Origin of the sequence: Sporosarcina soli, assembly GCF_042655805.1 — a bacterium.
Lineage (GTDB): Bacteria > Bacillota > Bacilli > Bacillales_A > Planococcaceae > Sporosarcina > Sporosarcina soli.
In genome coordinates, this window is record NZ_JBHSNO010000001.1 from 1 (window position 1) to 57,671 (window position 57,671).

Here is a 57,671-nt window from a genome sequence, read left to right on the forward strand (position 1 = left end):
ATTGTACAAAAAAAGACCCTGTAGAGTAGTCTTTTTTTAAGTGTCTACTCTACAGGGTACATATTATTGTGGTTTTAGGCTCTTTTTTCGTTTCGTACGCCTGAGGTGTCTTCGTAATGATTACAATTGATACTATACCGAAGATTTATGAGGAAAGTATGCAGACACAAAGAAGTCATGAATTCAAGTGAACCTCTTGATTCACCCTCGTCTGCATAAATTTTTCATAATTATTTTCTATACTAATTGCATGAGGGGAGGAGAACGTATCGGGATGAATAAGATTTCAAAAAAACTGGCTGCTTACTTTATTGTTTCTTTCCTCGTACTAGAAACAGTATTGATGATGTATTTACACCAAAATATCATTCATACACGGGTCGATGAAGAATATTCCCGCTTGTTAGCTAGTGGTTCGAACCACCGAAATGTTCTAATAGACCATTTTTCAGATGAAACGATCACCCACATTCTTTTAATGGAGGCTGAAGGGGACAGAGGAGTGATCATTACTGGAAAAAACGGTAAGGTCATCCGGAGTTCAGATGAAAAATTAGAAACCTTGCTACCTTCCTTGTCCTTTCTACAAAATCCAGAGAATCAATATGACCAAGTTGTCATGCCTAATTGGAAAGATTCGCCGTATATTGTAAGTGCACATCCATACAAGGTTGATGAAAATAGATCCGGATATTTATTGATGTTCCAAAGCAGCGAACCAATTGAACGATTAGTAGGGAAATTGAACTTTCACTTCGGTTTGGCAGGGGGAGCCATAATCATTATCCTTTTTGTCATCTATTCAATCCTGTCCAAATTTCTTACCCGACCGTTAATTCGTATGAAAGAAGCGACGGAGAAATTAAGTGAAGGAAAATTCAATGTTAGCCTTCCAGTAGGTGGTAATGATGAACTCGGTGAATTATCAGTCGCCATTCGGAAGTTGGCAACTGATCTGGAAAGGATGAAAAAGGAGCGAAATGAGTTTCTTGCATCCATTTCCCATGAACTAAGTACTCCACTAACTTATTTAATAGGATACTTAAAAGTGGCGATGAGAAACGAACTGACTGATGAAGAAAGGAATCGCTATCTATCGATTATTGCAGAAGAATCCAATCGCATGAAAGATCTCATGAAAAACTTAATGGACTTGGCAAAAATGGATGAAATGTCGTTCACAGTTTCAAAGTTGAAATTCCCAGCCCAACAATTTATTGAAGATATTTATAGGCTTGTCGTTCCTTCTTTTGATTTGAAAGATGTAAAGCTTCATTTGGTCTGTCAACAGGATTTTCAAGTCGATGCAGATCCGGTGCGACTGGAACAAATCGTACTGAATTTGTTGGATAATGCTTTAAAGTATTCAGAGGAAAATACAACGGTGAGGTTAGAAATAGCCAAAGAAAAACAACGAACTGTTATATCTGTTAAGGATGAAGGAATTGGAATTCCAGCAGAACAAATCGATCGGATTTTTGAAAAACTTTTTAGAGTTGAAAAATCTCGTTCGAGAACTTTTGGCGGATCGGGTCTTGGACTTGCAATTGTAAAGGAATTGGTAGAAGCGCATGGAGGAACGATAGAAGTGAAAAGTGAGTCGGGAAAAGGGAGCACATTCACGATAACGATCTAAATCGGTAAGGAGTTGAACGTATGCGAACAATTTTGCTTGTTGACGACGAGCATAGGATGCTGGATTTGTTGGAGTTGTTTTTGGAACCTCGTGGGTTTAAATGTATAAAAGCGGATAACGGAAAAAAAGGAATGGATATTGTAAAGAAAGAAAAGGTCAGTCTTGTTTTATTAGATGTGATGATGCCCGATCTGGATGGTTGGCAAGTGTGTAAGAAAATACGCGAATTTTCGACCATCCCGGTAATCATGCTAACTGCAAGGTCAGACAAGTCGGACCTTGTAAAAGGACTCGAATTTGGAGCGGATGATTACATCACGAAGCCATTTGATGAGAGGGAGCTTGTGGCAAGGGTGAACGCATTGCTGCGCCGTACTGCAGATGATGAAGCAGATCCTAGCAATGTCATATATGGCGACTTTCTTTTGAATCGAGATTCTTATTCATTACATTACCAAAACGTAGAAGTGCAACTGACCTTGAAAGAATTTTACATTATTGAGGCGTTAATTTCGCATCCGAAAAGGACATTTACGCGGGAACAGCTTTTGCGTACAGCATGGGATTATAATACTTTTACGGATATCCGAACAGTGGACTCGCATATCCGTAATTTAAGGGAAAAATTGAAAACCGCGGGATTCCCTATTCATGATTTTCTGTTAACGGTGTGGGGAATCGGATATAAGTGGAACTAAAGGAGATAAAATTGATGATGAAAACAGCGCTATGATATTTTCATAACAAAAGACGAAATTGGGAAATGCTCGCTGAAAGTGGAGAGTTACGAAAATAACAGTTTGGATGGTGTTTCATAAATGTATGGATTTCTGTCGAAAATCAGTCAAACAATTACAGAACCGGTTACGGGTCTCATTAATGCATTCGCAGATGATCCACTCATCGTTGCTTTGCTATTAGGAGTAGTTGGCGCTGTTGCACCTTGTCAATTGACAGGGAATATGAGCGCCATCACTCTATATGGCAATCGTACAATTCAATTGAAGACGGATTGGCTCGAAATCATTTCTTTCTTGATGGGAAAGGTTGTCATTTTCAGCGCTTTTGGTCTTTTAGCATGGGGGTTTGGTCAAACATTTGAAACAAAAATGACGGAGTATTTTCCTCTATTCCGTAAAGCGATTGGTCCGCTCATTGTGTTTACTGGACTCGTCTTGCTCGGTATTTTGAAACTGAAATTCTTCCAACGCATGACTATGCATATACCTGTGCGAATGCGTGAAGGGAAAGTTAGCTCCTTTCTTCTAGGTGCAAGTTTTTCACTTGCCTTTTGCCCGACGATGTTTGTTCTATTTTTCGTTTGGCTCATGCCACTCGTTTCGACAACCTCCTATGGTCTTGTACTCCCCGCCGTTTTCGGAATCGCAACATCCTTCCCTCTCATTGTTCTATTTCTTATTATATGGTTTTTTGAAAAAGACCACCGGATCATGAGAAAAAGCATGAAAATCGGCAGGGGCATTCAACGGTTTGCAGGTTTGCTACTCGTGTTGATTGGTCTGATTGATACGATTACTTATTGGGGGATTTAAATTATTTGAATCTAAGGCTTCCATTATCAATGGAACGAAGAAGTCAATACTGTTCAATCGTTAACAAACCCATTTGGCACGGTTCTTTGCGAGCAATGTGGATGACCTCTGACGGAAGAGGCGAAAACAGCAAGATTATCGACATGCGTTATGAAGAATTGACAAGAAGATCACAATCATATATGTGAACGATATTTGGTGAAATATGTTATTTCTTTTCGAGTGTGAAGGTAGGCATTATTATCATTGTTGCTGCTCTTGCAGCTTCAGCAATCGATTGAAAGAGTTGCGAAGACATATATAAACAGGATGGTTGCTAAATCAGAGTTTTAATAAATGTGCATTAATGGCTACGATCACAGTACTTAGAGACATTAAGATGGCGCCGACTGCCGGGCTCAGTACAATTCCAAACTTATAGAGCTCCAGCAGCCAATGGGATGGCAAGAATATTATAGCCATTCATAATACTTGAGAAAATAGAGAGAGAACGGTTAATCATGAGCGTAATCGGCAGTAGTTTTTATTTTTTCCTATTGCTCGTTTTTGTTTATATGCTAGCGAATCTTGGACCTGGACCACCGGAAAATGATACATTCATGGCTTTTATAGGGTTACTATTTGCAACGTTTGTTTCCTTCGTTGCAATTGTTACATGCTTTTGCATAACGGGCTTATCAAAAAAGCAATACAAGAATTAAAGAGTACGGAAAAAACAGAGCCCTTCATGCCCCGCGTTGGAGTCATGAAGGGCTCTCATACTTTATTAGCAACACCCTTTACCTGGGCATCCCATCAATTATGCAAAATCTGTGCAATAATTATGACGATTTTCATTCATACCTTTCACGTGCATATATTTTTCATATTTTCTTGTTACACTAAAAAAGTAAAATACGAGATGAAAGGGGAAATAATGGATGGGAATCAAGATAAAGATCGCAGCAGTAGCAATCAGTTTATTGGTTATTGGCGGTTGTAGCACTAACAATTCGCAGCCTGCCGAGGAAAAGGATCATGACATTGGAGAAATGGACCATTCCACGATGAGTGATATGATGGAGGGGCATATGAGCCACGATGAGGTGACGAGTTTAAACGACTCGACAGGAGAGAATGAATTGAAAATCCCTTCGATGCTTGAACGGGAAGATGAGAACAGTATCGTGTACACAGTTCGGGCACAAAAAGGAAAGACCGAAATATTCGATGGGACTGAAACAGAAACGTATGGATACAACGGGTCGTTTTTAGGACCGATGCTCCGTTTCGAGAAAGGCGACAAAGTTAAAATTAGAACGATAAATGAGCTGGAGGAAGCGACAACTTTTCACTGGCACGGGCTAGAAGTAGCTGCGGACGTGGACGGCGGACCGCATGATGCGTTAAAACCGGGAGAAGAAAAAGTGATTGAATTTGAAGTGACACAAGAAGCGTCAACATTATGGTTCCATCCCCATCCAAAGGGGAAAACCGCTGAACAGGTCTACAATGGACTTGCAGGTTTGATTTATATCGAGGATGAAAATTCAAAAAGCCTTGGTTTGCCAACGGATTATGGGAAAAATGATATTCCTTTGATTTTTCAAGATCGAACATTTGATGATAAGAAACAATTGAATTATAGTGCTGCAAAAAATGAAGACGGGACAATTGGCGATACGTTATTGATCAATGGGACGTTGAACCCCAAGTTGACTGTAAATAAGGAGAAAGTACGTCTCCGTTTATTAAATGGATCGAATGCGAGGAATTATACATTTAAACTGAATACAGGGGACTCTTTTGTTCAAATCGCAACGGATGGCGGTTACTTGAATGAACCGGTTAATTTAAAAGAAGTTACGTTGACACCTTCTGAGAGGGCAGAAATTGTTGTTGATTTTTCACAGCTCAATACAGAAAATGACTTGGCGTTAATAAATGAAGAAGGATCTATCCTTTTACCATTTGAGGTTTCTGATCAAAGCGGAGCGATTAGCAGAATTCCGGGTGAAATGAATGATTTTTCATTGACAGAAGAAGAGATGAAATTGCCAGTCACAAAGAAAGTAGAACTTTTTGGGATGATGGACATGGTAACGATAAATGGAAAGAAATTTGATCCTGAAAGAATTGATCTCACACAACAGCAAGGGGTCACTGAAGTATGGGAAATTTACAATAAGCCGGACATGATGGGCGGAATGATCCATCCATTCCACATTCACGGAGCACAGTTTAAAATAATCTCCAGGGATGGAGAAGAGCCACCGGAAAATGAACGAGGATGGAAGGACAGTATCTCCATCAAACCAGATGAGCGAGTAAAAATAGCTATACAATTTAAGCATAAGGGCGTGTATATGTTCCATTGTCATATTTTAGAACATGAAGACAACGGCATGATGGGACAAGTAAAAGTAGAATAAATTTCAATTAAAATGCATTTGAAAGTCTGTAACAGCCAGTGTGTATTCGTTCACATTGGCTGTTTTAAAATTTTTGAAACATTTTTTGTATTTCTTTTCCCCTTATTTACTTCAAACACTTTCAACGATGTCAATTCTCGGGTAAACTTAAAATAGACTGATGATTTCAAAGGGGAAGGGGATGGGAATGACATGTCAATACATACAATGAAAACAGTGACATTTGACAAGGCGGATACCGTTCAATGGAGAGAAGCGGCAGCCAAAACGTTAAAGGGAAAGCCTTTTGAAACGCTGTTGACAAAGACGATAGAGGGCATCGAACTGCATCCGCTTTATACGCTAGAGGATCTTGAATCCCGCGCACAAAAACATCGGGGAATCAGCAATGAGACGGGATGGATCGTTGCCCAGCAAACGTTTGCGCAAGATGGTCAACAATTTATCGAAGAAGTGAAGGATTCCCTAATGCGTGGCAATGAAGCGATCTTATATGATGGTACACAGCAACTTGATTGGGACCAGTCATCGCTGGAGGAACTGGCACAGCTGATGGTATCCTATCCATTTTTTATTCGCAACACAACAAAACAGGATCCAATTTTGAATGCGTTTTCATTAATCCCAGAAGCGATGCGTCCGACGGTGAAAGGGATGATCTTTGTTCCCGACTGGATCATTCCGGACGGCTTCTTGCAGGTTCGGACGATTGGTGCGGATAGTGGGTATGCTCATCACAAAGGGGCAGATGCTGTTACAGAGCTTGCCTTAACGCTTGTACAAGCCGCCCAGTATGCTGAAGGCAAGGAGAACTTTTCCGATTTCGCAAATGATTTCTTTGTTCATTTTGCGGTGGATACGCATTTTTTCATGGAAATTGCCAAGTTCCGCGCATTTCGCATTCTATGGCAAGCATTCGGAACGGCCTATGGCATGAGGCAAACACCGAATATCCCGATACTTGCGACGACATCCCTACGCTCCTATTCGAAGTTGGATCCTTATGTCAACTTATTGCGTGCAGGCAACGAAGCTTTTTCGGCGGTTCTGGGGGGGGCCGACGTCATCACGGTACATCCCCATGATGTATTGACGGGGCCGACAGATGCTTCCATCCGATTTGCGCGCAATCTTCAGCTTGTCATTAAAGAGGAAACCCATGTCGATAAAGTGCTGGATCCTTCAGGCGGTTCTTATTTTATCGAAACGATCACATCCAAGCTTGTCGAAAATGCATGGGCAATGTTTATAGAAATCGAGGCGGATGGCGGTTATGAAGCCTTTATGAACAGCTCACGTCTCGAAGACCTTCTGAAACAACGGCGTTCGGACGTGGCAAAAGGGAAGAAGTCATTGATTGGAACGAATGTGTATGCAGATTTGACAGCCACAGAGTTAACAAATGGGGATGTGGCTCTTACGGGAGGGCGGCTTGCCGAGCCATTCGAAAAGATCCGATCAAAATTTGAAGAAGAACAGCCTAGAACGGTATTAGTGACGTTTGGCAGATTGAAAGACTTTAAACCCCGCGCTGATTTCGTAGGAGGGTTTTTGGCGATCGGAGGCATCCGTTCCGAATTGAGTCCAGCTTTTCAAGAAGCACAAGACGCAATCGATTGGCTCCAGCAGGAAAGGCCGGACTATGCAATTGTTTGTGCTTCACCGACGGAGATGGAATCCATAATTCCGCAATTATTGGGGAAACTTCCCGATTCGGTCATTTTGGAGGCGGCAGGGAAATATGATACGGAGCTAGCCCAACAATGGCTTGATTTAGGTTTACATGGCTTTCTATTCGTTGGTCAAGACAAAGTAGAAAAGCTGTTTGACATCTATAGCCAATGGAAAGGGGATGGTCAAGATGAATAAACCCGATTTCAGTAAAGTAGACTTGCAACAAATTACAGCCAATTTGACAGAAACAAAGCCGGTTGACCATAAACCGTTTCTCACTAACGAAGGCATCAAAGTGAAAAACTACTATGTAGAAAAAGATATTGAAAACATAGAACACGTGCATGATTATCCTGGAATTGCGCCGAATACGAGAGGCCCTTATCCAACAATGTATGTCGCAAGACCTTGGACAGTGAGACAATACGCCGGCTTTTCGACAGCGGAAGAAAGTAATGCATTCTATAGACGTAACTTGGCGATGGGGCAAAAAGGCCTTTCCGTCGCATTCGATTTAGCGACGCACCGTGGATATGACTCCGACCATCCGAGGGTGACGGGGGATGTCGGGAAAGCGGGCGTCGCCATCGATTCAGTCGAAGATATGAAAATATTATTCGATGGCATTCCACTCGACCAGATGTCGGTGTCAATGACGATGAATGGCGCGGTATTGCCAATCATGGCTTTTTATATTGTGGCGGCAGAAGAGCAGGGGGTGTCACCGGACCAACTTGCCGGTACGATTCAGAATGATATTTTGAAAGAATATATGGTGCGGAACACGTATATTTTTCCTCCTGAAATGTCAATGAAAATCATTGCGGATATTTTTGAATACACATCCAAGAATATGCCGAAGTTCAACTCGATCTCCATTTCCGGCTATCATATGCAGGAAGCGGGGGCAACCGCGGATATTGAACTTGCCTACACCCTTGCGGATGGACTTGAATATGTCCGTACGGGATTGAAAGCGGGCATTGATATCGATTCCTTCGCACCGCGCTTATCCTTTTTTTGGGCAATCGGCATGAATTACTTTATGGAAATTGCCAAAATGCGTGCTGCGCGCAAAATTTGGGCGCAAATGATGAAAACATTTGAACCAAAAAATCCGAAATCACTCGCTTTGCGGACCCATTCACAAACATCAGGCTGGAGCTTGACTGAGCAAGACCCCTTCAACAATGTGACGCGCACGCTGATTGAAGCGAATGCAGCGGCAATGGGGCATACGCAATCGCTCCATACGAATGCGCTGGACGAAGCGATCGCCTTACCGACAGATTTCTCTGCACGCATCGCCAGAAATACGCAGCTGTTCTTGCAGGAAGAAACGTTGATGACGAAAGTGATCGATCCATGGGGCGGTTCCTATTATGTCGAGCGATTGACCGACGAGTTGATGGAAAAGGCATGGACGTTGATCGAAGAAATCGAAGATCTTGGTGGGATGGCGAAAGCGATTGAGACGGGATTGCCAAAAATGAAAATTGAAGAAGCGGCCGCTAAACGTCAAGCGCAAATCGATTCGCGTGCCGAAACGATTATCGGCGTCAATCAATACCGATTGGAGACAGAAGATCCAATCGATATTTTGGACATTGACAATACGCTTGTTCGACAAAAGCAGATCGACCGTATCAATGAGATGAAGGCAAAGCGCAATGAAGCCGAAGTAAGACAGCTTTTAGCAAAGTTGACGGAAGTGGCGCGGAGTGGCGAGGACAATCTTCTTTCCTGTGCGGTCGATGCGGCACGTGCACGCGCGACAATCGGTGAAATTTCAGATGCGATTGAAAGCATATCGGGCAGACATAAGGCGGTGATCCGTTCGGTGAGTGGTGTGTATAGTTCAAATTTCTCGAATGCAGAAGAGATTGAAGAAGTAAAATTGATGGCCGAAGATTTTTTGCACAACGAAGGGCGACGGCCGCGTATCCTCATTGCCAAAATGGGGCAAGACGGCCACGATCGCGGGGCAAAAGTCATCGCATCTTCTTTTGCCGATCTCGGTTTCGATGTGGATATTGGACCATTGTTCCAAACACCGGAAGAGACGGCTTTGCAAGCAGCTGAGAACGATGTGCACGTCATCGGCGTCAGTTCACTTGCGGCGGGACATAAAACACTTGTCCCTGCACTACGGGAAGAATTATCCAAAATCGGCCGCGATGATATTCTCATTGTTGTCGGAGGGGTGATCCCGGCACAGGACTATGCCTTCTTACGCGAAAATGGCGCTGTCGCTATCTTCGGTCCTGGAACAGTCATTCCAGTCGCTGCGCAAAAAGTGATTGAAGAAATTTACAGCAAGCTTGGCTACAAGGAAGTGGCGGAGTGAAAGAATATAACCGTTTAGACGACGACAGTGCGCTGCACGTGATGGCCGGCATCGCTTCATCACATGACGGCATGTCCGCCGCCAGACGGAAGCGCTTTGTGAAAAAAGAACGATTCGTTTCGGTGGAGGAATTGACGGAGAAGATTTTACGAGGGTCCCGTCTCCATTTGGCAAAAGGGATAACCCTGCTTGAAAGCATTACTTCGCAAGATAAAGAAGCAGGACAACAATTATTGCTCAATGTACTGCCTAAAACGGGAAACAGTATTCGCATTGGTATTACAGGCGTGCCTGGAGCAGGAAAAAGTACTTTTATTGAGGCGTTTGGCTTGATGCTCGCCAATGCAGGCCATAAAGTAGCAGTTCTTGCGATCGATCCGAGTTCTACCGTTACTGGCGGGAGCATCCTAGGTGACAAAACCCGGATGGAAGAACTGGCAAGGCATCCAAATGCTTTCATTCGGCCTTCACCTTCTGCGGGGACGCTTGGAGGCGTTCATAAAAAATCGCGGGAAACGATGCTGCTTTGTGAAGCCGCTGGATATGATGTGATCTTGATTGAAACGGTCGGCGTCGGGCAAAGTGAAACCGTCGTCCGCGGCATGGTCGATTATTTCATGTTACTCGTCTTGACCGGTGCGGGGGATGAATTGCAGGGGATGAAAAAAGGGATCATGGAGCTGGCAGACGGGATCGTCGTTCATAAGGCGGATGGGGACAACTTGAGACTTGCCAAAAAGACGGTTAAGGAATATCGTCAGCTACTGCACTTCCTGCAACCCGCATCACCTGGATGGACGTCGACAGCCTTACCAGTTTCATCGCTCCAACAGACCGGACTTGACGAAGTGTGGAAAACGATTTTGACGTTCAAAGAAACAATGGAAAGGACTGGTCATTGGGAAGGGCGGCGGCAATCCCAAACAAAAGATTGGTTCCGCTCCATGATCAATGATCGGCTTATTGATGCATTTTTTGCAGAGCCAGGAAAGAAAGAAGCCGTCGCGGAACTCGAAAAGGGCTTGCTTGAAGGAACACTCACAGTTACGCATGCGGTAGACCGGTTGTTTAACTAATTGGCATTCCATAAAACGGACTCCACAATTGTTTAGGAAGTCCGTTTTTTCAGTTAGCAAACTGACAACAGATCGAGAGGGATAGATAAATGTCTCATTTAAAGCAAGAAAAAATCATTCAAAGATTAGAGAACCATTTGCGGATGACTTCAAGACAGTTGATAAAAATGGATACGGAAGAGGAAGCGATCCAATTTTTAATCGACTCCTTCAAATCGAAATTTTACTGTGATTTTGTTGGAGTTGTTTTGGAAGAGCAAGAACAATTTATACTGAAAACACGGACAGGTCATATGGACAATGTGAAAAAAATCTTTCCTTTGTCGATTCAAAAATGCTCGCCTTTATTATTAATCCAAAGTTTACATAATAATGAAACTGAAAAACTCGAAGACTGCGAAATGACCGAAAAATTAAAAGCATCGGGCGTTAAAACTTGGTTTACGGTGCCTTTAATGGATGATGTGAAAGGTTTGGGCTATTGCATCATTGGTTTTTTCACCTATGTTCCTTTACTTGAAATGGACCGAATCTTCGATGAGTTTGGAAAGGACGTGGCGGTCGCCATTTCTTTAGCTAGGCGAAAAGATCAGCAATCTAAAAAGATCGAAGGTATCGAATGGATTAGTCGAAACTTATCCATTGACCGGACGCTGGAAGGGAATATTAGTGAATTTACTTCAAGGGCTGCAAAAGGGACAAATGCAGCATCTGCCTGCATCTATCTATACAATGAAAAGGACAGTTGTTTCGAATTGCAGAAGCCCGTTTTCGGTGCAAAGGCATATGTGCCAAAAGTCTACTTGAATCATAATAATGCACTGATCGAGTACTTTTCCTATCTTGAGCAAGCGGGAGGGCGGCAATTGACCATCCCGATTGTTATAGATTTGAAGACAATCGGGGTATTGCATATTGAAGATAAAAATTCAGGACTTTTATTTTCAGAAGATGATGTCAACTTGTTGAAATTGTTGAGCGAACATATTGCAGTTTTGTTGAAAAATGCTCAATTGTACAATGCGGAGAAAGATCATCGGGAACGTTTACAGCTTCTCCTCGATTACCAACAGGCACTTGTAAAAGAAACGGTTGTCCACGATGATTTTCATGGTGTCACCGAGATGCTTAGTGAAATGTATGCGTGTTCGGTCATATTATTAGATCGTTTTTTTCGGCCGCTCTCCTACAAATTAGAGGAAAGTGATCATGAAATGATTGAAAGATTCATGGTGGAAGCAGAACAAAATCGAATTGCGACAAGGATTTTTAAAGTGTTCGAAGAAGAGGAACGTCCTTTTTCCGTGTGGCCGGTCAATGGCGTGAATGCATTGCTAGGCTATTTAGCGTTGCGTATTGATGAAGCGCAGATTGATGAGTTTGATCGTTTGACGGTGGAATTGGCACGGAATATTTGTTCAATCCAATTTATCAAACAAAAACTTGTTTTAGATGCCAATGAACAAGCGAAAGACACCTTGATGAGTAAGCTATTGGTCGAAACGATTGAGGACGAACAAAGCATTTTACAATATGCGAATCTATTCCAATGGAATATTTATCAACCACATCGTGTTGCAAATTTATCAATCAATTTGAACGAATCTGAAGTGGAAGGCTTGAATTTATTAGAACAGAAATCGAAAAAATCAATCGTATGGGATTATATTACAGACGAAGTTATACTGAGCTGGCAAGGCGTTATGACAGCTACTTTTAATGAACAATATTTGTTCATCGTCCCGGTTAAGGAAATCAACAAACGTCATCAATTTTGGGCAGAATTTTATAAAAAAATTCAGTTGGCCGTTTCAAAAAGTACAATTGATTGTGAAGTATATTTAGGTATCGGTAGTCGAGTAGAAGAATTGAAAAAATACTATAGTAGCTATGAACAATCCCTGCAAGTATTGAATGTCGTGAAAAATCGATTTCAGACAAAGGGGTACGCCCTGTTTGAAGAATTGGGCTCCTATACGCTTTTACATCATTTGCATCATCCGGTTGTCAATATCTTTATGGAAAATCAACTGGGTGCTTTACTCTCATACTCTGAAGAAAAGAATATTGACTTGTTTCATACGTTAAGTGTGTACTTGCGGAATAATGGTAATGCCAAAGGTACGTCCGAAGAACTATTCATCCATCGGAGTTCATTGATTTACCGTTTGGAGAAAATTGAAAGTTTACTTGATGTGGATTTGAATGATTCCGAAACACGCTTTAATCTAATGATGGCGATTAAATTATATGATATGAATCGACAGGCTTATTCATGAGCCTGTTTTTTCATCGTTAAATACGAGGAAAATCCAAAAAGGAATTCCTACATGTTGTACGTATCATTCGAAAAGTGGGAAAATTATAATAAATATATACTTTTATGGAGGGTTACATAAAAGAGGGTCCAAATACCGATTGCTTCAAATAGTTCTTTTTAACTTGATTCAGCAGAAGTCCACTACTTCTATAAGGGGCAATATGAATGCTAGATATGGTTTTAATTCAGTGGAGGTCAAAACCCCGGCTGAACCAAGTTAAAGCCTCCGGCGGATGTCACAGATTTTGAAGGGAGTTAATTGCGCTTATCTAAGTGCCTTAATTTCTGCAAAAAACGCAGAAATTAAGGCAAATCGAACAAGCGAAGGGTTCGATTTGCAATTCAAAATCCCGACGCAATTACACCGAGGCGTAATTGATATGGGAAGAAGGAGCTGGAATGAATGGAAAAAAGAAATGAATTGAGTGTCTATGGATTGCTTGATTATGTCAGTGCTCAATTACCTGATGCTGAAGCCATTTATGACTACAATACTCCTCGAAAAACGTATCAGTCGTTAAAAAACGATGTGGATGCCTACGCTGATCGATTAGCGGCTAAGGGAATTGGTAAAGGCGATCGAATTGCGGTTTCCTTGCCGAACTGGTACGAAACAGCAGTTTTACTATTTGCAGCAGGGAAAGTCGGAGCGATCACAGTTCCGTTCAATCCAGGGTACAAATCACATGAAATCAATTATATTTTAAGAAAGTCAACACCGAAAGCGCTGTTCATTACAGAAAAATTTAAAGATAGTATGTCTTACGAGGAAGCGCTTGCACTCGTTCCGACAATCGTGAGTGTAAAATTTCGTGAAGAGCGCATTGATGCACTTGAGGATTGGTTGTGTGAAGATGTACCGAAAATAGGGAAGGTGGAAATCGATCCGAAGGAAGATATCTATCTCATTTTATATACATCGGGAACGACAGGCGAACCAAAAGGGGTCATGCTGACTCACCAAGCTTGTGTCATGTCAGGGAATGCGGGCGCGGACATACTTCAGTGTTCAGGAGATGATGTCCTCCTTGTCACTGCGCCTTTGTTCCATATTTTCGGAATTGCAGTGAACTTGTTTTTGGCTGTTGCATCAGGTGCACGAATGGTGTTTTTGGAAAAATATAATCCTGAACACGTCTTTCAAATAACCGAGAAAGAAAAAGTGACGATTAAACAAGCCGTCCCGACAATGTACCTAAAGGAACTTGAATTTGAGGACTTTGACAAGTATGACCTTTCTTCTTTGCGAACGGGTATTGTCGCAGCCGCACCCATCTCACCGGATAAAGTCAAAGCTATTCGAGAGAAGTTCAATATTAATCTTCTTCAAGCGTTCGGAACATCGGAAACGGCAACTACGACAATAGGCGCTTTGGACGATTCGGAAGAGAAAATTCTCTCAACACTGGGTAGACCAGTTAAGGGTGTGGAATTAAAAATTGTCAACGCGAATCGGGTTGAAGTCCCTGCAGGAACAATAGGGGAAATCGCCATTCGGGGCGTTGCGAATATGAAAGGGTATTATCAGATGCCCGAACAAACGGCTCAAGTCATGGACCACGAAGGATGGTATTATTCCGGGGATTTAGGGAAAGTCGATGACGAAGGTTTTCTTTATTTTGTCGGACGTCAAAAAGAAGTGGTCATTCGTGGCGGATTCAATATTTATCCGCAGGAGATTGAAAACTTGATCATGCAACATCCCGCAATAGATACTGCGATCATCATTGGTTTGCCGGATGAAGTATTAGGAGAAACCGTGTGCGCTGTCATTAGATGTCTTCCGGGTGAAAAATGTACAGAACAAGAGATTTCAGACTTTTTAAAACCGAAAATTGCGACCTATAAATTGCCGAATCGAGTTCTTTTTATAGATGAATTCCCATTGACGGCAAGCGGCAAAATCCAGAAGGTCAAAATGAAAGAATTGATTTTGAAAGAAGCGAATAGTCTTGTGTGAACTTGTTGCACCGAGATGAGAGAGTATGTAGAAAATTGGAGGAGATTGTATGGCTACAAAATATTCATTCAAAGTGAGATGGGGAGACACCGATCCAGCAGCAATTGTCTTTTTCCCTAATTTTTATAGATGGATGGATGAAGCGACACATGAGTTTTTAACAGAATTAGGGCTTCCTACCTCCGAATTAATAGAAAAAGAAAAAATCGGGGCACCACTATTGGAATCCAATTGTAAGTTTAAAACGCCGCTTGTGTTTGATGATGAAGCTTTCGTCATAACGGAAGTAGCTGAAATCCACAATAAGGTGTTCAAATTGTCCCATACATTTTACAGGGGAGAGACATTCATCGCTGAAGGATTCACGTTACGCGCTTGGACTTCCTTCAATGGAAAACCGAAAGCGATCACGATTCCACAAGAGATTCGTGAAAAGTTGAAAGCGCATCAGAAAGCCGATTTAGTTGCACAAACGAATTAAGATTGAAGGCAAGATAATGGGGTTACCATTGAAATCTAGCAGTAGAAGTGGAGAAACTGTTTTCCTTTGAAATCTTCACTTCACTGTTTTGTGTAACCGCTTTCAATTATTGTGTGGCTTTATAAAGCCATTAGGCGAATTGAATAGAATTGATTTCCTGAAAGGGGTGATTAAAGACGAATCTATGAAAGTTGGAAAACAAATTCTGGAGGAAGCTTTCAAAATACAGTAAACAGAATATGGACTTTAGGGGTGGAAGATTGAGATGAAACAAATGTTAAAGGGGAAAGTAATTGCACTGCTTAGTCTCGCTTTTCTTTTAATCATGGCTGGTTGTGCAGAGGAAAATGTGGCTAGCGGCGAAAAAGGAGAAAGCTCGCAAGATGATGTGATAAAAATGGGATTACTTCTTGCAGAAACAGGGCCGGCTTCGACACTGGGTGCTTCCCAAGTAAAAACGGTGAAGTTATTGCAAAAACAATTGGATGAGGCAGGACCGATTAACGGTAAAACGATAAAACTGATCCAATACGATTATGAAACGGATGATACAAAAGCGGTCGTTGCGATGGACAAGCTCCTTTCTGAAGGTGTTGTTGCAATTAACGCGGCCACTCAATCCAGTACAACGATGGCTGTTATGCCAAAAGCGATAGAGGCAAAAATACCATTCCTCGCAGGGGCACCGATCGATGTAGAAAATGAATATGTGTATAGCACGGTTCATTCTCCTAGAGTCATTGCAATGCCGATTGTCGACTATTTAAACAAACAAGGGATTAAGAAAGTGGCATGGTTAAACGCCGCGGATGGATTTGGCGTAACGGGCCTTCCAGCGTTCAAAGAATTGGCTAAGGAAAACGGGATTGAGATTGTCGCGCATGAAGAGTTCGACGCAACTGCGACCGATATGACCATCCAATTGACGAAAGTTCGCAGTAAGGATCCCGAGGCGATCATTGTGTGGTCAAGAACGCCTGGAGCCGGGATTATTGCCCGCAACTTTAAAGCACTCGGTTTCGATATTCCGATGATTCAGAGCACAGCTGCGGCCAATGAAGGCTTTTTAGAACAAGTGAAAGATGACAATGAAAATATTTTTGTCGTCGGCAGTAAATTGAGTGTTCTCGATCAATTACCGGACTCAGAGCAAAAAGAGCTTTTGAAAGAATTCAAAGAGGCTTATGAACAGGAGTTTGGAGAGGAACCAGATTTGTTTGCGGCGCATGTTGTGGATGGTGTCTATGCATTCGTTGAAGCAGTGAAAGCCGGAAATACGACAGCCGAAGAAATCCATCAATATTTGGCGAATGATTTAGGGGCTTTTTTAGGCGTTACTGGGACGTATAACTTTTCTGAATCCAGAATAAGTCCTGAACCCGATGGGATCTCTGTGTTAGCAATTGAAAATAATACGTGGAAGTATATCGAGTAAGAAAAACAGAAAAGCCCTGCGGTAAGGTACTGAATTTGTTGCAGGGCTTTTTCGAAAAGGGGTTGCTGAAAATGGATCTGTTTTTACAATATTTGATCACAGGGCTTACAGTCGGCAGTATCTATGCTTTATTAGCTGTCGGCTTTGTCACAATTTATAACGTTACTGGTGTATTGAATCTGGCTCAAGGAGAATTTGCGATGATCGGGGCATTATCGTGCGTGACTTTGGTTAATCTAGGCATCCCGATTTTAGGTGCTATCCCTTTAGCGATTTTAATTACTGCCATCATTGGCTTCGGGGTTGAAAGGTTGGCGATTTATCCAGCTAGGAATGCGACGCCGATCATCTTGGTCGTCATTACGTTAGGTGTATCCATTTTCCTGAAAGGGATGGGCCTGATCATTTGGGGATCGTCTCCGAAATCTTTGCCACCAATTGTCGAGAGTCGATCAATTCAATTTTTTGGAGCAGTCATCAATTCACAAAGTATTTGGATTTTCATTTTATTATTTGTCTTATTAATCCTTCTGTATTGGTTTTTCGATAAGACGTTTATCGGTTCAGCGTTACGGGCAAGTGAAAAAAATCCACACGCTGCTAGCTTAATGGGCATCAATACAAGCACGATGTCGACCATTGCGTTTACGATTGCAGCAGCATTAGGTGCAATTGCAGGTGTGATGATAGCCCCTCTGACTGATGCTACGTACGAAATGGGCTTTTTTATCGGCATCAAAGGCTTTGTTGCCATGATTTTCGGTGGAATGCATAGCGTACCCGGGGCTGTAGCGGGCGGTTTATTATTGGGGGTCATTGAAGCTTTTTCGGGAGGCTATATATCTACGTATTATACGGACGCGTTGGCATTTGGCTTCTTGTTGCTCGTTCTGTTCTTTAGACCACAAGGATTGTTTATGAGAGCAACTGGAGAACGGGTGTAGAAAGGAGGGGGCATTCAATGGAGAAAGTGGAAGCAATTTTATACGGGAGTCGCTGGAAAGGGTTTCTTGGCTTTATTGCATTGATATGTTTATTGCCGTTTTTTATCAGTTCGCAATATATTTTCACACTATTCATACTAATAGGGATTTATTGTATTGTTACAATCGGTTTAAGCCTGCTGATCGGTTATGCAGGGCAAATTTCAATTGGCCATGCTGCATTTTTTGGAATTGGTGCGTATGTTTCGGGTGTATTGACAGCGAAGCATGATATGTCTCCATGGTTGGCGATGGGAATTGGAATGATTGCTACATTTCTAATTGCTTATGTGATCGGCATGCAAGTATTGAAATTGAAAGGGCATATTTTGGCATTAGCAACGATTGCCATTAACATCATTGTTTACATTTTATTGGTTGGACTAAGCGATATTACAGGAGGAGCAAGTGGGCTGATCGGCATTCCGAACTTATCATTGTTCGGCTTGGAGTTAGGCAACCAATTACATTACTACTTCCTAGTTTGGGCATTCGTTTTCTTAGTGATCTTATTTTCTACGAATATCATTCGTTCAAATGTTGGGCGGGTGCTGCGAAGCATTCATGATAGCGAAATCGGAACGGAGACGTTAGGTGTGAATGTAACGAAGTATAAGATCGCCATTTTTGCGCTGAGTGCAATGTATGCCTCGCTGGCAGGCAGTCTGTATGCACATTATATCAATTTTATTGCCCCACCGACTTTTAATGTTTCATTTTCCATCTTACTATTGGTGATGGTCATGGTCGGTGGCGTTCACTCCATTTGGGGAGCGATGATCGGAACGGCTGCCATTATGTTTTTGAATGAAGTCATCCGTTTTGTCGGCCATACGGTTTTCAATATTAGTGGAGAGGTCGAGATTGTCGTCTATGGATTGATCATTGTCGTTGTTATGATCTTCATGCCAAAAGGCTTGATTGGCGTGCTAGACATAAGAGGAAAGTTTGCGATCAAAAGTGCGGCAAAGAAAAATGTAGCTTCTGAGAAGGGAGTCTGACAATGGGGAACTTACTTGAAGTGAAAAACCTAACAAAAAAATTCGGCGGCGTTACCGCAGTCAATGATGTCAGCTTCCAAGTCGGCGAGGGTGAAATCGTGGCGGTTATCGGCCCCAATGGCGCAGGGAAAACGACATTGTTTAATATGATTTCATCCTTTATCCAACCGACCGTTGGGGAAGTGTTATTTAAAGATCAAAAATTGACGGGGAAAAAGATCTTTGACTTAGCTCCTTTAGGGATCTCTAGGACATTTCAAAATTTGCAGATCTTCAGTAATATGACCGTTTTGGAAAATGTCATGATGGGCACTTCTGTGAAATTGAAAACAAATGTTTTCAGCGCAGGTTTTCGGCTCCCTGTCGTAAAAAGAGATGAAAGCAAGGCTTATCAAGCAGCATATAAGGTGCTGGAAATGATGCAATTGACTCATTTAATGCATGAACAAGCAGGACAACTCTCTTACGGACAGCAAAAGAAAGTGGAATTTGCACGTGCGATTGTGTACGATCCTGCACTGATTATGTTGGATGAGCCGATGGCGGGTTTGAATGATGCCGAAACAAATACGATGGCTGGTTATATTAGTGATTTAAAAAAGAAAGGGCATTCCTTTTTATTTGTCGAGCACAAAATGGCAACGATCATGCAAATCGCGGATCGGATTGTCGTCCTCGATTTCGGGACAAAGATTGCAGAAGGGACGCCAGAGGAAATTCAGAAAAATGAAAAGGTGATCAGTGCCTATTTAGGCGAGGAGGCGATTTGATGTTTGACGTTCAAAATTTAAGTACACGGATTGGGAAGATTCAGATTTTACACGCACTGGACTTTCATGTAAACAAGGGGGAAATCGTGTCCATTATCGGAGCCAATGGTGCGGGTAAAAGTACATTGCTGCATACACTGGCAGGCATCTATTCACCATTTGAAGGGAAAGTGACGCTTCAAGACGATACCATCAGTGGATTACCAGCCCATAAAGTGGTCGGCAAAGGACTAAGGCTTGTTCCTGAGGGGAGGCAAATCTTTCCCGGCCATACCGTCAAGGAAAATTTAACGTTAGGAATCTATTCAAAATATTATAAGGATCGTAAATATGTTGAAGAAAACCTGGAAAGAATGCTGGAGTTGTTTCCGGGACTAAAAAAACATTACCAAAACTTGGGTGGGAATTTAAGCGGTGGAGAGCAGCAGATGTTGGCAATCGGTCGGGCGCTCATGTCAGATCCAAAAATCATTTTATTAGATGAGCCTTCAATGGGATTAGCGCCTAAAATTGTCAATGAAATTCTCGAAATACTCATACGGATCAAAGAAGAGATGGGCACAATGGTTGTCTTGGTTGAACAAAATGTCAAGGCTGCACTCAAAGTGGCGGATCGGGCTTATGTCATGGATCAAGGAAAATTTATCATGAACGGAACGAACAAGGAAATCAGTTCCAACCCTGAAGTGAGATCCGCTTACTTAGGGATAAAAGTGGGGTAAATGGAATATTTATTTGCAAGGAAAGCTGGGTAGACATTAAAAAGGGAGAGATATGTATGAAAAGAAATTTTAAAGGAAAAGTAATACTATTTTTAGCATTGACTTTCCTATTAATAATTGCGGGATGTGGAGGTGGAAATGCCAGGAATGCGACCGCAGATACTAATGATGAGGACGTTGTAAAAATCGGTGTGATTGTTGCGGAAACCGGACCAGCTTCGACACTTGGGAGCTCGCAAGCGAATACAGTGAAACTATTGCAAAAGCAATTGGATGCCGCAGGACCAATCGATGGGAAGACAATTCAGCTGGTTAAACATGATTATGAAACAGATGACACGAAAGCAGTCGTAGCAATGGACAAGCTTATTTCAGATGGTGTGGTAGCAGTAGTCGGAGCAACACAATCAAGTACATCAATGGCCATTATGCCAAAAGCAATCGAAAAGAAATTGCCATTATTCACGATTGCTCCGATTGAATCGGACAGTGAGTATGTTTATAGCATGGCACATAGCACAACTGTCATTGCAATGCCAATCGTCGAGTATTTAAACAAGAACAATATTAAAAAAGTAGCATGGCTGAATGCTGCGGATGGTTTCGGCGTAACAGGTAAACCTGCATTTGAAGCATTAGCAAAGGAAAATGGCATTGAGATTGTTGCTCATGAAGAGTTTGATGCAACGGCAACGGATATGACAATCCAATTGACAAAAGTGCGTAAAACGGATCCAGAAGCAATTATAGTTTGGTCGAGAACACCTGGAGCTGGCATTGTCGCACGAAACTATAAAGCACTTGGGTTCGATATTCCGATGATTCAAAGTACAGCTGCGGCGAATGATGGTTTCTTGGAACAAGTGAAAGATGACAATCAGAATATTATGGTCGTCGGAAGTAAGTTAAGCGTTGTCGACCAATTGCCAGACTCTGAGCAAAAAGAAATCTTGAAAGGCTTCAAAGATTCCTATGCAGAAGATTTTAACGGAGAACCGGACTTGTTTGCAGCACATCTGTTGGACGGCATTCAAGCCATTCTAGAAGCAGTAAAAGCAGGGCATGTAACTACAGAAGATATTCAGCAATATTTACAAAATGACATGGGCAAATACTTAGGGGCGACAGGAACATTTGATTTTGGAGTATCCCAAGCTAGCCCTGAAGCAGATGGTATATCGGTTATTAGTATTGAAAATAATACATGGAAGTTCAATGACTGAACACAAGATGAGATAATGTACTGAATTAAGGAAACTGGATTGTACCAAAAAAAACTGGCGTTTCTTTCTGAATTAGGGGAAAGGAATGCAGTTTTTTATATTGTAAGAAAAGATGTAATCCTGAAAAGCGCAGAAGTCTTATCATCTGAAACATACTACCTAAACTCTAGAAGTCAATCAGTTTTAGTTGGATGAACTGTTTCAAGAAAGTTCGTTAAGCGAAAAATTTTTCAAATAGATTGTTGAATAAAATGCCGACTTTGCCGAATGGCAGAATTTTAAGTTTTTCTATTCAAAAAAACATTGGTATTGTAGTATTTGTGCTACACGGAATATTCAGTTCTATCTATTTGAAGTCGAGCATTTTAAGAGTAAATATTTAGGAGTGATATTGTTCAATCAAGTTATGAGAAGAAAAGATTTTCAGATGTTATTCATTGAAATGAAAGCGCTTTATATTGCGGGTGGGAAAATTTTAGCATACGAGGGGGATTAGCATGGAATTACAGTTTCTTGACACGACTTTCCGGGACGGTTCTCAAAGTCTGTGGGCAGCGGGGATGCGACCGGGTATGATGGAAGCGATTGCAGAAGATGTTGATCAATCAGGTTTTAAAGCGGTGGAAGTGCCGGTCATGCCGATTAATTTCAAAAAAATTGTGCGCGATTTAAAAGAAGATCCGTGGGAAATGGTGAATATGCTCGCGAAAAAAATGCCAAAAACAACAAAGACTTTTATGGGCGAGCCAGCCATTTTTCCATTCGAAATCGTAGGTGCACCTGAAGCGGTCGTTAAGCTTTATTATGAAAGGATCGTTGCAACCGGGGTATTGAATAGAGTCCAAATCATGGCGAATATATTTGGCAATGTCGATCGGCTCTACCCTTGGTATTTACCATTTTTACGAGAACAGAACTTGGAAGTTGCACTCGCTCTTTCCTATGCCGTATCTCCCCGGCATACAGATGAATATTATGCGGAAAAAACGAAAGAATTGGTGGAGATGAAACCGGATGTGATCTATTTGAAAGATCAGGGCGGCTTGTTGACAGTTGATCGCATCCGTACATTAATCCCTATTATTTTGGAAAATGCAAATGGAATCCCGATCGAATTGCATTCCCATTGTACGACAGGTCAAGCAGAGCTTGTCTATCTCGAAGCAGTAAAATTAGGGATTCGGACTTTGCATACGGCGATTCCACCATTAGCGGATGGATCTGGTCAACCATCGATTTTTAGTACTGTTCAAAATGCAAAATATCTTGGATATACGTCCAATCTTGACATAGAGCGGCTTCAAAGGGCTTCGACTCGTCTGATGGAAATGGCGAAGCAGGATGACATGCCGATTGGTGCACCGCTACCTTATGATCATTCTCAATTTGTTTACCAAATACCTGGAGGCGTCATTTCCAACTTAAGACATCAACTGAAAGAATTAAAGCTTGAAAATCGTTTGGATGAAGTATTGGAAGAAACTGTGCATGTTCGGGAGGAGTTAGGCTATCCGGTAATGATCACTCCATATTCCCAGTTTGTTGTCAGTCAAGCGGCGATTAACGTTGCAACGGGTGAACGTTATAAAGTGGTCATCGATGAGTTGATCCAGTTTGCGCAAGGGACTTTTAGCGAGGACTCGGGCTATACATGGATGGATGAAAATTTAAAAGATAAAATATTGTCTCTTCCGCGTGCGCAACAATTATCGACAGTGCCTGATGGAAGTACACCCCTTCATAAAATAAGAGAGCAGTTTGGAGGCCCTACTCTTTCAGACGAAGAGTTCCTGCTTCGCTATATTATGAAAGGAACCCAAGAAATCGATGCGATGCGCCAAGCAGGACCACCTAGAAAGTATTTTTCTGCGACCGCGCCTTTAATACAGCTGTTGGATAATTTGAGTAAACAACCGGATATTAAACATATTCAAATACAAGGCCATAATCGTTCATTGTTATTAACGAATAATTGAGAATCAGGGAGGAATGGAAGATGAGTAAAAGTGTATTGAATATATTGAATGCAAATGATGTAGAAATATTGACGAAACTGATTCAAGAATTGGAGGAATCTTCTTTTAACTATTTAAAAATGGAAAACGGAGAGCATAAAATCATTATCGGCAAAAATGGTTATTCAGAACCATTTGTAGCCGGTAATGGAAATGTTGAGTTGAACGTGGGGCATTCAGAAGAATCTGCACAAAATACCCAGCATTATGAAACGACTGTCGCTATCACGCAACAAGCTGAAGCGGTAGCTACCGTTCAAGCGCCTCCTGTTAAAGAAATCGCTCTAGAACAGGAAGGGATTGAAATTATCAAAGCGACTACAGCCGGTCTATTTTATGCGCAATCTGAACCCGGTGCAGCCCCATATGTACAAGTTGGTGAGCAGGTTGATGAAGATACGACAATCGGTCTGATTGAAATTATGAAAGTATACAGTGCCATCTCGGCAGGTGTCTCCGGAGTGATTACCGCGATTCATGTTGAGGATGCGCAGCTTGTTGAATATGGACAACCTCTTTTCTCCGTCAAGGTAAAATAATTTTGAAGGCTGTTAGTTTGTCGGTGAATTATCTTCGGAGAGGAGCATTTAGCATGAAGATTTCACGTATTTTCATTATTAATAGAGGAGAAATTGCTGTTCGAATTATTCGAACGTGTAAAGTGTTGGGGATAGAAACCGTTCTTGCTGTTTCAGAAGCCGACCAACAGAGTTTGCCAGCAAGATTAGCAGATAAAACAGTTTGTATCGGCCCTGCCAATGCAGCCCAAAGCTATTTGAATATACCTATTATCATAACTGCAGCTCTATCAGTCGGAGCGGATGCTGTTCATCCTGGATACGGATTCCTTGCAGAGGTATCGGAATTGGCACAGGCTTGTAACGAGAATGGTCTGATTTATGTAGGGCCACAAGCGGACCATATCGCCAAGATGGGGAATAAGTTGGTTGCCCGAGCCATTGCGGAAGAGTGCGGAGTGCCAGTGCTTCCGGGATCGGAAAAAGTGTCCTCAGTGGAGGAAGTAATCCAGACGATTGAAAAGATCGGATTGCCGATCATGTTAAAAGCAGCGGCTGGTGGTGGCGGTCGTGGTATGAAAATCGTTACAAGTAAAGACCAAGTGAAAACTGTTTTTGAATCTGCCTCTGCTGAAGCCAAGGCTGCATTTGGCGACGGGACGATGTATGTGGAAAAGTATATTGCGAACGCTCGTCATATTGAGGTGCAAATACTGGGCGATAAATTCGGTAACGTTCTTCATCTAGGGGAACGGGATTGTTCGACGCAACGTCGTCATCAAAAATTGATAGAAGAAGCTATGGCGCCGCTTATTTCAGAAGAGCTGCGTCAAGAGATTCGCAATGCAGCAGTAACATTAGCCAAAAACATTGCGTATGAAAATGCTGGAACCGTTGAATTTATCGTTGATCAAGATGAAGCCACTTTTTATTTTCTTGAAATGAATACGAGGATTCAAGTCGAACATCCTGTAACGGAAGCTGTAACAGGCATTGACTTAATTCAAGAGCAAATCCATGTGGCGGAAGGAGAAGCGTTACGGTTGGCCCAATCGGCTATCGCTTTTTCCGGACACTCGATTGAATGCCGGATTAATGCCGAAGCGCCGGAAGAAGGGTTCCGTCCGACTCCCGGAATGATTACTAGATGGGAAATGCCACAAGGACCTGGCGTTCGAGTGGATACGCATTGCTACCAAGGGTACACTGTGCCTGTGTATTATGACTCGATGATTGCGAAAGTGATTGTCCATGGCAATGATCGTGCGCATGCCATTCAACGGATGTTAGTTGCTTTGGACGAATTTTCCGTTGAAGGTATTCAGACGACGATTCCATTTTTAAAGCAAGTGTTGCATGATAAGGATTTCGTTAGTGGCAATGTCAATACGCGTCTATTGGAAAAAGTATTGGTTTGACTAGTGGAATATAGATTATTCAAAAGGACTTTTGAAGATGTGATTTTGATATTATTTAACTTTTTGAGAGAGTTGTTCTGTTGCTTCATTAATCAGTTTGATAAATTGAGGCAACTTCTTTCTACTGAATCGTTGTGAAGGTCCGATCACCTCGATGGCTGCAATCGTTTTTCCGCTTCTTGTCTTGACTGCACTTGACACGGAAGTAACGCCAGAATAAGGTTCGTTGTTTGTGATCGCATATTTTTTTGTACGAATTTCTTCGAGTATATAGTCGATATTTTCGTAGGTTCTTTGCTCATCGATAGACTGAAAATAATGTTGGATTGCTTCTGGGTTTTCTTGCGCCAAAAGAATTTTTCCAGCACTGGTCGTATGTAATGGGAATTTTTGACCTTCATATGCATGATAGCCGATCGGGTCTGGAGAATTGGCACCATTGATGTAAAGCACATGTCCGTTTTGTCGAATGCCAAGCTGAGCTGTTTCATTTGTATGGATGGAAAGCTCTTTCAGAATTTCATGTGATGCGTGGATTAGCGGTGTAGACGATTGCAGGACTGCTCCTAAGGCAAGGATAGAAACCCCAAGCCGGTATTGGTTAGCATCTTTCACAAGAAAGCCTTCATGTCTCAATGTATTGAGCAGTCTATGGGCGGTACTTGGCGCGACACCGATTTGTTCAGCTGCTTCGTGCACGCCAAATTCTTCTTGCTCTGCGGAATAGAGATTCAGAATCCGCAGGGCATTGTCTAATGAAGAGTATTTTTTGTCGTTTGCCATCCAATCTCCCTCTATTCAAAAATAATGGCCAAGCCTATTTGAAATTTTTTTACTTGCTTCGACAACATGACCGGTAAGATAAGGAATGTCCTGTACATGGATTTGGCTCTCCCAACCGGTTACGCTCACTGCGGCTACAACTTGCCCCGAGTAGTCATAAATCGGAGCGCCGATGCTTACTCCTTGATGAAATTCGTTGACACAAACGGAATAACCTTGCCTTCTAATTTTGTCAAGATGCACTGATAGTTCATCGGAATTTTTAACTGTGTTTTTCCCGAATGATTGAAAGCCAATCGCTTCAATTTGTGCGAGCGTCGATTTGAAAGCGTCTTTTTGTTGAAAAGCTAGTATGATTTTGCCACAGCCTGTACAATAGGCCGGATTTTTCTTGCCGATATGCGAATTGAGACGAACCGGGTGAGGCGTTTCCAGCTTTTCAAGATAGACGATATCGATCCCTTCCAAAATGCCCAAATGAACGGAATGTCCAAGTTGCTGGACAAGGTTTTCCATTATTGGTCTCGCTTCCCGATGAATGATCATCGTTGTTTTAATGATGCCGGAAAGTGTCAATATCGAAAAACCTAATGAATAGCGTTTTGTTTTTTTATTCTTTTGTAAATAGCCATGTTCCACAAGAGTAGTAAGTAACCGATTTGTACTGCTTGTACTTAAATCGATGGCTCTTGAAATGTCCGATAAATTCCATTCAGGCTGTTCTTTTGTAAAAAGCCGCAGTATCGTAATGGCATTTTGCACGGTAGTGATCAAATATTTATCCACTAAACGATCTCCCCTTTCAATTACGCCTCGGCGTAATTGCGTCCAGATTTTGAATTGAGCAAAGCTCAATTAACTCCTTTCAAAATCTGTGACATCTGCCGGAGGCTTTATCTTCGTTCAGCTGCCGTTTGAATACCCGCTGAATAGTAAACAAGTCTGCATTCATCGTTCCACTTAGATAGGTGGGATACCTCTGTAGCTGACGCTTCGCTTTCAGTACAAAAACATTTGCTGAATGAAGATAAAAAGTTTGTTATTTTGCCACATAGCAGAATAGCGTATTTTTATATATGTCTACCTTATACTATCATAATTATCAGAAGAGATTAACTACTTTGTGTAATGGAGGATGAAGTCAATGACAGAGAAAATATTGGAAACCTATGATGTTCCGATGGATCAATTAAAGTTTGTTCAGGAAGAAAAGTTGCTAAAACAACTTGCGTATGTAGGTGAAAAATCGGCTTTTTACCAAAAGAAATTTCAAGATGCAGGTTTTACAGTCGACGATATCCGGAGCTATAAGGATCTTCGGAAATTGCCATTTACGGAGAAAAATGAATTGAGAGAGAGTCAACGACTTCAGCCGCCTCTCGGATACCATGCGGCTGTAGGAATGGAAGATATCATTCGGGTACATTCTTCTTCCGGGACGACGGGAAGACCGACCTATGTAGGGATTACGCGGAAAGATTATGATATGTGGAATGATATGATGGTCCGCGTTTTAGAAACACATGGCATTACAAAGAATAGTGTCGTTGTATTTGCAATGGGGCTCTCATTCTTTGTCGGCAGTTCGATGAAAGATGCCATTGAAAAACTAGGTGCCACTTTTATCCCGATCGGGACAGGTGCTTCGGATCGAGTCGTACGAAGCATTCAAGATATGAAAGCAGATGTCCTTTTTTGCACACCTTCCTACGCTGGGTATCTAGCAGAGTATATCCGGAAGAATTACAATATGGAGCCAAAGGAATTAGGCATTAAAATCATGTCTGTCGGAGGAGAACCTGGTGGCGGTCTGAAAGAAGTGAGAAGTAAAATCGAAACGGACTGGGGATGCAAGGTGATGGAAGCGATGGGGAATGCCGACATGGTGCCTGTCCTATTCAGTGAATGTCAAGAGCGGAACGGCATGCATTTTATCGGTTCCGATACGGTTATCTGTGAAATTATCGATCCAGAAACAGGTGAACCCGTACCGTTCGGTGACAAAATGGAAGGGGAGCTCGTCTATACGTCAATTGATCGGGAATGTGTGCCGCTCGTTCGATTCAGAACGAGGGATCTTGTGCAGGTAAATACAACGCCATGTGCTTGCGGTCGAACAAGTTTCCGTATGAAATGTATCGGCCGGACGGATGACATGCTAATTTTAAAAGGCGTTAATGTCTTCCCTTCGGCAATCAAAGATGTAGTGAGCAGTTTTAGCCCAAAGACGACGGGGGAAATTCGTATTGTTTTAGAAGAACGTCCGCCTCTTGTTAAAACAGCTTTACCGATCAAGGTGGAATATAGCGGAACGAAAAACGAGGAACAACTGCAAAAGTTAAAGCATGAAATCGAAGCTGAATTACGTTCTAAATTAATTTTTACCTCAAACGTACAACTTGTGCCAGAAGGGACATTGCCAAGATTTGAAATGAAAGCAAACCTTTTTGAACGATTGTATGAATGAATGTACAAGTAGAGAAAAATACGCTTTATTTCGTAAACGCTTACAATGCTATTTAATAGCGAGCTGTCATAAAAATTTCGATCGGGTGAAATAAATTTTTCACCCGATTCAATTACATTCAATCGTATGAATTAAGTTCACTAAAAGAATTCAAAGGAGGATACAGCTTATGAATAATGCTACAGAAACGTTAGAAAAACGGGTGATCAGAAAAACGATGAGAAGAATTTTGCCATTTGCCCTTCTATTATACATTATCGCTTATTTGGACAGGGTCAACCTCGGCTATGCGGCATTGCAGATGAATGCTGATCTCGCTTTAACTGCAGAAGTGTTCGGACTGCTATCAGGAATTTTCTTTATCGGCTATTTTCTGTTCGAAGTACCGAGCAATATGATCATGCATAAAGTAGGAGCAAAGATTTGGATTGCCCGCATTATGGTGACATGGGGTATCATTTCGTCTCTTACTGCCTGGGCGCAAACGCCGATGCATCTCTATATTTTACGATTTCTACTCGGAGTCGCGGAAGCGGGCTTTTTCCCCGGGATTATTCTATATCTTACTTATTGGTTCCGTGTTCAGGAAAGAGGACGGGCAGCTGCTTTCATCATCATTGCAATGCCGATTGGAGGCATGATTGGTGGACCTTTGTCGACATGGATCATGACAAATGTTGAATGGCTCGGTTGGACTGGCTGGAGATGGATGTTCGTTCTCGAAGGATTGCCAGCGGTTCTACTCGGAATTGTGACATTGTTTTACTTGACTGATCGTCCTAGTAAGGCTAAGTGGTTAACGGATGAGGAGAAGAACTGGTTAGAGACTGAATTGACAAAGGAACAGCAACAGAAAAAACAGACGACCAAAACGTCGAAAAAAGAGATGTTCAAGGACTCAAATATTTGGAAACTCTCATTCATTTACTTTTTAAATTTCGGCGCTGTTTATGGTTTGGCTTTCTGGCTGCCATCTATTATCAAATCCGTATCCGAGACGCTTTCGTTGACATCCATTGGGTGGCTATCGACCATCCCTTCGATCATCGCGATTCCATCGATGATTTTATGGGCATGGCATTCTGACAAAACGAATGAGCGCCGAGGCCATCTGATGATCAGTTTTGTGATTGCAGCCATCGGTTTTATCGGTTGCGGGTTTACTTCTAGTGCATATATGACCATTGCGTGCATCGCGTTCGCAGCGATAGGTTTATATAGTTTCTCAGGTGTGTTCATGTCTTATGTGACGACATTTTTTACGGATTCGACGGCACCCGTCGGTATTGCGACGGTCAATTCCCTAGCAAGCCTAGGCGGATTTTTTGGGCCGATGGTATTCGGTTACTTCACTTTTTCAACCGGAATGTTTTTTGTAGGGGCTCTCTTGTTTACAGCTTTTCTCGTTCTGTTGACGATGAAGAATAGAGAGCCGGAGCAGAGTGCGGTGGAAGCAAGTCAACAGCAAACTGTAAGCGCCTTCAAAAAGTAGAAAGGAATGAATCATATGAAACAAACAGATCGGACGGTTATCGTAACTGGAGCTGCACGTGGAATTGGTTTTGCAATCGCAAACGGGTTTATCCAAAATGGAGATTTTGTCATCATAGCGGATATTGATGGAGTGGAAGCAAACGAAGCTGCACGTCGGCTTGGTCCACGTGCGGTGGGATATCAACTTGATGTAGCGGATGAGGAAAGTGTTCGTGAATTCACGAATAAGGTTATTTCTGAAAGAGGTACAGTGCATGTTCTAGTGAATAATGCGGGACTTCAGCATATTGATAAAGTGGAAGATTTTCCAACTGACCGATGGTGTTTATTAATTGATGTCATGTTGACGGGCACTTTTTTAATGACAAAATATACATTGCCTTATATGAAAAATCAGCAGTATGGTCGCATTATTAATGTTTCTTCTGCGCACGGAAAAATGGCCTCACCGTATAAATCAGCATACGTATCTGCCAAGCATGGAGTCGTGGGCTTTACGCGGACTATTGCACTTGAAACAGTAACGGAAGGGATCACGGTGAATACAATCATGCCGGGACCTGTCAAAACCGAATTGATTGAAAAACAGATCGGTAAATTGGCGGAAGAAGACGGAATTTCAGAGGAAGAGGCGATTCAAAAACATTTATTAGGGAAGCAGCCAATGAAGCGGTTTATTGATCCATCGGAAATTGCGGGTACAGCGGTTTTCCTTGCATCAGATTCTGCTGCATCTATTACGGGAGATGCAATCAGTGTATCTGGGGGAATTTAAAGAATAAGGGAATTTTATATCTAACGTTAATAGAGCAGGTGCATGGATAAAATCATGTGCCTACTCCAATTTTATTGTTTAATGTGTTATCAAATTTCAAGCTGTAGATTAGTTATATTGAAATTTTATTTTTCATTGTTGCGCATACAGCAACTTTTAGTTGAATGATCGTGCATAATCTTCTAAGGTGATAATTAATTCTAAAAATTCAGTCTCAGAGAGATGGATAAAAAATTCGCATGGGTGTCCGTTTGATACATTAAATAAATAACCGGGCTTAAACCTTCGCTACCCATCCTTTAAATTACTGTTTGATCATCGATGTAGTGCGTTGTTAAATGGTGAATAAAAGCTTGAATCGCATAGGGAATAAAATCGCCTTGACGGTAAATAATCCCCACTTTTTTTATGGGTAAGGAATCAGAAATTTTAACTAGTTTTATGGGGAGATCCGTGACACCGTTCAAATATTGTCTAGGTAAAATTGTAGCCCCATTATGAAGGATGGTCATCCGGACCAATGAGTAAATATCCGATAGCTCGACAATTGGATTTAATGTAAAACCTAATTCTAGACAATGCTTGTCGATAGATTGTCTAAGTAGGTAATGTTCAGGTAATAAGAAAATGGGTTGTGATTGAAGTTCTTCCAATTGAATCTCTTCTTTTTCGGCAAATGGGTGCGTGATGGATACCGCTACGGAAAGTTCTGATGAGAATAATGGAATTGATTCTAACTGCTGATGGTAAATGGGCAGGAAAACAACGCCCATGTCCAATTCGGAGTTAAGGATTTTGAGAACGGTTTCTTCGGTAGTAAGATCGAAGACGGATAATTTAATGTTAGGATATTGTTGATGAAAGGATAGAAGTGCAGCATACAGTAGATGGTTTCCAGATGTTCCGATTCGAAGTTGTCCGCGATTCAATCCCTTTAATTCTTGTATTTTTTCTTTTGCGATTTCCATTTCAAGAAAAATACGATTTACGTGTTCAAGAAGAATAGTGCCAGCAGCCGTTAATTCGATTTTTTTTCCTACTCTCAAGAATAGATCGTCTTCTAGCTGACTTTCAAGCAAGCGAATTTGTTGGCTTAATGTAGGCTGGCTTATCCCAAGTTTTTCAGCTGCTCTCGTAAAATGGAGCTCTTCACATACCGTTTGAAAATATTTTAACAGTCGTAGTTCCATTATTCCACTCCGTCCATAGATAGTGACTATTAAGATAATAGATATAATAGTATTGTACTATTGTTCTGAATCGAATACAATATTCTTGAGAGTTATTTCAGATAATTTGAAATTAACTAAAATGTTGAATAGAGAGGGTGGAGATTCATTGGGAAATCGTTACACGACGAGCTCAGCTTTTTTAGAAGCACTTCAGGAGGCAGGCGTTACACATTTATTCTCCAATTTCGGAAGTGATCATCCGGCTATCATTGAAGCACTGGCATTGGCAGAAAAAGAAGGGAAAGAGTTGCCGAAAGTGATTACGTGCCCTCATGAAATGGTTGCATTGAGTGCTGCACATGCATTTGCACAAGTGAGCGGAAAAGCACAAGCTGTCTTCGTACATGTGGAATGTGGGACGCAAAATCTAGGAGCAGGTCTGCATAATGCATGGAAAGGGAGAACGCCGGTTCTTATTTTTGCGGGAAGTTCACCTTATACACAAGAAGGCGAATTATTAGGCAGTCGAAACGAATTCATTCATTGGATCCAAGATGTACCTGATCAGCGGGGTATTGTAAGGGGTTACATGAAGTATGACAATGAAATTCGTACTGGAGCAAACGTTAAGCAACTTGTTCATCGAGCACTACAAATTGCGGAGAGTAGTCCGAAAGGACCTGTCTATTTAATGGGTGCACGGGAAGTGATGGAGGAAGAAACAACACCGATTCAGATGAATACCGATCTATGGCAACCCATTTCGCCGCGTGCATTGGCGCCAAAGGAAATTGCGCCGTTTGTTGAAGATTTGAGGAAGGCAAAAAATCCACTCGTTATCACTTCATATATCGGGAAAAACAAGGCTGCGGTTCATGAATTGGTCAAGTTTTGTGAGAGTCTTGCAATTCCTGTGTTGGAATCCGTGCCTAATCATATGAATTTCCCATCGACGAACCTGCTCCACTGTGGCTATCAATGGAATACGCCAGAGCAGAATGCGTTGATTGAGGAAGCAGATTTCATACTTGTCATCGAAAGCGATGTTCCATGGATTCCGCTGATCAATAAGCCATCGAAAGACTGTACGGTTTACTATATTGACGAGGATCCACTGAAAGAGGGCATGCCACTCTGGTATATACCATCCAAACGCTTCTTTGCTGCAGATGCAGAAACGGCATTGCAACAATTGAATGCGGCAATTGCTGCACTGGATGTGAATCAGGCGGAAATCGTGAAACGTCGGACTAAAGTAGAGGCATACCATAACGAACAGCGCGCTAAATGGGCAAAAGCGGAAACCTATTCAGAAGCAATCATGACGGCGGAATATGTAACCGCATGTATTCGTGAATACTGTGATGAAAATACAATTGTTATAAATGAAGGAATCTCGAATTTTCAAGCATCCTATACACACCTCCAAATGTCGGAACCGGGTTCCATTTTAGGAAGTGGTGCAGGAGGACTCGGTTGGAATGGTGGTGCTGCGGTCGGTGCCAAACTGGCGGATCCATCCAAAACGATCATTAGTATCACGGGAGATGGCTCGTATATGTTCAGCGTTCCATCAAGCGTACATTGGCTGTCAAGAAAATATGACGCGCCCTTTTTAACGGTGATTTATAATAACCGGGGCTGGAAATCTCCGAAACTATCGACACTTGGCGTCCATCCGGATGGGGTGGCAAATGAAATGAATGAGTTTTTCGTTGACTTCACGCCGCATGCCGAACTGTCAAAAATTGCGGAAGCAGCGGGTGGTGCGTTTGCGCGAAAAGTGGAAAATCCAGCAGAAGTAAAGGAAGCGCTAAAAGAAGCTATTGCGGCCGTAAGATCAGGTCGTTCAGCGGTTTTAGATATTTATTTACCAGCAATTCAAGAAGAAAACAAAATGAAAGTGGGGAATGAACATGCAACAGTCTGAAACTATCACTAAAAACGGTTTTACAGGAGAATTAGTCAAAGGAAATAGTTACATTAATGGACGGTGGGTCGAAGGGAAAAGCGATCGTACCTACAAAAACGTCAATCCTTATGACAATTCGGTCATTGCAGAAATTAAATTAGCGTCCAAAAAGCAGGTGGAGGAAGCTTTTCAATCGGCAGCAGAAGCGCAGAAGAGATGGGCAAAATCCTCAGTTGAAGAACGCAAGCAAGTGATTGAAAAGGCGCTCCATTATTTGACCGACCATCGTGAAGACATCGTACAACTCATTAGCCGTGAGACGGGCGGTACGCTTTTAAAAGCGAATGTTGAACATCATCTGGCGATGGAAGTTCTTGAAGAAGCGTTGAATTATGTGGACGAAGTCGGAAACGTCCAGGAAGTTCCCGGAGGACCAGACGGAAAAATCAATAAAATCTATCGTCTGCCACTCGGCGTCATTTCCACCATTTCACCGTTCAATTTTCCGGTCAATCTATCGATGCGGGCAATTATTCCAGCCATTGCGCTAGGAAATGCGGTTGTTCATAAGCCGGATATTCAAGTGGGGCTTGTCGGCGGCGTGTTATTCGCAAAAGCGTTTGAATATGCGGGGCTTCCGGCTGGAGTCTTTAATCTCATACTAAGTGATATTGATGAGATCGGAGATGAGATGTTGACGAACCCGATCCCGCGTCTCATCAGTTTTACAGGTTCAACAGCCGTCGGGCGTCATATCGGTTCCATCGCCGGCCGGAATTTGAAACGGGTTGCGCTGGAACTGGGAGGAAACAGCCCATTTGTCGTGCTTGCCGACGCGGATGTTGACCAAGCTGTCAACGCAGCTATTTTTGGAAAGTTCATCCACCAGGGACAAATTTGCATGATCATTAACCGGATCATTGTCCACAAAGATAAACATGATGAATTTGTGGAGAAGTTTACGGCACGGGCGAAGGAACTAAGTTGTGGAAATCCACAAGATCCAAAGACTGTCATCGGACCGCTAATTAATGCGCGCCAACTGGAAAAAGCGGTTGGCTTTGTGGAGCTGGCGAAAAAAGAAGGAGCGACAATGGTTCTGGAAGGAAAAAGAGAAGGGAATGTCTTGACGCCGTATGTCTTTACAGAAGTAAAAAATACGAGCGAAATCGCCCAAACGGAACTATTTGTGCCAATTGCGCTCATCATCAAAGCAGAAACGGATGAGGAAGCTGTGGAAATGGCAGGAGAAACAGCACATGGGTTGAGTTCTTCCATCTTTACAAGTGATTTGAAAAAAGGGGAGCAGTACGCAGTGGCACTTGATACGGGGATGACGCATATTAACGATCAAACTGTAAATGATGCGCCGAATATCCCATTTGGGGGGACTAAAGCAAGCGGACTCGGCCGGTTCGGCAATCCGTGGGTCGTTGACGAATATACAACATTGAAGTGGGTTTCCGTCCAAACGAAGGAAAGGGCGTTTCCTTTTTAATCGAATACAAAATAACAACTGGAATCGGTCATCCGAAATCGGATGACCGCACTAACTCTGCAAGGATTATAAGTTATCTAAAGAGGGGGATGAAGTTGTGTCTAAGAAGATGATGTTTGTTTTCCTTTCAACTTTTTTAGTCGTATTCATTTTAACTGCATGTGGCGGATACTCGGGGAAGAGCAGCGTAGATGGAACTGCCGCGGCGGATGATAATGAAAGCGGTACCAAAATACCGGCTGCAGATACAAGTGGCGCCACTTACAAGTTACGCTTAGGTCATCAATCACCTGAAGAAACTAACGTTCAAGTGTATGCAAAGCTTTTTAAGGAACTCTTGGAAGAAAAAACAAATGGAGACGTGCATGTTGAAATCTATCCATTCCGTCAACTTGGAACAGATCGTGAATTGCTTGAAGCCATGCAGTTTGGCACATTAGAATTTGGCATCATTAACGGTCCCCCCATTTCAGGATTTGCGCCTGAAACAGCGATAGTTGACTTACCTTTCTTATTCAGGGATTGGAATCATGTAAAAACATTTCTTGATTCAGATGTAAAAGACGAGTACACAGCATTAACAGAAGAAGCGAATTTGAAAATGATGGGCATTATGGCGCGTGGTTTTCGCCATGTGACCAACTCGAAAAAACCGATTGAAACCGTAGAAGATTTAAAAGGATTGAAAATTCGCGTAATCGAAAGCCCTGTCTATGTAAACGCATACCGAGAAGTAGGGACAAGCCCGCAAAGTATGAACTGGAGCGATGCCTATACGGCTCTAGAGCAAAATGCGATCGATGCGCAAGAGAATACACTGGATATTATTCACGATGAAAACGTCGCCGAAGTTCAAGATTATGTATCCAAAACAGGCATTAACTTCGTATTCAGTTTCATTATGGCGAGTAAACAAGAGTTTGACAAATGGCCTGAAGATATTCAACAAGCAGTCCTCGAAGCGGCAGACGAAGCCGGAAAAGAAATGACGACACGAAACGAGCATAATGAAGGGGAGTTCGAAGAGAAATTGAAAGCGAAAGGAATGGAAATTAACGATTTCGATCGTAGCCAATTCGAAGGTAAATTTGAAGACACCTATTCCAGTTGGAAAAAAGAGCATGGCGATAACTTGCTAAAGAAAATCCAAGACATTAAGTAATCTATTTCCAGGCCGCCTTTACGAAAAATGCGGCTTGGGATATTTCATACACCTGCGTATAGACAAAGGGGGAGATAGAATGATAGATAAAATTAGTTACTGGCTCGATGCCGCCTCTAAAGCGCTTATTGTCTCTTTTCTAACAATTATGACGGTCGTGTTAGCGATTCAAATTGTCCTGCGCTATTTTTTCCAAATGGGGATCATCTGGTCAGATGAGTTGGCCCGATTTGCAATGATTGCACTTGTTTATATAGGAGCTGCTTCAGCTACACGGGATAACAGTCATATCACGGTCTCCATTTTCGAAGATCATAAGCCATCATTGCGGAAATGGTTTGCACCTATTCAATGGATTGTCATGTTTGTTTATAGTATTTGCCTGATAAAATTTGGCTTCGACACGTTAAAAGTAGTGGGGGCGCAGAGCTCAGCCAATATGGGGATTTCAATGGGATGGATTTACGCAGTGATTCCGCTGTCTGCGGCCATTATGATTGTTCATCTACTTGCCAGGATAGGGAAAAGGCCTCCTGCTATTGAGAAGGAGGAGATTTAATGGTTACACTTTTTTTTGCGTTAACGATTGTTTTATTTCTTCTGGGCGTTCCAATGGCAATTACGATTGGATTTTCATCCATTGTCTATATCCTTTTAGCTGACATCAATCCGATGATTGTGGTGCAGCGCCTTTTTACAGGTGCGGATGTTTCTGCTTTAATGGCAATCCCGTTCTTTATTCTCGCTGGTAATTTGATGTTGACCGGTGGCCTTGCGCAACGAATCCTAGATTTAGCGAACTCGTTGATTGGCCGAATGACAGGGGGCCTTGCGTTAGTCACAATCTTAGGATGTATGTTCTTCGCAGCCATTTCAGGAAGTTCGATTGCGACAGCAGCGGCACTGGGAACATTAATGATTCCCGCAATGGTAGATAAAGGATACGGTCGTGGATTTGCGACAGCGATTGTCTCGAATGCAAGTCCGATGGGGGTTATTATTCCACCAAGTATTTCTTTAATCATTTACGGTAGCCTTTCGGGTGCATCCATTTCAGACTTATATTTGGTCGGAGTGCCAGCTGGGCTCATCGTTGGTATTTCGCTTCTTATCGTCGTTTACTTGATATCGAGAAAGCGTGGATATAAAGGAACGGATGAACCATTTAAGTTTTCCGATTTCTTAAGGGCTTTCCGCCGTTCACTTTGGGCGCTTGGTACGCCAATCATTTTGCTTGGTGGCGTTTTTCTAGGAATTGTAACGCCGACAGAATCAGGAGTTGTCGCGGTTGTCTATGCAATCATTGTCGGTATGTTCATTTATCGTGAACTAAAACTAAAAGATGTTTGGGGGATTTTCTTAGACTCGGCAAAGTCGACAGCGATAATCATGTTTATCATTGCCAATGCTGCGCTATTTGCCTATATTCTTGCATACGAAAATATTCCTACTGCAATCGTCTCGAGTGTATTGTCGATTTCCGAAAACCCGATCATCGTTTTATTATTGATCAATATTATTCTTCTTATTTTTGGCGCGTTCATGGATACGATGGCGATTTTAGTAATTGTCGTCCCGATGTTCCTCCCAGTGATTACCGCAATGGGAGTGGATCCGGTCTTGTTTGGAATCATCGTTGTTGTTAACACTGCGATTGGTATGGCGACGCCGCCATTCGGAGCAACATTATTAATTTCATCGAACTTAGGTAAATCCCCACTCGTCACGGTAGCCCGGGAATCGGGTTGGATGTTATTCGCTCTAATTGTAGCGTTATTGCTTATTACGTATGTTCCTTATCTCGTGATGTTCCCGCTGTGGGGCTTTGGCTAATCGTTAACTGTCTCTCAGATTTGTAATTGAAGTTGAGAGGAGAAAACTATGAAAATATCTATTATTGGCGGAGCAGGTACGTTAGGGGCGGCGATAGCATTTCGTCTTTGCCAAAATGATCAAGTGGATGAACTTTGTTTAATCGACGTGAATGAATCGCTTTTGATGAATCATCTGATGGATCTTAAAACGGCTTATCCAGCAAAAACTATCTATAAAGGGAATTTTCAAGATCTAACTGGTTCACAACTTATTCTAATTACCGCAGGGGTGCCGAACCGTAATGATATCGAATCAAGGAATATCTTTTTGCGGGGGAATATACCTATGTTTCAAAGTTTTGGTACTCACATCAAGAAGTATGCTTCGGATGCTTTTATCATAACGGTGTCCAATCCGGTAGATGCCTTAAATTATTATTTATATCGAAATTTTGATTTTAAGAAAGGGCAGTTGTTAGGTTATACAGTCAATGACTCGCTCAGGTTTGAACAGGCAATCCGGTCCGTCATGGAAATCTCGGAGGACGCGCACTTATTCAGCCCGGTCATTGGCGAGCATGGCAGCACTCAAGTTCCACTGTTTAGTCAGACTCGATTAAATGGCAATCCCTTGGCATTGAAAGCGGAGGACGAAGTAGCGATTAAGGAAAAATTAAATCGTTGGTTTATTGAATTTAACCGTTTAAACATCAATCGGACAACGGGTTGGGCAACCGCTGCGGGGATAGGTAGACTCATTGATGGCATCGTAACGAACGGAGAAGTTGATACGATTGGTTCGGCAATTGTAGAAGGCGAATACGGAATTGTCGATATAAGTATAGGAGTGCCGGTAACGGTTAGCAAGGTTGGAGTTATATCTATACATGAATGGCAACTGGCAAAAGCAGAGTTGGCGGATTACCAGCACTCAGCAGAGACGATTAAACAATTGATCAAGCCTTTTATCAGATAAAGAAAGGGGGAAGAGAAGGTGAACATCATCATAGCAGGTGCAGGGGCAATGGGTTGCCGATTCGGTAGTGCACTAGCTTACAGCAGTTGTCAAGTGACACTTCTGGACAATTGGCAGGAGCATATTCATAAAATAAATCGAGATGGATTGATTGTAACAAATGAAAAGGGATCCAGCCAGATTCTGATACGCGCCTCATTACCTGGAAATTGCGATCATAAAGCTGACTTAATGATCTTTTTTACAAAATCCATGCAAACAGAAAGCATGATAAAAAGCTGTTTGCATCTCATTACAGAGAAAACAGAGGTATTAACTCTTCAAAATGGTATTGGTAATATTGAAGTGCTTTCACAATATATTTCCGAAAATCAACTTTTTGCGGGAACGACAACATACGCTGCCAATTTGGAAGGGCCTGGAACTGTTGAAGCTTTCGGTTCTGGGACAATCGAAATGATGCATGTAAAGGGTGAAAGAAAAAAGCAAACGAAAAAAATAGTTTCCATATTAAATGAAGCTGGATTGAGGACTGAACTTTCAGCAGATATTCTCAAAAGTATTTGGGAAAAAGCCGCTTTTAATGCGGTGTTGAATCCGCTCTGTACGTTGACATCGAGCACTGTAGGAACAATCGGTACATATGGGGCGATTGTCGATGTCGTCAGTGGCATCCTCAAAGAAGTGGAGCTTGTGGCACATGCTGAGAATGTTCGTTTGGATAGACAAAAAGTGATGCGCGTTATTGATAGCGTATTCGATCCAGCTATGTCAGCGCACCATTATTCTTCGATGTATCATGATATTCAAAAGGGACGACCGACAGAAATTGATTTTTTAAACGGCGCTATAATTCAGAAAGCCCAAAAGCATAAAATTGCTGTACCTTACAATACGTTGATATACCATTTGATTAAAATGCTGGAAAATAATCGAATAGCTATTACCACCTGAGCTAGCATGCCGTTTTTATAGTATTTGGAAATTACAAAGAGGCTGGGACAAAACCCACCTCAAAATATAGAGCCCCGAATTTTTTGTACTGTAGTGATCATTATCCGTTAAGACTTTTATTCAAGAAGGACCCCGCTGTCGAGAATAAACATTCAAGAGAAGGAGGAAAAATCTGACAACCAGCACAATTGTAAGGGAATACTTTACTACAGTTTAAATTATTCGGAGAAAAAAGACGAAGGAAATGTATCTTTCGTCTTTTTTTCACTTGCTTCAGCAGTAGCTCCTACTTATATAACTGTCAGTAAGCATTCGATTCAGCGGAAGTTCATGCTATAAGTTTTTAAACGAGTCAATTGATAATTTATCCCGCATTAACGGGCAGTAAGACTCCCACCTCAAGAGTTAAGTAAAACGATAAGGATAGGTGGGAGATCAACTGCCAATCGAACAGTGAAGGGTTCGATTTGCCTTAATTTCTGCGCCCTTTGCAGAAATTAAGGCACTTACAGGACGCCGTGAACTTAAGTTGCCTTCCTTCAGCGGGATCCGTTAAAGGATGATAAAAGCCCGATTGGTTCGGGCCAACACGATGTTGGTCACACAAGCGTTGTCACAGGACGTGACGCTTTTAGCTTGTGTTCTCCTCAATCAGTGGGGGATGGGAAAAACCCCCACTGATTGAAGGTTCACTTTATCTTATCACTTTAAAATTGTTCTTTTTATATTGTGTCGGGGTTATTCCAGTCACTTTTTTAAAGGTTTTCGAGAATTGTTTTGGATCAAAGTAACCAACCTCGGAAGCGATTGAATAAATATTCATATTACTTGTCATCATCAATTCTTTCGATTTTTGAATACGGTGTGTGATTAAGTATTTTTGAGGGCTGATCCCCATTTCTTTCGTAAATACTTGACTTAGATAAGAATGGCTGACGTTTAATTTTTCGGCGATAATCGTAATGGTAATCGTGTCTGAGTAATGTCCGTGAATAAAATCGATCGCTTGAAGAACAATTGGGCTTTTCATCAGGTGACGATGAGATATGTCATTCTTTAACGACTTTATTTGTTCAATGAATTTCTCGCATTTCTGTTCAATAGATGTAGTGAATAATTCTCTTGATGAATTGTCGATATTTGACATTTTTTTGAATTGGATGACTTGGAACTTGTCTAGGATAGCCGATAAAAAGGTATAACAATAATAGTAAAGATCATAATTCAAACTAGGTTTAATAATATCCAAAAATAAGCGTTGAATTAATTTTATTAATTGGGGATCTGCAATATTACGGTTAAATCTTTCTTTTACTTCCTGTAAATGCGAGTCAATATGATTAAAATCAACATCTTTCTTTACCATTTTAATGTATTCAATTGTTAATAGCTCTGTTTCATGACAGAAAAAGTTGTAGGCTTTTAAATAATATAAAGATTCGTATGCAGCTCGTATATCGTTGACGCTCTTAATATATGAACTTCTATACCTTCGTGCTGTCTTTGTCTGTGTAACTCGATTCAATTTGTTGGTCAGTTTCATGAGTGTTCGTTGATAAGTTGCCTGACTCTTGGAAGGGATATCATTTATAATGATGCACAACAGAGTTGGGTTAATATAAAATACTTCTCCGCCATTATAAGCATCTAATACCTTTTGACATTCATCTATCAACAGTTCGCCAACTAAATAATAAATATTTTTATTTAAATCATGGTCAACATATTCTATATCCATTAAATTGCACAAGTATAAATAATATCCTGAATTCTGTAAGTTGAGGCTTGCTTTCTTTTTGTAATAGATAAATTCCTCTTCGGTTCCTCCCCTTAAAATATCATTAAGATATTCTGTCTTTTCAAGCTTATTTACTCTAGCATTCATAATGGCATTTTTGTCTGTCACTTTTCCGATGGAGTTAAAGTAACAATTATAATTATCTTGTAGTGCATCTTTGAAGTAGTTTTTTAGTTTAGTAATTAAAGTAGTATCTTCATGCGTGGTGATGGAATAGATAATCTCTGTATAAGAAACAAGCGTAAATGCCAGAAGTATAGGTGAAAGATTTTCTTTAAGCAAATCAACAAAGAAATCCTGTGCTTGATAGATGGGACTTGATAATTGAAAAATTACGATATCTGCCTGTATTTCTATTATTCTATCTAGACATTCTTGATAAGAATCGGCTATGTAAGCGATTTCAAAATCGTTTGTAGTAATATCACTCACCTTTTCCATGATGTTTTTTTCTGTGTATAGGACAATTTTCAAAGGCACAGTACACATCCGAATTTCTACCTCCCTTTCTTGTCATGAATTATAGTACTAATTTATAGAATTATCAATTTATGAAAAGAAAACACACTATTCTATAAAATTATGCCCCATTATGTTCAAAGTAGTTGAGTACAATTTAGTTAATGCAAAAGTACATTGCATTGTATTTAAAAGTAAGGCAGTTGGAAGTGCTTTAAAGAAGATATTTTACTTTAATCTACGAGGAGGAAAACTATGAGCATCGATACGTTATTAACACCAGGAGGTTCCTTAGAAAAATTCCCTTTGGAGGACCTAGTTATTAAACTAAAGAAATCTGTATTTGAAATGGGGAGGGCTGCCGGAGGAGGGTATATCGGTCAAGGACTTGGCTCGGCGGAAATGATAGCCGCTTTATTCTTTAAAAAGTTGCGCCTAGATCCCAGTGATCCGACTAATCCAGACAGGGATAGATTTCTTTTATCAACAGGCCACTATGCGATTTCGATTTATGCTGCAATGGCTGAGTTAGGCATTATAGATAGAAAATTACTAGAATATTATAGTGCTGATGGATCGCCTCTCGAGATGATTGGATCAGAAACAACGCCAGGTTTGGAAATAGGGGGTGGTTCTCTAGGACAAGGGCTTTCAAGAGGAATTGGTCACGCATTAGCAGCAAAGTTAAGAAATCACACTTGGAAAACATACGTTTACATGAGTGATGGAGAAATGCAGGAAGGGCAAGTGTGGGAAGCTGCATTAGTTGCTGCTCATCAACAGTTGGATAATCTAGTTCTGATTATTGACAATAACGGGATGCAAGTTGAAGGAAGAATTAACAAAATCACAAGCCTTGATCCTTTGGCTGAAAAATGGGAGTCATTTGGATGGAATGTTAAGGAGATTGATGGTAATAATCTTTCAGAAGTTATGAATGCGTTAGATACAATCCCTGAAAATAACAAGCCGACTATCATAATATCTCATACGGTAATGGGGAATGGCATTTCGTTTTTACATGATCGTGAAGATGCACACTATGTGAAGTGGTCAGAGGAAAATCATGCAAAAGCCTTGAGTGAATTGGGGGGGAATAACAATGAAAAAAGCTTTTGATGCTGTTATCTATAATGGACAAAACGGAGCAGAAGTAAAAGAGAGGGTTTATACACAAGCGATTAAATCCCTAGGAGAAAAATATCCTGATGTTGTTTGTCTAACCGCCGATATGACTTATCTGCTGGAAGTGAATGCCTTTAGAGACCGTTTTCCAGAAAGGGCTTTTGACTTAGGAGTTGCGGAACAGAATATGATTGGCGTCGCTTCTGGAATGGCACAGGCGGGGGAAGTTGTCTTTGCACACACATTTGGTTGCTTTATCACAAGAAGAGCGATGGATCAGATTGTAAATGCGATAGCTTATGCAAATAAAAACGTTAAAATGATTGGAATGATGCCTGGCATCGCTAGTGATGGTGGACCTTCACATATGGCAATAGACGATATTTCATTAATGCGTAGTACACCTAATATGACGATCCTAGATCTTGGTGACTCAACGGAAACTGGACAAGCTGCAGAAGTTGCCTATCAGCATGAAGGACCTGTCTATTTACGAATGCGTAGAGGGAAGCAACATCACCTTTTTGATTCTGATAAGTATAAACTAGAAATAGGAGAAAGTTACTGGATACGTGAAGGTACTGACATAAGTATTGTAACGTCAGGTATTATGACGAGCCGTGCTTTGGAAGCCGCATCTCTTTTGGAGAAGCAAGGGATAAGCACTAATATTCTTCATGTTCCTTCTATAAAACCAATAGATACTGAAGGGATTTTGGAAGTGGCCTCCCGTTGTAAAGCGCTTATTACTTTAGATAATCATAATGTGATAGGCGGGTTAGGAACTGCTGTTGGAGAAGTTCTGTTAGAAAATAACTTTAGCGTACCATTTTATAAAATCGGCATTCAAGATAAATTTGGAAAAGCCTCGAGTGAGTCATACTTAGCCAAAATATATGGACTTGAGCCAGAACAAATTGCCCAAACAGCTAAGGCTTTTCTTGATGGTAAGAAGAATCCTCAAGAGAGTGTTCTAATAGAGCCTCAACTGATTGTACAAGGTGGCGGCTGGCAAGAAGAGTGGAAGAATTAGAAGAAAGTACATTCTACCTTTTTGATGTATCTTTTGATAGCGCTTCCAAGAAGGATGAGATTTTAAGATACCCGAAACCCTGAACAAGTTCAGTTTAGCAGGAGTATTTTATTTTAAGAATTATGTAAATAAATTATAAACCGGATGATTTTGAGATAAATGGGGTTAAAAAATACACCATTGAAAATTATCCTCTAAACGTCCGGTTTTAAAAACAATGTATCTTGAAAGATGTAGTATTTTCCATTTCATTCAACTTAAATTGATAAGCAACAAGGAAATAAAGGGGGAAATAAGATGCAAATTACTGAAAGTGTTAAAAAAGTTAATTCGGAAAATGCCTATATAAAGACTGGCCCCCAACCAGGTTTTTATAAACTGGAAAGGAAAGAAATCATTGGTTATTCCCTAGTTGACCTTGCAATGAATCTTGTATTCCAGTCGATTCTTATGTTTATCACTTTCTATTACACGGATGTATATGGTTTATCTGCAGTACAAGTTTCTGTCATGTTTCTACTTTCAAGGTTTTGGGATGCGCTGAATGATCCGATGATGGGGGCCTTGGCTGAACGACTAAATCCTAAAAAGGGAAAATATAAGCCGTACATATTATGGGGTGCTATTCCTTATGCACTTATGGCGATATTAGCATTTACCGTTCCCGATTTAGGTGATATTGGAAAGTTAATCTGGGCCTATCTTACGTATAATTTATTAAATATGGCATTCACTTTTATTATTCAACCATATACAGCATTGACAACCGTTATGACGGCGGATCCAAATGAAAGAACAAAACTTAATTCGGTTCGAATGACGTTTGCCCAAAGTGGGGGAGTTATCGTTGCTTTGTTCATTCCATATTTAACAGGATTTTTCGGTAAAAATGATTTGGCAACGGGTTATCAAATAACGGTTATCTTACTTTCTATTATTACCGCAGCGATTTTAATTTATAGCTATACAACGATAAAGGAAAGAATCAAATCTACATCGCACTTAGATCCAGTGAAAATAAAAGACATATTCATACAGTTAGGTACTAATCGTCCAAGTGTCGTTTTATTTCTTCTCTTTGTCGGTGTTTACGGATTTAATACAATAGGATCTGCTTCGGGGATTTACTATATGACATACAATGCGGAACGGTTTGATTTGGTCGGTATCTTTTCATTGATGAATGTATTACCTTCAGTGATTGCTGTTCCTTTCGTTCCGCTGCTTGTTAGAATGATCAAGAAAAAAAATACAGTTGCGCTTGGCTTACTGATTGCTGCAATAGGATCAGCAATGATTTATATTATCCCAGTTACTGAAATTGCATTATTGATGACCGCTAAGGGAGTTGCCTCATTTGGTTACGGGATTTTAATGGGTATACTCTGGTCTATCATTCCAGATGCGGTTGAATACGCTGAGTATAACACAGGAAAACGTTATCCAGCAGTTGTTTACACAACGATTGGTCTAGGACTAAAAGTTGCAATGACGGTTGGGGGTGTAATCCCGACGTGGGTCTTAGCCACAGTTGGCTATGTTCCAAACGCAACTCAATCAGTAGATGCATTGAATGGTATTTTACTTATTGCGTCTGTTTTACCAGCAGCGATTTGTGTTGTCACATTAATCATTTTTATGCTTTTTTATAATTTGACAGAAGAAAAAGTAGAAAAAATAATGTCCGAATTAGCCATTCGAAATCAGAGTCAATAAAAAGGAGGGAAATTAGTGGTAAGTAAATTGGAGGATTTTTCATTAGAGAATGCATTTTCACTAAAAGGAAAAGTGGCTATTGTAACAGGAGCAAACCAAGGTCTAGGTATGGCATATGCCGTTGCATTTGCAAAAGCGGGAGCAGACTTATTCATCCCTCATTTTACCGATGACATTTCAGAAACAAAGAGATTGATTGAAGAAATAGGAAGGAAGGTTGTTTTTTTACAAGGGGATCTTTCAAATCAGTCTTACATTGACGAAGTAGTTCAGTGTTGCATGCGGGAATACGGTCGAATTGACATTTTAGTAAATAATGCCGGCGTAGGTATATTCGGAGATTTCATAGATTACCCAGATTCAACATGGCAGAAAGTAATGGATATTAACTTGAATGCAGTTTATTACTTAAGTCATCGGGTTGTAAAGGAAATGGTAAAACAAAAATCGGGAAAGATAATAAATATTGCATCTGCACTTGCGTTTACAGCAGATAAAAATTGTCCGCCCTATACAACTAGTAAACATGCAATTGTTGGATTGACGAAAGTCTTTGCGAATGAAGCAGGTCAATACAACATTCAAACTAACGCAATCGCCCCAGGTTTTTTAGAGACTGAAATGACAAAAGGATTTTTAGAAGATAAAACATATTACAACAAGATTGTTGAACGTATTCCAGTAGGACGGTGGGGGAAAGAGTATGACCTAATGGGGACAGCAGTTTTTTTAGCAAGTAATGCTTCAAATTATATTAATGGCTGGACGATAAATGTAGATGGTGGATTTACGACAACAATTTAATAGGAGGAAGAATTATGAAAACGGTTGCAGCAGTGAAAATCGGAAGTTTAAAAGATCCGGATGAAAAAACAAGGGGACGGGTTGATATCATTGACCTACCTGAACAGGAGGTCGGAGACGAAGATGTCAAAATTAAAATAGCTTATTGCTCAATATGCGGATCCGATCCACACTTAGTTGAAGGTGTTTTCGGATGGAATCCTCCATTTGGCCTCGGTCATGAAGTATCAGGTATTATTATTGAACTTGGTCCTAATGCGACTAAGAAAGGGCTTCAAGTGGGTGATCGTGTAGCCGGAAACTTTATAAAATTTTGCGGAACTTGCTATTACTGTTTAAATGGACAAGAACAATTTTGTGAAAATTTACATGATTATAATCGTCCAGGCATGTCAGAATCTGTTGTTTGGCATGAATCGCAAGTTTGGAAAGTACCGGATGAAGTCCCGCTTGAAGAGGCATGTCTACTTGAACCTGTTGCAATTGCAGTACGGACAGTTGATAAAACCAATATAAAAGTTGGTCAACGCGTTGCTATATCTGGAGGCGGTCCAATAGGATTATTAACGCTACAGATGTTCAAGAAATTCGGTGCAACTTCATTAACACTTATTGAACCAATTGAGGACAGACGTAATCTGGCAATAGAATTTGGGGCAGAACATGTAATTGATCCTACCGAAGAGGACGTTGTTAAAAAAGCAAAACAAATAACAGAGGGACGTGGATTTGACGTTGTTATTGAGGCATCAGGATCTCCGAAAGCAGCTATGGCTGCAGCCGATATTGCAGCCCGGGGTGGCACAGTTCTATATACTGCCATGTTCCCAGGAGATTATGAAATGCCGTTAAATCTGTATGAAAAATGTTATTTTCAAGAATTAACGATCTCAGGCATTTTTGTTGCACCTTATGCTTTTCCTAGAGCGTTACAAATGTTACCAAAACTTAATCTAAGGCCATTTACACAAAAGATTTTTCCGTTAGATCGTGGAGTAGATGCATTTGATGCGCATATGAGTGGAAAGTACCCGAAAGTCCTCATCAAATGCAATGATTAAAAGTATTGACGGTAAATTTTACTTATTATGGAGGGATAGTGAACTAGTTTAAATAATCGAATCTATATTTATACGAGGGGGGAATATGTATGAGATATTCCATTTGTAGCTGGACGTTTGGAAATATACCCATTGAAAAAGTATTTGATCGCGTTTCTGCTGCAGGGTATAAACATATTGACATGCAAGCTCTGGTTAACGATTATAATTGGAAGGAAGTAAAACAGTTAGCGAAGGATTATTCCATTGAAATTAATGGTCTTCTCTGTGATAGTGGTTGGCCGATTGAAGAACATGATTTAGCAAATACAAATAGGGTGAATCGAAAGCTGGCTGTTGATTATTTTAAACGCCAGATTGAATGTGTCAAAATGGTAGAAGGTAATTATTTAATTGTTGTTCCTTCTGCAGTAGGGAAATATTCTTTACTTGGAAATAAAAAAAGCGAGGATTGGAAATGGGCTATTGAATCGGTTTGTAACCTTACTGAAACGGCGAAGGAAAATGGAATCACTTTGGTGATAGAACCAATTAATCGATACGAAAGTTGTATCGTGAATAATTCTGACGATTTACTTAACTTTGTAATGGAAGTCAATCATCCCAACGTTAAAGGCTTGTTAGATACTTACCACATGAATATCGAAGAGTCTAATGTGAAGGAAGCGTTTCTGAAACTGAAGGACTGGATAGAAGTCGTTCACTTTGCGGATAGTAATCGACAAGGTTTGGGCAGAGGGCAGATTGATTTTGAAAAAATAGTATCCGTAATGAAAGAAATTGAATTTGATAAAACGGTCGTACTCGAGTGTATGGCACCAGGTACTAATCCTTTTAATGCTGACAAGGGAGAGGAAACGGTACAAATTATGTCAATATATGCAAAGGAATCATTAGTAAGGCTTAAAGAATGGTTTAACTAATGGTTATATTTACTTGTCAACAATTCAAGAAAAAACAAACGGAAAGCGGGGTATAGGCATGCAACAGTCTGAAACGATTGCAAAAAACGGTTTTATTGGTGAATTGGTCGATGGAAATAGTTATATTAACGGGCAATGGGTGGAAGGAAAGAGCGACAGGATTTACAAAAACATCAATCCTTATGACAATTCAGTCATTGCAGAAATTAAATTAGCGTCCAAAGGGCAGGTAGAAGAAGCTTTTCAAAACGCAGCGGAAGCACAAAAGAAATGGGCGAAAGCTTCTATTGAAGAGCGCAAGCAAGTGATTGAAAAAGCGATCCATTATTTGACTGAGCATAAGGAAGAAATCGTGCAACTCATTAACCGTGAGACGGGTGGGACGCTGTTAAAAGCGAATGTTGAACATCATCTAGCGATGGAAGTTCTTGAAGAAGCGTTAAACTACGTGGACCAAGTCGGTACCGTACAAGAAGTTCCGGGAGGGCCAGAAGGAAAAATTAATAAAATTTACCGCCTGCCACTCGGCGTCATTTCCACCATTTCACCGTTCAATTTTCCGGTCAATCTATCGATGCGGGCAATTATTCCAGCCATTGCGCTAGGAAATGCAGTTGTTCATAAGCCGGATATTCAAGTGGGGCTTGTCGGCGGCGTGCTGTTCGCAAAAGCATTTGAATATGCAGGGCTTCCGGCTGGTGTCTTTAATCTCATACTGAGTGATATTGATGAGATCGGAGATGAGATGTTGACGAACCCGATCCCGCGTCTCATCAGTTTTACAGGTTCAACAGCCGTCGGGCGTCATATCGGTTCGATAGCAGGCCAAAATTTGAAACGGGTCGCGCTGGAACTGGGAGGAAACAGCCCATTTGTTGTGCTTGCCGACGCAAATGTCGACCAAGCTGTCAACGCAGCTATTTTTGGAAAGTTCATCCACCAAGGACAAATCTGTATGATTATTAATCGGATCATTGTCCATAAAGATAAACATGATGAATTTGTGGAGAAGTTTACGGTACGGGCGAAGGAACTGACTTGCGGGAATCCACAGGATCCAAAGACTGTCATCGGACCGCTGATTAATGAGCGCCAACTGGAAAAAGCGGTTGGCTTTGTGGAACTGGCGAAAAAAGAAGGAGCGACAATGGTTCTTGAAGGAAAAAAAGAAGGGAATGTCTTGACACCGTATGTCTTTACAGACGTGAAAAATACGAGTGAAATTGCTCAAACGGAACTTTTTGCGCCAATCGCGCTCATCATTAAAGCGGAAACCGATGAGGAAGCTGTGGAAATGGCAGGAGAAACAGCACATGGGTTGAGTTCTTACATCTTTACAAGTGATTTGAAAAAAGGGGAACAGTACGCAGTGGCACTTGATACAGGGATGACCCATATTAATGACCAAACTGTCAATGATGCACCGAATATTCCATTCGGAGGAACGAAAGCGAGCGGACTTGGCCGGTTTGGCAATCCGTGGGTCGTTGATGAGTATACAACATTGAAGTGGGTTTCCGTCCAAACAAAGGCAAGGGCGTTTCCTTTTTAAGCAATTCCAAAAGCTGATTTAAGCTATAAGGCTTGAATCAGCTTTTCACTATGCCTCGAAGTTCCCTAAAAAACAAAAACCAGACTATTGACAAATTTAAAGAAAGTGAGATAATAATAAACAAAGAGAACTAAGTTCTCAGGAATGATATTGCAAAGTCTTGGTGTTTAAAACTATTCTATTAAATAGGGGTGGAGGAGTATGGTATCGAAACATCTTTTTACGAAAAAAGAATTGGATGCATACTATGATAATTTGAAAAAGGAAAACCTCGGGGCGCTTTGGAAGGATCTCGGTCATATGGTGACGAAAGAGCCGGTCCATGATGTCAAGCCGTATTTGTGGAAATGGAAGACTGTCCGTGATTTTGCGTTGCAGTCGGGTCAGTTGCTGGAACCGGGTAAAGATGCAGAGCGTCGTGTCGTTTATTTACAAAATCCAAGCTTGATAGACAAAGGGTTGATCGGCTTTGGAACACATACGTTATATGCAGGGATTCAGCTGCTCCTTCCAGGGGAATATGCACCTTCCCATCGTCATTCACAAGCGGCGATCCGTTTTATTATTGAAGGTGAAGGCGCTTACACAGCTGTAAATGGTGAGAAAACGTATATGGAACGTGGCGATATGATCTTGACACCTGCATGGACTTGGCACGAACATAAGCATGAAGGCACTGAACCTGTGTTTTGGATGGACGGATTGGATGTTGGTCTTGTCAAATCGCTTGCTGCCTCATATTTTGAACAGTTCAAAGAGGAATCTTATCCAGCGCTGGCTCCTGAAGAATATGCCATTGAACAATATAGGGGCGGAGCCTATAAGAAATTAAACGAAAAAATCGAGCCTGGCTACCCATCGCCGGTATATGGTTACAAGCTTGACCGGGTGAAATATTTATTGGATCACATGACTGAGGAAGATAATGATCCGTATGAAGCGTACGCAATTGAATATATTAATCCGTCAACAGGCGGTTCTGCAGATGGCCGTATCGGAACAGTGATGCAAAAATTAGTACCTGGCCAACATACGAAAGCCCACCGCCATGTCCATAGTGCCATTTACCACGTATTTGAAGGACAGGGATATACAGTGATCGATGGACAGAAATTCGAATGGGAAAAAGGGGATTTCTTTATCTTGCCACCATGGAGCTATCACGAGCATGTCAATACAGGCGAAGAAGATGCTTATCTGTTCTCCTACAATGATAAGCCGGTTATGGAGAAGCTGGATCTTGAATTTGGCAATGCCTACGAAGAAAACGGAGGACAACAAATTATCACATCAACTTTTAAAGCTGAAGCAAATGAGGAATAAAGGGGAATACGCACATGAAAATCGCTATTTTTAACGAAGACTTATTGGGCATTGTTAAAGAAGACAAAGTGGTGGACGTTTCCAAAGCCGCCAATTGGGATACGAACAATCCGGAATCTTCTTTTCTTTATCTAGTAGAAAACTACGAACAATTGAAAGACAATATGGAAAAAGAGGCGGAAACAGGGAAAGCCTATGCGATCGAGGATGTATTTTTTAAATCGCCAGTTCCAAGCACCCGGAAAATTTGGGCTGCACCCGTCAATTACAAGTCCCATCAGGATGAAATGAATAAAATGTTCAACAATGCGCCAAGGACAATTGAAGAGATTGCATTATTTTTGAAATCTCCAGAATCGCTCTCTGGACCAATGGATCCGATTCTGTTACCTTACAAAGACCGCCGTACGGATCATGAAGCAGAGCTGGGCTATGTCGTTGGTAAAAAGGCGAAAAATGTGAAAGCGGAAGAGGCAGAAAACTACATTTTTGGCTACTTTGCCTTATTAGATATTTCAGTCCGTGGCAATGAAGAACGGACTTGGCGAAAATCGTTTGACACGTTTACACCGATCGGTCCATGGATTGTCACTGCGGATGAAATTGACAATCCGAATGACTTGAAGATGACGTTATGGGTCAATGACGAAGTGAGGCAAGACGGCAGCACAAAGCACCTCATTTACGACTGCTTCAAATGTTTTGAAGTGGCATGTGACAATATGACGCTTCTCCCTGGAGATATTATTGCCACAGGTACACCTGATGGAGTAGGACCAATTGAAGCAGGCGATAAAGTGCGTATTAAAATCGAAGATATCGGCGAATTCACAGTAGACGTTAAGCATGCCGAGATAACAGAAGAAGTGGGGGCAACGAAAGCTTGAAAAATATACACCCGATAAAAGTCGTATTTGGTGATACAGATGCAGCAGGAATCGTTTTTTATCCAAATTTTTATCGCTGGATGGACCAGGCAGCACATGAGTTGGTCGGAAAAGCAGTGTTACCGGTTTCGAAATTGCAAACGGAGCGAAAAATCATTCTTCCATTGTTAGAAACTTTCTGCCAGTTCAAATCCCCTTTGTTTTTTGAAGACCAAATCGAAGTTCATTCGCAAGTGGTCGAAGTGCAGAACAAAGTGTTTAAAGTCGAGCATGTGTTTAAAAGAGGAGAGCAAGTCGTTGCATCTGGTTATGAAAAGAGAGCTTGGACGTCAACTGCGGATGGAGTGCCCAAAGCGGTTCCAATTCCTGAAGATGTGCAGCAAGCATTTGGGCTAGTAAAAAATCCTTCATAAAAATCGGGTGGTGACTATTTGAAGACCTTCAATCTACCATTAACGATCCAGGAATTACTAAGTGAAGCGGCATCGACATATAGAGGGAAAATCGCTTTTACGGACGGACATAACGAACTAAGCTTTGAAGATATCAGGTGGCAATCCCAGCGGCTAGCCAAACATTTTCTAGCAATGGGCTTGCGGAATGGGGATGTACTGGCTGTACAATTACCAAACAGTATTGAATTTGTCATTGCCCATCTCGCGGCAGCTGAGATCGGTCTTGTATTCAACCCGCTTAGCCCGAATTACCGGCAGCAGGAATTGACCTATATGCTAAGGCATTGCGAGACAAAAGCATTGGTCGTGTCGGGGAACGGTGGAAAAGTCAATTTCGAAAAATTGGCCTATGACGTCAAAGTTGAATTACCTCTACTTCACCATATACTTGTCGTAGGGGAAAAAGAGGATGAACGAAGCATTTCTTTCTCGACTTTGCTCGATGAAGAGCCTGCATTTAATGGCGAAATAACCGATCACACGCCAGATGTAGACGATCCTGCTTTGATCATGTTTACGTCTGGAACCGAATCGAATCCGAAAGCTGTTCTTCATTCATTTCGGACATTTGTGGCACCCCATTTGTTAAATGGAAAAGAATATGCCATGACTGAGGAAGATACAATCTACAGCTTGACACCGCTGTGTCATATGTTTTCCTTGCCGATGATCATGATCGGGCTTCATCAAGGGGCGAAGCATTATGTGTATCCTGATTATCATGTGGAGCAAGTGTTGGAAACAATCGGGAGTGAACATGTCTCCTTCTTGATTGCGGCACCGGCACATTTGATCGATCTGTTGCATCGCGTCGAAGCAGATCAGACGACTAGGATGAATTTGCGCCTTGTGTTAACAGGAGGAACAACCATACCAGCACAAATGGTAAAAGATGTGCGCAAACGTTTCAACTGTAAAGTCGCTGCTCAATGGGGAATGACTGAAGTGTGTGCGGGAGCGTTTACTAGACCCGATGATGAACCTTCGAAAGCATGGGAAACGGTCGGGCGGGCATGCCCTTCAGGGGAAATTGTCATTTTAAATGATAATCTTGAACCGCTTCCAGTCGGAGAAATGGGGGAAATTGCCTTTAAAGGCGATTGTTTGTTCATCGAGTATTATCGAAACCCAAGTGCAACGGAATCTTCCATGACTAACAATGGTTTTTTCCTAACTGGAGACCAAGGTTATCTAGATCAGGACGGCTATGTGTATTTTTTAGGAAGGTCGAAAGATACCATCAATCGGGGTGGCTTGAAATTCCATGCATCGGAAATTGAAGAGGCGTTACAGATGCATCCTAAAATTCATCGGGCTGCGGTGGTCAGTGTCCCAGATGCACGTCTAGGAGAAAGGGCATGTGCCTACGTGACAGTGAGGGATGAGGAATCATTCCAGTTGGAAGAGATGAAAGCATTTCTATTGGAAAAAGGGTTTGCTATTTACAAAGTTCCCGAGTATTTGGAAATCCGTTCAGAGCTTCCAACAACGCCATCGGGCAAAATCTCCAAAGGACCGCTTCGGACGGAGGCTCGACTGCTTAGCTGTTCAATGGTGGGACGCTCGGAAAAGGATAATAGATAAGACAAAAGAGGTCGAAAGAAGAGCAATTTCTTTCGATCTCTTTTGTTGTGGTCAAGGTGTAAGCCTGAAATTGATAAAGGTCTGACAATCCAACGAGACAAAAAAGTGGAAAAGAAGAGGGTGGATGCGAGACAGTATTCATAAGCGACTGATTGATTGAGATATAATCAGGAAGGATGATTAAATGTCGGGAATAAAAGATGAAATCATTTTACGAGGGCTTAAAGAAAATAACTTGAAAAGTGTAGACTTAAATATACCAAAAGAAAAAATCATCGTATTTACGGGTCTTTCAGGCTCGGGAAAGAGTTCAGTCGTATTTGATACATTAGCTACGGAAAGTAGAAGACAAATGACGTTGAACTACCCACAGTATATCCGCTATCAAATGCCGCGGTACGAAAGACCTCACGCTGATCTTATGCAAAACTTAAGCCCCGTTGTCGTAGTCGAGCAAAGACCTGTCGGAGGCAATTCTCGTTCAACAGTTGGCACTTATATGGATATCAATCCTTTAATTAGACTTTTGTTTTCAAGAATAGGAAAACCATCAATCGGTTCTGCAAACGAATTTTCAAGCCAAAGTTCTTTTGGTAGTTGTCCGGCATGTAGTGGGTTTGGGGAGATCATTGCGCCGGACTTAAATAAGATGGTCGATTTGGAGAAGTCTCTTCGTGATTATGCGGTAAGATTTAAGCCCTTATCACCTTCCGGCTGGCAAGGCAACTGGATGATGACCTGTGGGTTGTTCGAGCCAGATTTACCGATAAAGGACTATTCGGAAGAAAAGCGCCAGCTGCTCTTATATGGTCCCAAGGAAGGTGAAAAAGTCAATGCACCGTTTCATACGAAAAATGGACCACAAAAACATGATTGGGATGGGGTATTGCCAAGATTTACGCGCCTTTATATTAATAGAGACATTTCGAAGTTAAAAGGAGTGACCCAAGATGATGTCTTAGCTGTATCCACACATACATTATGCCCGACCTGCCAAGGATCAGGACTGAATCCCAAAGTATTGGAATGTAGGGTAAATGGTTTCAATATTGCAGAATACGATCAGTTTGAGCTAACCGAACTACTGGAAGAATTAACAACACTACAAGACCCTTTGGGAGAATATATCGCACAGCAAGCAATTCCTCCTCTAAAGCAATTAGTGGAAATGGGATTAGGCTATTTGAGTCTATCAAGAAAAATGGGCACCTTGTCTGGCGGCGAAGCGCAAAGGGTAAAAATCGCTCGTCATTTAGGGAGCAGTCTAAACAATATCACCTATATTTTTGACGAACCTAGTGCAGGACTCCATCCGGAAGAAGTGGATTTGTTAATTCAGATGTTAAAAAGTATAAAGGCCCAACATAATACTGTCATCGTCATTGAACACGATGTATCCATCATCAAAGTAGCGGATGAAATCATAGAAATGGGACCAGGAGCAGGTGTCAATGGAGGAGAAGTTGTCTATCAAGGACCAGTAGAAGAACTAAAAAACACGCCGACCGCAACAACCCTAACTCACCAACTAACTATCAACAAAAATCCAAGAGAAATAAAAGATTATTTTGCCATCAGCGGAGCAAATCACAATAACTTGAAAAATATAAGCGTAACGATTCCTAAAAATGTCTTAGTGTCTGTTTGTGGCGTATCGGGTTCAGGGAAAAGCTCTTTAATGTTGGAAGCCTTTACGGAAATTTATCCAGAAACCATAAGCGTAGGGCAAGGCAGTATCGGAACCTCTAGCCGTTCGACACTTGCTACCTATATGGGAATTATGGATGATATCCGCTCCCTTTTTTCAAAAGAAACAGGACAACCACCTGGTTTGTTCAGCTTTAACTCTTCAGGCGCATGTCCGATTTGCAAAGGGAAAGGAGTCATCACGCCAGACGTAGCATTTGCAGATCCAGTGACGATTCCCTGCGAAGCATGTGCCGGTACGAGATATTCAGACGAGGCACTGTCTTATCGATATCAAGCAAAAAATATTGTAGAGATTTTAGAGTTAACGATAGATGAGGCGATTTCCTATTTTAAGATGCCAAAGATCATCAAACGAGTTAATACACTAAAAGACGTAGGATTAGGGTATCTAGCTTTAGGCCAGACGACAAGCTCTCTAAGCGGAGGAGAAATTCAACGTTTAAAACTGGCAAGCCACTTACAAAAAGAAGGACAAATCTACCTATTAGATGAACCTTCCATAGGGCTTCACACAAAAGATAATGGAAAACTTTTAGATGTATTTCAAAAACTTGTGAATAAGGGTAATTCCGTTATCATAATTGAACATAATCTAGACTTTATCGCAGCGAGTGACTGGATCATCGAAATGGGACCAGGAGGAGGAAAACAAGGCGGACGTATACTCTTCGAGGGGACACCGGAAGAGATG

Annotated in this window: 45 protein-coding genes and 1 pseudogene (1 of these 46 running past the window's edge); 41 read left to right on the forward strand and 5 right to left on the reverse strand. The window is 41.4% G+C overall.

Annotated features, from left to right (window positions below; genetic code table 11):
* Positions 1–274: 274 nt before the first annotated feature.
* From ACFPRA_RS00005 to ACFPRA_RS00015, 3 genes are all read left to right on the forward strand, one after another.
* Positions 275–1,636, forward strand: a complete 1,362-nt coding sequence (locus ACFPRA_RS00005; protein ID WP_381429175.1) for a sensor histidine kinase — start codon at positions 275–277, stop codon at positions 1,634–1,636.
* 20 nt (positions 1,637–1,656) lie between these two features.
* Positions 1,657–2,334 carry a response regulator transcription factor gene (locus ACFPRA_RS00010; RefSeq protein WP_381429177.1) on the forward strand — a complete coding sequence of 226 codons (678 nt, stop codon included), beginning with the start codon at positions 1,657–1,659 and terminating at the stop codon, positions 2,332–2,334.
* Between the two features lie 120 nt (positions 2,335–2,454).
* A complete protein-coding gene (locus ACFPRA_RS00015) occupies positions 2,455–3,189 on the forward strand; it encodes an urease accessory protein UreH domain-containing protein (protein WP_381429179.1) in 735 nt (244 codons plus the stop codon).
* A gap of 321 nt (positions 3,190–3,510) precedes the next feature.
* Here ACFPRA_RS00015 and ACFPRA_RS00020 read toward each other — a convergent pair.
* A pseudogene (locus ACFPRA_RS00020) lies at positions 3,511–3,649 on the reverse strand (copper-transporting ATPase); the annotation flags it as partial.
* Between the two features lie 460 nt (positions 3,650–4,109).
* Here ACFPRA_RS00020 and ACFPRA_RS00025 point away from each other — a divergent pair.
* The 16 genes from ACFPRA_RS00025 (at position 4,110) to ACFPRA_RS00100 (ending at position 25,543) form a co-directional block, all read left to right on the forward strand.
* A complete protein-coding gene (locus tag ACFPRA_RS00025; protein ID WP_381429181.1) occupies positions 4,110–5,600 on the forward strand; it encodes a multicopper oxidase family protein in 1,491 nt (496 codons plus the stop codon).
* Positions 5,601–5,792: 192 nt separating this feature from the next.
* Positions 5,793–7,469, forward strand: coding sequence for a methylmalonyl-CoA mutase family protein (locus ACFPRA_RS00030; RefSeq protein WP_381429183.1), 1,677 nt, complete (start codon positions 5,793–5,795; stop codon positions 7,467–7,469).
* Positions 7,462–9,621 carry a methylmalonyl-CoA mutase gene (scpA, locus tag ACFPRA_RS00035; RefSeq protein ID WP_381429185.1) on the forward strand — a complete coding sequence of 720 codons (2,160 nt, stop codon included), beginning with the start codon at positions 7,462–7,464 and terminating at the stop codon, positions 9,619–9,621. The genes ACFPRA_RS00030 and scpA overlap by 8 nt, the downstream gene beginning before the upstream one ends.
* 41 nt (positions 9,622–9,662) lie before the next feature.
* Positions 9,663–10,697, forward strand: a complete 1,035-nt coding sequence (gene meaB / locus ACFPRA_RS00040) for a methylmalonyl Co-A mutase-associated GTPase MeaB (RefSeq protein ID WP_239391487.1) — start codon at positions 9,663–9,665, stop codon at positions 10,695–10,697.
* A gap of 89 nt (positions 10,698–10,786) precedes the next feature.
* Positions 10,787–12,976 (forward strand): helix-turn-helix domain-containing protein, encoded by a 2,190-nt coding sequence (locus ACFPRA_RS00045; protein WP_381429187.1) that lies wholly within the window; start codon positions 10,787–10,789, stop codon positions 12,974–12,976.
* 444 nt (positions 12,977–13,420) lie between these two features.
* Positions 13,421–14,977, forward strand: a complete 1,557-nt coding sequence (locus ACFPRA_RS00050; RefSeq protein WP_381429189.1) for a class I adenylate-forming enzyme family protein — start codon at positions 13,421–13,423, stop codon at positions 14,975–14,977.
* A 49-nt stretch (positions 14,978–15,026) separates the two neighbouring features.
* Positions 15,027–15,458, forward strand: a complete 432-nt coding sequence (locus ACFPRA_RS00055) for an acyl-CoA thioesterase (protein ID WP_381429191.1) — start codon at positions 15,027–15,029, stop codon at positions 15,456–15,458.
* 265 nt (positions 15,459–15,723) lie between these two features.
* The gene (locus ACFPRA_RS00060; protein WP_381429193.1) at positions 15,724–16,893 is read left to right on the forward strand and encodes an ABC transporter substrate-binding protein; all 1,170 of its coding nucleotides are present in this window, start codon (positions 15,724–15,726) and stop codon (positions 16,891–16,893) included.
* A 71-nt stretch (positions 16,894–16,964) separates the two neighbouring features.
* A complete protein-coding gene (locus tag ACFPRA_RS00065; RefSeq protein WP_239391343.1) occupies positions 16,965–17,837 on the forward strand; it encodes a branched-chain amino acid ABC transporter permease in 873 nt (290 codons plus the stop codon).
* A 17-nt stretch (positions 17,838–17,854) separates the two neighbouring features.
* A complete protein-coding gene (locus tag ACFPRA_RS00070; RefSeq protein WP_381429195.1) occupies positions 17,855–18,877 on the forward strand; it encodes a branched-chain amino acid ABC transporter permease in 1,023 nt (340 codons plus the stop codon).
* Between the two features lie 2 nt (positions 18,878–18,879).
* Positions 18,880–19,647 (forward strand): ABC transporter ATP-binding protein, encoded by a 768-nt coding sequence (locus ACFPRA_RS00075; protein ID WP_239391341.1) that lies wholly within the window; start codon positions 18,880–18,882, stop codon positions 19,645–19,647.
* Positions 19,647–20,369, forward strand: a complete 723-nt coding sequence (locus ACFPRA_RS00080) for an ABC transporter ATP-binding protein (RefSeq protein ID WP_381429198.1) — start codon at positions 19,647–19,649, stop codon at positions 20,367–20,369. The genes ACFPRA_RS00075 and ACFPRA_RS00080 overlap by 1 nt, the downstream gene beginning before the upstream one ends.
* A gap of 56 nt (positions 20,370–20,425) precedes the next feature.
* Positions 20,426–21,592, forward strand: coding sequence for an ABC transporter substrate-binding protein (locus tag ACFPRA_RS00085; protein ID WP_381429200.1), 1,167 nt, complete (start codon positions 20,426–20,428; stop codon positions 21,590–21,592).
* Between the two features lie 497 nt (positions 21,593–22,089).
* On the forward strand, positions 22,090–23,568 hold the full coding sequence (locus tag ACFPRA_RS00090) for a hypothetical protein (protein WP_381429202.1): 1,479 nt from the start codon (positions 22,090–22,092) through the stop codon (positions 23,566–23,568).
* Positions 23,569–23,588: 20 nt separating this feature from the next.
* A complete protein-coding gene (locus ACFPRA_RS00095) occupies positions 23,589–24,146 on the forward strand; it encodes an acetyl-CoA carboxylase biotin carboxyl carrier protein (protein WP_381429204.1) in 558 nt (185 codons plus the stop codon).
* Positions 24,147–24,199: 53 nt separating this feature from the next.
* Positions 24,200–25,543, forward strand: a complete 1,344-nt coding sequence (locus tag ACFPRA_RS00100) for an acetyl-CoA carboxylase biotin carboxylase subunit (RefSeq protein WP_381429206.1) — start codon at positions 24,200–24,202, stop codon at positions 25,541–25,543.
* 51 nt (positions 25,544–25,594) lie between these two features.
* On the opposite strand, the gene ACFPRA_RS00105 is transcribed toward ACFPRA_RS00100, so the two are convergent.
* A complete protein-coding gene (locus tag ACFPRA_RS00105; RefSeq protein ID WP_381429208.1) occupies positions 25,595–26,326 on the reverse strand; it encodes an IclR family transcriptional regulator in 732 nt (243 codons plus the stop codon).
* A gap of 15 nt (positions 26,327–26,341) precedes the next feature.
* Positions 26,342–27,112 carry an IclR family transcriptional regulator gene (locus ACFPRA_RS00110; RefSeq protein WP_381429210.1) on the reverse strand — a complete coding sequence of 257 codons (771 nt, stop codon included), beginning with the start codon at positions 27,110–27,112 and terminating at the stop codon, positions 26,342–26,344.
* A 358-nt stretch (positions 27,113–27,470) separates the two neighbouring features.
* Here ACFPRA_RS00110 and ACFPRA_RS00115 point away from each other — a divergent pair, with 358 nt between their 5' ends.
* From ACFPRA_RS00115 to ACFPRA_RS00125, 3 genes are all read left to right on the forward strand, one after another.
* Positions 27,471–28,793, forward strand: coding sequence for a phenylacetate--CoA ligase family protein (locus ACFPRA_RS00115; RefSeq protein ID WP_381429212.1), 1,323 nt, complete (start codon positions 27,471–27,473; stop codon positions 28,791–28,793).
* Positions 28,794–28,962: 169 nt separating this feature from the next.
* Entirely contained in the window at positions 28,963–30,285 is a 1,323-nt protein-coding gene (locus tag ACFPRA_RS00120; RefSeq protein WP_381429214.1) for an MFS transporter, read from the forward strand.
* 15 nt (positions 30,286–30,300) lie between these two features.
* Positions 30,301–31,062: a 3-hydroxybutyrate dehydrogenase gene (locus ACFPRA_RS00125; RefSeq protein ID WP_381429216.1), complete on the forward strand. Its 762-nt coding sequence runs from the start codon at positions 30,301–30,303 to the stop codon at positions 31,060–31,062.
* A 299-nt stretch (positions 31,063–31,361) separates the two neighbouring features.
* On the opposite strand, the gene ACFPRA_RS00130 is transcribed toward ACFPRA_RS00125, so the two are convergent.
* Entirely contained in the window at positions 31,362–32,252 is an 891-nt protein-coding gene (locus ACFPRA_RS00130) for a LysR substrate-binding domain-containing protein (protein ID WP_381429218.1), read from the reverse strand.
* A gap of 148 nt (positions 32,253–32,400) precedes the next feature.
* Here ACFPRA_RS00130 and ACFPRA_RS00135 point away from each other — a divergent pair, with 148 nt between their 5' ends.
* The 7 genes from ACFPRA_RS00135 (at position 32,401) to ACFPRA_RS00165 (ending at position 40,550) form a co-directional block, all read left to right on the forward strand.
* Positions 32,401–34,164, forward strand: a complete 1,764-nt coding sequence (locus tag ACFPRA_RS00135; RefSeq protein ID WP_381429219.1) for a thiamine pyrophosphate-requiring protein — start codon at positions 32,401–32,403, stop codon at positions 34,162–34,164.
* Entirely contained in the window at positions 34,151–35,644 is a 1,494-nt protein-coding gene (locus tag ACFPRA_RS00140) for an aldehyde dehydrogenase family protein (protein ID WP_381429220.1), read from the forward strand. The genes ACFPRA_RS00135 and ACFPRA_RS00140 overlap by 14 nt, the downstream gene beginning before the upstream one ends.
* 97 nt (positions 35,645–35,741) lie before the next feature.
* Positions 35,742–36,806: a TRAP transporter substrate-binding protein gene (locus ACFPRA_RS00145; protein WP_381429222.1), complete on the forward strand. Its 1,065-nt coding sequence runs from the start codon at positions 35,742–35,744 to the stop codon at positions 36,804–36,806.
* A 79-nt stretch (positions 36,807–36,885) separates the two neighbouring features.
* Positions 36,886–37,365, forward strand: a complete 480-nt coding sequence (locus ACFPRA_RS00150) for a TRAP transporter small permease (RefSeq protein WP_239391326.1) — start codon at positions 36,886–36,888, stop codon at positions 37,363–37,365.
* Positions 37,365–38,639 (forward strand): TRAP transporter large permease, encoded by a 1,275-nt coding sequence (locus ACFPRA_RS00155; RefSeq protein ID WP_381429225.1) that lies wholly within the window; start codon positions 37,365–37,367, stop codon positions 38,637–38,639. The genes ACFPRA_RS00150 and ACFPRA_RS00155 overlap by 1 nt, the downstream gene beginning before the upstream one ends.
* 48 nt (positions 38,640–38,687) lie before the next feature.
* Entirely contained in the window at positions 38,688–39,596 is a 909-nt protein-coding gene (locus tag ACFPRA_RS00160; protein WP_381429227.1) for a malate dehydrogenase, read from the forward strand.
* Between the two features lie 18 nt (positions 39,597–39,614).
* Complete coding sequence (locus ACFPRA_RS00165) at positions 39,615–40,550, forward strand: ketopantoate reductase family protein (RefSeq protein WP_381429229.1); 936 nt, start codon at positions 39,615–39,617, stop codon at positions 40,548–40,550.
* A 694-nt stretch (positions 40,551–41,244) separates the two neighbouring features.
* Here ACFPRA_RS00165 and ACFPRA_RS00170 read toward each other — a convergent pair.
* A complete protein-coding gene (locus tag ACFPRA_RS00170) occupies positions 41,245–42,837 on the reverse strand; it encodes an AraC family transcriptional regulator (protein WP_381429231.1) in 1,593 nt (530 codons plus the stop codon).
* Between the two features lie 225 nt (positions 42,838–43,062).
* Here ACFPRA_RS00170 and ACFPRA_RS00175 point away from each other — a divergent pair, with 225 nt between their 5' ends.
* From ACFPRA_RS00175 to ACFPRA_RS00230, 12 genes are all read left to right on the forward strand, one after another.
* Positions 43,063–43,926, forward strand: a complete 864-nt coding sequence (locus tag ACFPRA_RS00175) for a transketolase (RefSeq protein WP_381429233.1) — start codon at positions 43,063–43,065, stop codon at positions 43,924–43,926.
* On the forward strand, positions 43,910–44,965 hold the full coding sequence (locus ACFPRA_RS00180; protein ID WP_381429235.1) for a transketolase family protein: 1,056 nt from the start codon (positions 43,910–43,912) through the stop codon (positions 44,963–44,965). Before ACFPRA_RS00175 ends, ACFPRA_RS00180 begins: the two co-directional genes overlap by 17 nt.
* Positions 44,966–45,262: 297 nt before the next feature.
* The gene (locus ACFPRA_RS00185; RefSeq protein ID WP_239391318.1) at positions 45,263–46,681 is read left to right on the forward strand and encodes an MFS transporter; all 1,419 of its coding nucleotides are present in this window, start codon (positions 45,263–45,265) and stop codon (positions 46,679–46,681) included.
* A gap of 15 nt (positions 46,682–46,696) precedes the next feature.
* Positions 46,697–47,485 (forward strand): SDR family oxidoreductase, encoded by a 789-nt coding sequence (locus ACFPRA_RS00190; protein WP_381429237.1) that lies wholly within the window; start codon positions 46,697–46,699, stop codon positions 47,483–47,485.
* 14 nt (positions 47,486–47,499) lie between these two features.
* On the forward strand, positions 47,500–48,546 hold the full coding sequence (locus ACFPRA_RS00195) for a zinc-dependent alcohol dehydrogenase (RefSeq protein ID WP_381429239.1): 1,047 nt from the start codon (positions 47,500–47,502) through the stop codon (positions 48,544–48,546).
* Positions 48,547–48,635: 89 nt separating this feature from the next.
* Positions 48,636–49,469, forward strand: a complete 834-nt coding sequence (locus ACFPRA_RS00200; RefSeq protein WP_381429241.1) for a sugar phosphate isomerase/epimerase family protein — start codon at positions 48,636–48,638, stop codon at positions 49,467–49,469.
* A gap of 58 nt (positions 49,470–49,527) precedes the next feature.
* Positions 49,528–51,021 (forward strand): aldehyde dehydrogenase family protein, encoded by a 1,494-nt coding sequence (locus tag ACFPRA_RS00205; RefSeq protein WP_381429244.1) that lies wholly within the window; start codon positions 49,528–49,530, stop codon positions 51,019–51,021.
* 201 nt (positions 51,022–51,222) lie between these two features.
* Positions 51,223–52,344, forward strand: coding sequence for a cupin domain-containing protein (locus tag ACFPRA_RS00210; protein ID WP_381429246.1), 1,122 nt, complete (start codon positions 51,223–51,225; stop codon positions 52,342–52,344).
* 14 nt (positions 52,345–52,358) lie between these two features.
* Entirely contained in the window at positions 52,359–53,231 is an 873-nt protein-coding gene (locus ACFPRA_RS00215) for a fumarylacetoacetate hydrolase family protein (protein WP_381429248.1), read from the forward strand.
* Positions 53,228–53,644 (forward strand): acyl-CoA thioesterase, encoded by a 417-nt coding sequence (locus tag ACFPRA_RS00220; protein ID WP_381429250.1) that lies wholly within the window; start codon positions 53,228–53,230, stop codon positions 53,642–53,644. Before ACFPRA_RS00215 ends, ACFPRA_RS00220 begins: the two co-directional genes overlap by 4 nt.
* 18 nt (positions 53,645–53,662) lie before the next feature.
* The gene (locus tag ACFPRA_RS00225; protein ID WP_381429252.1) at positions 53,663–55,270 is read left to right on the forward strand and encodes a class I adenylate-forming enzyme family protein; all 1,608 of its coding nucleotides are present in this window, start codon (positions 53,663–53,665) and stop codon (positions 55,268–55,270) included.
* Between the two features lie 184 nt (positions 55,271–55,454).
* Positions 55,455–57,671, forward strand: partial view of an ATP-binding cassette domain-containing protein gene (locus tag ACFPRA_RS00230; protein ID WP_381429254.1) — the 5' portion only. Its footprint extends 63 nt past the window's final position; only the first 2,217 of its 2,280 coding nucleotides appear in the window; it begins with the start codon at positions 55,455–55,457; the stop codon falls past the right edge of the window.

Coding starts and splice junctions, on each gene's coding strand:
- ACFPRA_RS00105 (WP_381429208.1), bottom strand. CDS start 26,326: ATGGCAAACGACAAAAAATACTCTTCATTAGACAATGCCCTGCGGATT.
- ACFPRA_RS00175 (WP_381429233.1), top strand. CDS start 43,063: ATGAGCATCGATACGTTATTAACACCAGGAGGTTCCTTAGAAAAATTC.
- ACFPRA_RS00170 (WP_381429231.1), bottom strand. CDS start 42,837: ATGTGTACTGTGCCTTTGAAAATTGTCCTATACACAGAAAAAAACATC.
- ACFPRA_RS00080 (WP_381429198.1), top strand. CDS start 19,647: ATGTTTGACGTTCAAAATTTAAGTACACGGATTGGGAAGATTCAGATT.
- ACFPRA_RS00025 (WP_381429181.1), top strand. CDS start 4,110: ATGGGAATCAAGATAAAGATCGCAGCAGTAGCAATCAGTTTATTGGTT.
- ACFPRA_RS00195 (WP_381429239.1), top strand. CDS start 47,500: ATGAAAACGGTTGCAGCAGTGAAAATCGGAAGTTTAAAAGATCCGGAT.
- ACFPRA_RS00075 (WP_239391341.1), top strand. CDS start 18,880: ATGGGGAACTTACTTGAAGTGAAAAACCTAACAAAAAAATTCGGCGGC.
- ACFPRA_RS00085 (WP_381429200.1), top strand. CDS start 20,426: ATGAAAAGAAATTTTAAAGGAAAAGTAATACTATTTTTAGCATTGACT.
- ACFPRA_RS00205 (WP_381429244.1), top strand. CDS start 49,528: ATGCAACAGTCTGAAACGATTGCAAAAAACGGTTTTATTGGTGAATTG.
- ACFPRA_RS00185 (WP_239391318.1), top strand. CDS start 45,263: ATGCAAATTACTGAAAGTGTTAAAAAAGTTAATTCGGAAAATGCCTAT.
- ACFPRA_RS00215 (WP_381429248.1), top strand. CDS start 52,359: ATGAAAATCGCTATTTTTAACGAAGACTTATTGGGCATTGTTAAAGAA.
- ACFPRA_RS00045 (WP_381429187.1), top strand. CDS start 10,787: ATGTCTCATTTAAAGCAAGAAAAAATCATTCAAAGATTAGAGAACCAT.
- ACFPRA_RS00015 (WP_381429179.1), top strand. CDS start 2,455: ATGTATGGATTTCTGTCGAAAATCAGTCAAACAATTACAGAACCGGTT.
- ACFPRA_RS00140 (WP_381429220.1), top strand. CDS start 34,151: ATGCAACAGTCTGAAACTATCACTAAAAACGGTTTTACAGGAGAATTA.
- ACFPRA_RS00130 (WP_381429218.1), bottom strand. CDS start 32,252: ATGGAACTACGACTGTTAAAATATTTTCAAACGGTATGTGAAGAGCTC.
- ACFPRA_RS00120 (WP_381429214.1), top strand. CDS start 28,963: ATGAATAATGCTACAGAAACGTTAGAAAAACGGGTGATCAGAAAAACG.
- ACFPRA_RS00100 (WP_381429206.1), top strand. CDS start 24,200: ATGAAGATTTCACGTATTTTCATTATTAATAGAGGAGAAATTGCTGTT.
- ACFPRA_RS00090 (WP_381429202.1), top strand. CDS start 22,090: ATGGAATTACAGTTTCTTGACACGACTTTCCGGGACGGTTCTCAAAGT.
- ACFPRA_RS00065 (WP_239391343.1), top strand. CDS start 16,965: ATGGATCTGTTTTTACAATATTTGATCACAGGGCTTACAGTCGGCAGT.
- ACFPRA_RS00050 (WP_381429189.1), top strand. CDS start 13,421: ATGGAAAAAAGAAATGAATTGAGTGTCTATGGATTGCTTGATTATGTC.
- ACFPRA_RS00030 (WP_381429183.1), top strand. CDS start 5,793: ATGTCAATACATACAATGAAAACAGTGACATTTGACAAGGCGGATACC.
- ACFPRA_RS00010 (WP_381429177.1), top strand. CDS start 1,657: ATGCGAACAATTTTGCTTGTTGACGACGAGCATAGGATGCTGGATTTG.
- scpA (WP_381429185.1), top strand. CDS start 7,462: ATGAATAAACCCGATTTCAGTAAAGTAGACTTGCAACAAATTACAGCC.
- ACFPRA_RS00125 (WP_381429216.1), top strand. CDS start 30,301: ATGAAACAAACAGATCGGACGGTTATCGTAACTGGAGCTGCACGTGGA.
- ACFPRA_RS00055 (WP_381429191.1), top strand. CDS start 15,027: ATGGCTACAAAATATTCATTCAAAGTGAGATGGGGAGACACCGATCCA.
- ACFPRA_RS00160 (WP_381429227.1), top strand. CDS start 38,688: ATGAAAATATCTATTATTGGCGGAGCAGGTACGTTAGGGGCGGCGATA.
- ACFPRA_RS00155 (WP_381429225.1), top strand. CDS start 37,365: ATGGTTACACTTTTTTTTGCGTTAACGATTGTTTTATTTCTTCTGGGC.
- ACFPRA_RS00005 (WP_381429175.1), top strand. CDS start 275: ATGAATAAGATTTCAAAAAAACTGGCTGCTTACTTTATTGTTTCTTTC.
- ACFPRA_RS00095 (WP_381429204.1), top strand. CDS start 23,589: ATGAGTAAAAGTGTATTGAATATATTGAATGCAAATGATGTAGAAATA.
- ACFPRA_RS00200 (WP_381429241.1), top strand. CDS start 48,636: ATGAGATATTCCATTTGTAGCTGGACGTTTGGAAATATACCCATTGAA.
- ACFPRA_RS00070 (WP_381429195.1), top strand. CDS start 17,855: ATGGAGAAAGTGGAAGCAATTTTATACGGGAGTCGCTGGAAAGGGTTT.
- ACFPRA_RS00150 (WP_239391326.1), top strand. CDS start 36,886: ATGATAGATAAAATTAGTTACTGGCTCGATGCCGCCTCTAAAGCGCTT.
- meaB (WP_239391487.1), top strand. CDS start 9,663: ATGGCCGGCATCGCTTCATCACATGACGGCATGTCCGCCGCCAGACGG.
- ACFPRA_RS00115 (WP_381429212.1), top strand. CDS start 27,471: ATGACAGAGAAAATATTGGAAACCTATGATGTTCCGATGGATCAATTA.
- ACFPRA_RS00180 (WP_381429235.1), top strand. CDS start 43,910: ATGAAAAAAGCTTTTGATGCTGTTATCTATAATGGACAAAACGGAGCA.
- ACFPRA_RS00060 (WP_381429193.1), top strand. CDS start 15,724: ATGAAACAAATGTTAAAGGGGAAAGTAATTGCACTGCTTAGTCTCGCT.
- ACFPRA_RS00210 (WP_381429246.1), top strand. CDS start 51,223: ATGGTATCGAAACATCTTTTTACGAAAAAAGAATTGGATGCATACTAT.